General features: G+C 55.8%; 55 protein-coding genes (2 of these 55 only partly in view). 20 read left to right on the top strand and 35 right to left on the bottom strand.

The window, feature by feature from the left end; translation table 11 throughout:
- On the bottom strand, positions 1–501 hold the 5' end (the start) of the coding sequence (gene sad, locus IM282_RS07530; RefSeq protein WP_192970287.1) for a succinate-semialdehyde dehydrogenase. Its footprint begins 882 nt before the window's first position; 501 of the gene's 1383 nt are visible here — the first part of the coding sequence; it begins with the start codon at positions 499–501; its stop codon lies off the left edge, out of view.
- 99 nt (positions 502–600) lie between these two features.
- Between sad and IM282_RS07525 the strand changes: the two genes are divergently transcribed.
- The gene (locus IM282_RS07525) at positions 601–1479 is read left to right on the top strand and encodes a LysR family transcriptional regulator (RefSeq protein ID WP_022648110.1); all 879 of its coding nucleotides are present in this window, start codon (positions 601–603) and stop codon (positions 1477–1479) included.
- On the opposite strand, the gene IM282_RS07520 is transcribed toward IM282_RS07525, so the two are convergent.
- From IM282_RS07520 to IM282_RS07510, 3 genes are all read right to left on the bottom strand, one after another.
- Positions 1433–1915 (bottom strand): GNAT family N-acetyltransferase, encoded by a 483-nt coding sequence (locus tag IM282_RS07520; RefSeq protein ID WP_032622224.1) that lies wholly within the window; start codon positions 1913–1915, stop codon positions 1433–1435. The genes IM282_RS07525 and IM282_RS07520 overlap by 47 nt on opposite strands.
- Before the next feature lie 62 nt (positions 1916–1977).
- Entirely contained in the window at positions 1978–2790 is an 813-nt protein-coding gene (locus tag IM282_RS07515; protein WP_192970286.1) for a PhzF family phenazine biosynthesis protein, read from the bottom strand.
- A gap of 22 nt (positions 2791–2812) precedes the next feature.
- A complete protein-coding gene (locus IM282_RS07510; protein ID WP_063137745.1) occupies positions 2813–3601 on the bottom strand; it encodes a PhzF family phenazine biosynthesis protein in 789 nt (262 codons plus the stop codon).
- A gap of 176 nt (positions 3602–3777) precedes the next feature.
- Here IM282_RS07510 and IM282_RS07505 point away from each other — a divergent pair, with 176 nt between their 5' ends.
- Positions 3778–4974, top strand: a complete 1197-nt coding sequence (locus tag IM282_RS07505; RefSeq protein WP_022648106.1) for a sugar transporter — start codon at positions 3778–3780, stop codon at positions 4972–4974.
- Between the two features lie 93 nt (positions 4975–5067).
- Here IM282_RS07505 and IM282_RS07500 read toward each other — a convergent pair whose 3' ends face one another.
- Positions 5068–5733, bottom strand: coding sequence for a MarC family NAAT transporter (locus IM282_RS07500; RefSeq protein WP_022648105.1), 666 nt, complete (start codon positions 5731–5733; stop codon positions 5068–5070).
- 256 nt (positions 5734–5989) lie between these two features.
- On the opposite strand from IM282_RS07500, the gene marR reads away from it, so the two are divergent.
- The 3 genes from marR to marB are packed head-to-tail and all read left to right on the top strand — an operon-like array spanning position 5990 to position 7073.
- Positions 5990–6424 (top strand): multiple antibiotic resistance transcriptional regulator MarR, encoded by a 435-nt coding sequence (gene marR, locus IM282_RS07495; RefSeq protein WP_020884159.1) that lies wholly within the window; start codon positions 5990–5992, stop codon positions 6422–6424.
- Positions 6425–6444: 20 nt separating this feature from the next.
- On the top strand, positions 6445–6825 hold the full coding sequence (marA, locus tag IM282_RS07490) for an MDR efflux pump AcrAB transcriptional activator MarA (RefSeq protein ID WP_001303241.1): 381 nt from the start codon (positions 6445–6447) through the stop codon (positions 6823–6825).
- Between the two features lie 32 nt (positions 6826–6857).
- Positions 6858–7073, top strand: coding sequence for a multiple antibiotic resistance protein MarB (gene marB, locus IM282_RS07485; RefSeq protein ID WP_023300098.1), 216 nt, complete (start codon positions 6858–6860; stop codon positions 7071–7073).
- Between the two features lie 38 nt (positions 7074–7111).
- On the opposite strand, the gene eamA is transcribed toward marB, so the two are convergent.
- Complete coding sequence (gene eamA, locus IM282_RS07480) at positions 7112–8011, bottom strand: O-acetylserine/cysteine exporter (protein WP_023330139.1); 900 nt, start codon at positions 8009–8011, stop codon at positions 7112–7114.
- A gap of 193 nt (positions 8012–8204) precedes the next feature.
- Here eamA and ydeE point away from each other — a divergent pair, with 193 nt between their 5' ends.
- On the top strand, positions 8205–9422 hold the full coding sequence (gene ydeE, locus IM282_RS07475; RefSeq protein WP_023300096.1) for an efflux MFS transporter YdeE: 1218 nt from the start codon (positions 8205–8207) through the stop codon (positions 9420–9422).
- 46 nt (positions 9423–9468) lie between these two features.
- On the opposite strand, the gene zinT is transcribed toward ydeE, so the two are convergent.
- The 8 genes from zinT to IM282_RS07435 form a co-directional block, all read right to left on the bottom strand.
- Positions 9469–10107 carry a metal-binding protein ZinT gene (gene zinT, locus IM282_RS07470; RefSeq protein ID WP_023306187.1) on the bottom strand — a complete coding sequence of 213 codons (639 nt, stop codon included), beginning with the start codon at positions 10105–10107 and terminating at the stop codon, positions 9469–9471.
- Positions 10108–10159: 52 nt separating this feature from the next.
- On the bottom strand, positions 10160–10858 hold the full coding sequence (urtE, locus tag IM282_RS07465) for an urea ABC transporter ATP-binding subunit UrtE (protein WP_023300094.1): 699 nt from the start codon (positions 10856–10858) through the stop codon (positions 10160–10162).
- 9 nt (positions 10859–10867) lie between these two features.
- Complete coding sequence (urtD, locus tag IM282_RS07460; protein ID WP_023300093.1) at positions 10868–11665, bottom strand: urea ABC transporter ATP-binding protein UrtD; 798 nt, start codon at positions 11663–11665, stop codon at positions 10868–10870.
- Positions 11665–12738, bottom strand: a complete 1074-nt coding sequence (gene urtC, locus IM282_RS07455) for an urea ABC transporter permease subunit UrtC (RefSeq protein ID WP_192970285.1) — start codon at positions 12736–12738, stop codon at positions 11665–11667. Before urtC ends, urtD begins: the two co-directional genes overlap by 1 nt.
- Entirely contained in the window at positions 12738–14312 is a 1575-nt protein-coding gene (gene urtB / locus IM282_RS07450; protein ID WP_192970284.1) for an urea ABC transporter permease subunit UrtB, read from the bottom strand. Before urtB ends, urtC begins: the two co-directional genes overlap by 1 nt.
- A 22-nt stretch (positions 14313–14334) precedes the next feature.
- Positions 14335–15606 carry an urea ABC transporter substrate-binding protein gene (gene urtA / locus IM282_RS07445; protein WP_022648096.1) on the bottom strand — a complete coding sequence of 424 codons (1272 nt, stop codon included), beginning with the start codon at positions 15604–15606 and terminating at the stop codon, positions 14335–14337.
- 199 nt (positions 15607–15805) lie between these two features.
- Positions 15806–16909 (bottom strand): cobalamin-independent methionine synthase II family protein, encoded by a 1104-nt coding sequence (locus IM282_RS07440; RefSeq protein ID WP_192970283.1) that lies wholly within the window; start codon positions 16907–16909, stop codon positions 15806–15808.
- A 156-nt stretch (positions 16910–17065) separates the two neighbouring features.
- A complete protein-coding gene (locus IM282_RS07435) occupies positions 17066–17476 on the bottom strand; it encodes a rhodanese-like domain-containing protein (RefSeq protein ID WP_023300088.1) in 411 nt (136 codons plus the stop codon).
- Positions 17477–17549: 73 nt separating this feature from the next.
- On the opposite strand from IM282_RS07435, the gene ftrA reads away from it, so the two are divergent.
- Positions 17550–18548, top strand: a complete 999-nt coding sequence (gene ftrA, locus IM282_RS07430) for a transcriptional regulator FtrA (protein WP_058646652.1) — start codon at positions 17550–17552, stop codon at positions 18546–18548.
- 148 nt (positions 18549–18696) lie between these two features.
- Here ftrA and IM282_RS07425 read toward each other — a convergent pair whose 3' ends face one another.
- Entirely contained in the window at positions 18697–19059 is a 363-nt protein-coding gene (locus IM282_RS07425; protein ID WP_015570547.1) for a hypothetical protein, read from the bottom strand.
- 242 nt (positions 19060–19301) lie between these two features.
- Between IM282_RS07425 and IM282_RS07420 the strand changes: the two genes are divergently transcribed.
- Positions 19302–19535: a DUF2554 family protein gene (locus IM282_RS07420; RefSeq protein ID WP_022648092.1), complete on the top strand. Its 234-nt coding sequence runs from the start codon at positions 19302–19304 to the stop codon at positions 19533–19535.
- On the opposite strand, the gene IM282_RS07415 is transcribed toward IM282_RS07420, so the two are convergent.
- Both IM282_RS07415 and IM282_RS07410 read right to left on the bottom strand, forming a co-directional pair.
- Positions 19532–21496, bottom strand: coding sequence for a U32 family peptidase (locus tag IM282_RS07415; protein ID WP_058646654.1), 1965 nt, complete (start codon positions 21494–21496; stop codon positions 19532–19534). The genes IM282_RS07420 and IM282_RS07415 overlap by 4 nt on opposite strands.
- An 80-nt stretch (positions 21497–21576) precedes the next feature.
- Positions 21577–22104: a helix-turn-helix domain-containing protein gene (locus IM282_RS07410; RefSeq protein ID WP_032624275.1), complete on the bottom strand. Its 528-nt coding sequence runs from the start codon at positions 22102–22104 to the stop codon at positions 21577–21579.
- Positions 22105–22175: 71 nt separating this feature from the next.
- On the opposite strand from IM282_RS07410, the gene IM282_RS07405 reads away from it, so the two are divergent.
- Positions 22176–23363 (top strand): benzoate/H(+) symporter BenE family transporter, encoded by a 1188-nt coding sequence (locus IM282_RS07405; RefSeq protein WP_370553636.1) that lies wholly within the window; start codon positions 22176–22178, stop codon positions 23361–23363.
- On the opposite strand, the gene IM282_RS07400 is transcribed toward IM282_RS07405, so the two are convergent.
- The gene (locus tag IM282_RS07400; RefSeq protein WP_022648088.1) at positions 23343–24215 is read right to left on the bottom strand and encodes a helix-turn-helix domain-containing protein; all 873 of its coding nucleotides are present in this window, start codon (positions 24213–24215) and stop codon (positions 23343–23345) included. The two genes, IM282_RS07405 and IM282_RS07400, sit on opposite strands and share 21 nt — an antisense overlap.
- Before the next feature lie 174 nt (positions 24216–24389).
- On the opposite strand from IM282_RS07400, the gene IM282_RS07395 reads away from it, so the two are divergent.
- A complete protein-coding gene (locus tag IM282_RS07395) occupies positions 24390–25286 on the top strand; it encodes a DMT family transporter (RefSeq protein WP_045308102.1) in 897 nt (298 codons plus the stop codon).
- A 33-nt stretch (positions 25287–25319) separates the two neighbouring features.
- Here IM282_RS07395 and IM282_RS07390 read toward each other — a convergent pair whose 3' ends face one another.
- Both IM282_RS07390 and IM282_RS07385 read right to left on the bottom strand, forming a co-directional pair.
- Positions 25320–25994, bottom strand: a complete 675-nt coding sequence (locus IM282_RS07390; protein ID WP_022648086.1) for a DUF3313 domain-containing protein — start codon at positions 25992–25994, stop codon at positions 25320–25322.
- A 135-nt stretch (positions 25995–26129) separates the two neighbouring features.
- A complete protein-coding gene (locus IM282_RS07385) occupies positions 26130–27725 on the bottom strand; it encodes an ABC transporter substrate-binding protein (RefSeq protein ID WP_038416040.1) in 1596 nt (531 codons plus the stop codon).
- Between the two features lie 111 nt (positions 27726–27836).
- Here IM282_RS07385 and pepT point away from each other — a divergent pair, with 111 nt between their 5' ends.
- Complete coding sequence (pepT, locus tag IM282_RS07380; protein ID WP_023306176.1) at positions 27837–29066, top strand: peptidase T; 1230 nt, start codon at positions 27837–27839, stop codon at positions 29064–29066.
- On the opposite strand, the gene tehB is transcribed toward pepT, so the two are convergent.
- Complete coding sequence (gene tehB, locus IM282_RS07375; RefSeq protein ID WP_023300079.1) at positions 29063–29656, bottom strand: tellurite resistance methyltransferase TehB; 594 nt, start codon at positions 29654–29656, stop codon at positions 29063–29065. The genes pepT and tehB overlap by 4 nt on opposite strands.
- Positions 29656–30651: a dicarboxylate transporter/tellurite-resistance protein TehA gene (gene tehA / locus IM282_RS07370; RefSeq protein ID WP_192970282.1), complete on the bottom strand. Its 996-nt coding sequence runs from the start codon at positions 30649–30651 to the stop codon at positions 29656–29658. The genes tehB and tehA overlap by 1 nt, the downstream gene beginning before the upstream one ends.
- Before the next feature lie 121 nt (positions 30652–30772).
- Here tehA and ydcK point away from each other — a divergent pair, with 121 nt between their 5' ends.
- Positions 30773–31753, top strand: coding sequence for a YdcK family protein (ydcK, locus tag IM282_RS07365; RefSeq protein ID WP_192970281.1), 981 nt, complete (start codon positions 30773–30775; stop codon positions 31751–31753).
- Here the strand turns inward: ydcK and rimL are convergent.
- The 4 genes from rimL to IM282_RS07345 form a co-directional block, all read right to left on the bottom strand.
- Positions 31748–32287 carry a 50S ribosomal protein L7/L12-serine acetyltransferase gene (gene rimL / locus IM282_RS07360; protein ID WP_022648080.1) on the bottom strand — a complete coding sequence of 180 codons (540 nt, stop codon included), beginning with the start codon at positions 32285–32287 and terminating at the stop codon, positions 31748–31750. The genes ydcK and rimL overlap by 6 nt on opposite strands.
- Before the next feature lie 105 nt (positions 32288–32392).
- Entirely contained in the window at positions 32393–34048 is a 1656-nt protein-coding gene (locus IM282_RS07355) for a glucan biosynthesis protein D (RefSeq protein WP_032622222.1), read from the bottom strand.
- 230 nt (positions 34049–34278) lie between these two features.
- On the bottom strand, positions 34279–35052 hold the full coding sequence (locus tag IM282_RS07350) for an ABC transporter substrate-binding protein (RefSeq protein WP_038416033.1): 774 nt from the start codon (positions 35050–35052) through the stop codon (positions 34279–34281).
- 10 nt (positions 35053–35062) lie between these two features.
- The gene (locus IM282_RS07345) at positions 35063–36232 is read right to left on the bottom strand and encodes a pyridoxal phosphate-dependent aminotransferase (RefSeq protein WP_023306171.1); all 1170 of its coding nucleotides are present in this window, start codon (positions 36230–36232) and stop codon (positions 35063–35065) included.
- A 113-nt stretch (positions 36233–36345) separates the two neighbouring features.
- On the opposite strand from IM282_RS07345, the gene IM282_RS07340 reads away from it, so the two are divergent.
- Positions 36346–37188 carry a LysR family transcriptional regulator gene (locus tag IM282_RS07340; protein ID WP_046621598.1) on the top strand — a complete coding sequence of 281 codons (843 nt, stop codon included), beginning with the start codon at positions 36346–36348 and terminating at the stop codon, positions 37186–37188.
- On the opposite strand, the gene IM282_RS07335 is transcribed toward IM282_RS07340, so the two are convergent.
- Together IM282_RS07335 and IM282_RS07330 are read right to left on the bottom strand one after the other, a co-directional pair.
- Positions 37175–38680, bottom strand: coding sequence for a carboxylesterase/lipase family protein (locus IM282_RS07335; protein WP_192970280.1), 1506 nt, complete (start codon positions 38678–38680; stop codon positions 37175–37177). The two genes, IM282_RS07340 and IM282_RS07335, sit on opposite strands and share 14 nt — an antisense overlap.
- Positions 38681–38722: 42 nt before the next feature.
- On the bottom strand, positions 38723–40066 hold the full coding sequence (locus tag IM282_RS07330) for a VOC family protein (RefSeq protein ID WP_022648074.1): 1344 nt from the start codon (positions 40064–40066) through the stop codon (positions 38723–38725).
- A 227-nt stretch (positions 40067–40293) separates the two neighbouring features.
- Here IM282_RS07330 and IM282_RS07325 point away from each other — a divergent pair, with 227 nt between their 5' ends.
- Entirely contained in the window at positions 40294–41217 is a 924-nt protein-coding gene (locus IM282_RS07325; RefSeq protein WP_022648073.1) for a LysR substrate-binding domain-containing protein, read from the top strand.
- Between the two features lie 41 nt (positions 41218–41258).
- Here the strand turns inward: IM282_RS07325 and IM282_RS07320 are convergent, their stop codons facing one another.
- The 3 genes from IM282_RS07320 to IM282_RS07310 all read right to left on the bottom strand — a co-directional run bounded on the left by IM282_RS07320 (position 41259) and on the right by IM282_RS07310 (position 44533).
- The gene (locus tag IM282_RS07320) at positions 41259–42947 is read right to left on the bottom strand and encodes a methyl-accepting chemotaxis protein (RefSeq protein WP_038416029.1); all 1689 of its coding nucleotides are present in this window, start codon (positions 42945–42947) and stop codon (positions 41259–41261) included.
- A 159-nt stretch (positions 42948–43106) separates the two neighbouring features.
- A complete protein-coding gene (locus tag IM282_RS07315) occupies positions 43107–44225 on the bottom strand; it encodes an S-(hydroxymethyl)glutathione dehydrogenase/class III alcohol dehydrogenase (RefSeq protein WP_017693450.1) in 1119 nt (372 codons plus the stop codon).
- A gap of 32 nt (positions 44226–44257) precedes the next feature.
- A complete protein-coding gene (locus tag IM282_RS07310; protein ID WP_003857256.1) occupies positions 44258–44533 on the bottom strand; it encodes a metal/formaldehyde-sensitive transcriptional repressor in 276 nt (91 codons plus the stop codon).
- Between the two features lie 243 nt (positions 44534–44776).
- On the opposite strand from IM282_RS07310, the gene IM282_RS07305 reads away from it, so the two are divergent.
- The 5 genes from IM282_RS07305 (at position 44777) to IM282_RS07285 (ending at position 46986) form a co-directional block, all read left to right on the top strand.
- A complete protein-coding gene (locus IM282_RS07305; RefSeq protein ID WP_063200310.1) occupies positions 44777–45382 on the top strand; it encodes a hypothetical protein in 606 nt (201 codons plus the stop codon).
- A gap of 186 nt (positions 45383–45568) precedes the next feature.
- Positions 45569–45841, top strand: a complete 273-nt coding sequence (locus tag IM282_RS07300) for a YqjD family protein (RefSeq protein WP_003857263.1) — start codon at positions 45569–45571, stop codon at positions 45839–45841.
- A 191-nt stretch (positions 45842–46032) separates the two neighbouring features.
- Positions 46033–46272, top strand: coding sequence for a regulatory protein YcgZ (ycgZ, locus tag IM282_RS07295; RefSeq protein WP_003857265.1), 240 nt, complete (start codon positions 46033–46035; stop codon positions 46270–46272).
- 112 nt (positions 46273–46384) lie between these two features.
- Entirely contained in the window at positions 46385–46684 is a 300-nt protein-coding gene (locus IM282_RS07290; RefSeq protein ID WP_045622789.1) for a hypothetical protein, read from the top strand.
- 23 nt (positions 46685–46707) lie between these two features.
- Positions 46708–46986, top strand: coding sequence for a biofilm development regulator YmgB/AriR family protein (locus IM282_RS07285; RefSeq protein ID WP_075208094.1), 279 nt, complete (start codon positions 46708–46710; stop codon positions 46984–46986).
- A gap of 85 nt (positions 46987–47071) precedes the next feature.
- Here IM282_RS07285 and IM282_RS07280 read toward each other — a convergent pair whose 3' ends face one another.
- Positions 47072–48529, bottom strand: a complete 1458-nt coding sequence (locus IM282_RS07280) for an EAL domain-containing protein (RefSeq protein WP_192970279.1) — start codon at positions 48527–48529, stop codon at positions 47072–47074.
- A 286-nt stretch (positions 48530–48815) separates the two neighbouring features.
- Here IM282_RS07280 and IM282_RS07275 point away from each other — a divergent pair, with 286 nt between their 5' ends.
- Positions 48816–49700 (top strand): hypothetical protein, encoded by an 885-nt coding sequence (locus IM282_RS07275; protein WP_023300064.1) that lies wholly within the window; start codon positions 48816–48818, stop codon positions 49698–49700.
- Positions 49701–49733: 33 nt separating this feature from the next.
- On the opposite strand, the gene IM282_RS07270 is transcribed toward IM282_RS07275, so the two are convergent.
- The 3 genes from IM282_RS07270 to IM282_RS07260 all read right to left on the bottom strand — a co-directional run.
- On the bottom strand, positions 49734–50909 hold the full coding sequence (locus IM282_RS07270) for an HlyD family type I secretion periplasmic adaptor subunit (RefSeq protein ID WP_022648066.1): 1176 nt from the start codon (positions 50907–50909) through the stop codon (positions 49734–49736).
- Positions 50906–53071 carry a type I secretion system permease/ATPase gene (locus IM282_RS07265; RefSeq protein ID WP_022648065.1) on the bottom strand — a complete coding sequence of 722 codons (2166 nt, stop codon included), beginning with the start codon at positions 53069–53071 and terminating at the stop codon, positions 50906–50908. Before IM282_RS07265 ends, IM282_RS07270 begins: the two co-directional genes overlap by 4 nt.
- 176 nt (positions 53072–53247) lie before the next feature.
- Positions 53248–55927: the end of an Ig-like domain-containing protein gene (locus tag IM282_RS07260; protein WP_192970278.1), read on the bottom strand. 15326 nt of this gene lie beyond the right edge of the window; only the last 2680 of its 18006 coding nucleotides appear in the window; its start codon lies beyond the right edge, outside the window — the gene reads right to left on this strand; the stop codon is at positions 53248–53250.

The raw sequence follows: 55927 nt of genomic DNA, 5'->3' as shown, positions 1-55927 counted from the left end.
CGCCGAGCCGAGCACATTTGGCGCATGTTTAAGCAGATAGCTGTTCCCTGCCAGCAGGATCGGCACCGCACCGCGCAGCACCTGCCAGAGCGGGAAGTTCCACGGCATCACCGCCAGAATAGGCCCCAGCGGACGGTACTCAATCACCGCATTGTCGACCTGGGTAGATTCCGGGCGCAGCATTGCCGGGCCGTATTCAGCGTACCAGTCGCAAAGGCTGGCGGACTTAGCCACCTCCGCACGCGCCTGCCCAATGGGCTTGCCCATCTCCCGGGAGATAGTCTGCGCCATCTCTTCCGCACGGCTACGCAGCGCCGCACCCAGATCGCGAAGTTTTTGCGCCCGGTGCGCTACGCTTTCGCGTCGCCACTGACGAAAACCGGTATCCGCCTGCGCAATGGCACGTTCAACGTCACCGGACGTTGCCCACGGGTAAGCAGCCAGCGTTTCGCCGGTAGCCGGGTTGACAGAGTGGGCATGGGTAGCAGATGAATACGTCATGAAGTTCTCCATGTAATAACAGTTGATTGATTGTGGCCCACTCTGCTATTTCTTAAAAATGAATAATACTCACCACCTTGTTCACGAATCGAGAACGGTATGGACTTAACACAGCTTGAGATGTTTAACGCCGTCGCACTGACCGGCAGCATTACCCAGGCGGCGCAGAAGGTACACCGGGTGCCGTCAAACCTCACCACCCGCATCCGACAGCTTGAAGCGGATCTCGGTGTGGAGCTGTTTATTCGCGAGAATCAGCGCCTGCGGCTTTCCCCCGCCGGGCACAATTTTTTGCGCTACAGCAAGCAGATCCTGGCGCTGGTCGACGAAGCGCGAATGGTCGTCGCCGGGGATGAACCGCAGGGATTATTCTCGCTCGGCGCGCTGGAAAGTACCGCCGCCGTACGCATTCCGGAAAGTCTGGCGCGGTTTAATCAGCGCTATCCGCGCATTCAGTTTGCGTTGTCCACCGGGCCTTCCGGTACGATGATTGACGGTGTGCTTGAGGGGACGCTCAGCGCCGCCTTTGTCGACGGGCCGCTCTCACACCCCGAACTGGAAGGAATGCCGGTTTACCGGGAAGAGATGATGCTGGTCACCCCTGCGGGTCACGCGGAAGTGTCAAAAGCCACGCAGGTGAGCGGTAGCGAGGTTTATGCCTTTCGCGCCAACTGTTCCTACCGGCGTCATCTGGAGAGCTGGTTTCATGCTGACCGCGTAACGCCGGGAAGGATCCACGAGATGGAGTCCTACCACGGGATGCTCGCCTGCGTGATTGCCGGGGCAGGCATTGCGCTGATGCCCCGCTCCATGCTGGAGAGTATGCCGGGGCATCATCAGGTGGCGGCGTGGCCGCTGGCGGAAAACTGGCGCTGGCTCACCACCTGGCTGGTGTGGCGACGCGGGGCGATGACCCGCCAGCTTGAGGCGTTTATAGGGCTGCTAAACGAACGTCAGCCACCAGTGTCTTCTCCATAAACAGGCTCAGCGGATCCTCGTTGTAGGGGGCAAACGCGGGGCGCCGTTCGTATCCACACTGTTGATACAGACGAATGGCGGCATGTTGTTTGATCCCCGTCTCCAGCCGGACGGTGTGGCAGCAGCGGCTGAGGGCTTCATCTTCCAGCGCCGCCAGTAATTTATCACCCAGCCGTTGCCCGCGATGGGTTGGATCAATATAGACCCGTTTCATTTCCCCGGTCCCGTCCCCGTTCAAAACAACAGCGCCACACCCGACAGCGTTAAGCTGAGTGTCACGAATAATCATCAGGATCAGCGAGTCGTCCGGCAGTTCGGTTAAATCCAGCAGATGATTACTTTCCGCGGGATAGAGAACGCTTTGATAACGGTCCAGCGCCGTAATCAGGGCGAGAATATCTGGATGATGGGCGGATTCAGCGGTAATAGAATACATGGCAGGCTCCTTGTCGTTTTCGTTCAACATACCGCCCGCCCTGTATACCGGCGTCATAGTTTTTAATGATGACCGTAATCCTGGAGACGAAGGAAAATTTTCCCCTTCATATACAGCGTGGCCTGGCCGCCAATCAGCACGCGGTCGCCTTTCAGCTCGCAGCGCAGATCCCCGCCGCGCAAGGAGACCTGGCGGGCCGACATCTGCGTTTTTCCAAGCTTTTCGCTCCAGTACGGGATCAGCATGCTGTGCGCTGATCCCGTCACCGGATCCTCCGGTACCCCTTCCCCCGGGCAGAAGAAGCGGCTGACGAAATCATACTCATCCCCCGGCGCCGTAACGCAGACCATTTTCCCCAGCGGGAGCATGGCTGTGATATCCGGCGTCAGCGCCTCCACCTGCCGCTGGCTGTCGAGCACCACCATGTAGTCACGCCCCACACGCACCTCGTCTGCTGCGTTAATGCCCAGCGCGCTGAACAGCACTGCGGGTGGAGTATCAACAACCTCGGTTGACCACGCCGGGAAATTAAGCGTCAGCCAGTCGCCGCTGCGTTGTACCGTCAGTTCGCCGACAAAGCGCGTGGTGAAGGTGATTTCCGTGTGCGGATAATCCAGGTATTCGAAAATAACGTGAGAAGCCGCGAGGGTTGCGTGGCCGCAGAGGTTAATTTCATCCTGCGTGGTAAACCAGCGCAGTTCAAACCCGTTATCCGTTCGGACAAAGAACGCCGTCTCTGACTGATTATGCTGCTTCGCCATCTTCAGCAACGTCTCATCCGGCAGCCACGCTTCCAGCGGACACACCGCCGCCGCATTGCCGCCGAACGCCCTGTCGCTGAAGGCATCCACCAGATAAAAATCAATTTCCTGCATCGTTGGTTCCTCTTAAATTTATTCAGCGCAGAAATACTGTGCCCTTCAGATACAGCGCCGCCTGCCCGCCCATCCGCACGCGGTCGCCTTTCAGTTCGCAGCGTACGTCGCCACCACGGGCAGAAACCTGACGGGCAAACATCTGTGTTTTGCCAAGCTGTTCACTCCAGTAAGGGATCAGCATGGTGTGCGCGGAGCCGGTGACAGGATCTTCCGGCACGGCCACGCCCGGCGAGAAGAAACGACTGACAAAGTCGTATTCCCCCTCGTCCCGGGCGGTGACGGCCACTTTATGCTCCCCCGGCGTCATGGCGGAGAAATCCGGATTAATGGCTTCCACCTGCTCGCGGCTCTCCAGTACCAGCACCCAGGCGCGGCCTTTTCGCGCCTCGACGTAGTGGCTGATACCGAGTGCGGCGAGCATCTCCGGTGGCGGCGTCTGTGCCTGCGTCGGGCAGGCCGGGAAGTCCAGCGTCATCCAGTCACCTTCACGGCTGACGGTCAGGCGACCAGAAGCGGTGTCAAAATGAAGGCGTGAGTCCGGATAATCCAGTTCGTTAAACAGAACATACGCCGCGGCAAGCGTCGCGTGACCACACAGATTAACCTCGGTGAGCGTGGTGAACCAGCGCAGCTCAATCCCCCCTTTGGTGCACACAAAAAACGCGGTTTCCGACTGGTTATGCTGTTGTGCCATCCGCAGTAACGTCTCATCCGGCAGCCACGCGTCGAGCGGGCACACCGCCGCCGGGTTGCCGCCAAAGGAGGACTCGCTGAACGCATCTACCAGATAAAAATCAATCTCCTGCATTGTGTTACCGCCTGTTTTTGTTGTGTTGTTCTTTATCTTCAATGAAAACAACCGCGTTCGCTACCGCTGCATGAAGGTAAATTTTGTGATTCACATCACATAACGGTTGAGTTTTCGCCGTTTAAGGCTTTAAGATCGTCTCCTCATCTTTCAGGCAACGAATCCCAGATATCCCTATGACAACACACACGGTTTCCCGCAGGGTCGCGTGGCTACGCGTGGTCACGCTCGCCATCGCAGCGTTTATTTTCAACACCACGGAATTTGTTCCGGTTGGGCTGCTGTCCGACATTGCAGCCAGCTTCCATATGGAAACGGCACAGGTTGGCATTATGCTGACCATCTATGCATGGGTGGTAGCGCTGATGTCGCTGCCGTTTATGCTGCTGACCAGCCAGATGGAACGTCGTAAGCTGCTGATTGGGCTGTTTGTGGTGTTCATAGCCAGCCATGTGCTGTCATTTATGGCATGGAACTTTACGGTGCTGGTGATCAGCCGCGTCGGCATCGCGTTTGCCCATGCCGTTTTCTGGTCGATCACCGCATCGCTCGCCATTCGTCTCGCCCCGGCGGGGAAACGCGCCCAGGCGTTGAGCCTGATTGCCACCGGAACGGCGCTGGCGATGGTGTTAGGCCTGCCGATCGGGCGCATTGTGGGTCAATACTTCGGCTGGCGCACCACCTTCTTTGCCATCGGCATGGGGGCGCTGATCACCCTGGTGTGTCTGATCAAACTGCTGCCAAAACTGCCCAGCGAACACTCCGGCTCGCTGAAAAGTCTGCCTCTGCTGATGCGTCGACCGGCGCTGATGAGCATCTATCTGCTGACCGTGATTGTGGTGACCGCCCATTACACGGCCTACAGCTATATTGAGCCGTTTGTTCAGGTTGTGGCGGGCTTTAGCGCTAACTTCGCCACCGTTCTGCTGCTGATCCTGGGCGGCGCGGGGATTATCGGCAGTATCCTGTTCGGGAAGCTGGGCAATAAGCACGCGTCTGCGCTTGTAAGCAGTGCGATTGGCCTGCTGCTGGCGTGCCTGCTGTTACTGATGCCTGCGGCAGGCAGCGAGAGTCATCTGGCGATCCTCAGTCTGTTCTGGGGCGTTGCAATCATGATTATTGGTCTGGGAATGCAGGTCAAAGTGCTGGCGCTGGCCCCGGACGCCACGGACGTAGCGATGTCGCTTTTCTCCGGGATTTTTAATCTGGGAATTGGGGCCGGTGCGCTGGTGGGAAATCAGATCAGCCTGCATGTATCGATGTCGGCCATTGGCTATCTCGGGGCGATTCCGGCGCTGATCGCGCTGATCTGGTCGGTGCTTATCTTCCGTAAATGGCCGGTCGCGATGGAAGAACAGACCAGCCACGGTTGACGTTAGTTGTGCCGGGTGGCGGCTTCGACCTACCCGGCCCAGGTTATTACGGACTTGTAGGCCGGGTAAGCGCAGCGCCACCCGGCGATGTCCTCAGTGATACGTCTTAATGATCTCCAGCACGCCGTTAATAATAAACTGCACGCCCATACAGACCAGCAGGAAGCCCATCAGACGGGAGATAGCTTCAATCCCCCCCTTGCCCACCCAGCGCATAATCGCCCCGGAGCTGCGCAATGACCCCCAGACGATAATGGCGATAAGCGCAAAAATGATCGGCGGCGCAACGGTAATAACCCAGTGCGGAAAAGTCACACCATCACGCACCGTTGAGGCGGAACTGATGATCATCGCAATCGTTCCCGGCCCCGCCGTGCTCGGCATGGCTAACGGCACAAACGCGATATTGGCGCTCGGTTCGCTTTCAAGCTCCTCCGATTTGCTTTTGGCTTCCGGCGATTCATGCGCTTTATGCGCCGGGAACAGCATCCGGAAACCAATAAACGCCACAATCAGCCCACCGGCGATACGCAGACCGGGAATCGAAATACCAAAAGTATTCATCACCAGTTGTCCGGCGTAATAAGCCACCATCATAATCGCGAAGACGTAGACGGAGGCCATCCTCGACTGCTGGTTGCGCTCCGCGCTGTTCATGTTACCCGCCAGCCCCAGAAAGAGCGCCACGGTCGTTAACGGGTTCGCCAGCGGAAGCAACACCACCAGCCCAAGCCCCACTGCTTTAATCAAATCCAACATAATGCACCGCAGTCCTTATCCTTATTCATTACCGCAATTATAGGGGGAAAGTCTCGTCCTGAGCTATCCGCGCAACGTAACCATAATTGTCCCGCGAAACTAATAACCCCAGATTATCTATATGATTTAAAAGCGTACAGAAAAAGTTCCTGAAGCGTTTTAGCATTTCGTGGCATCGGCTGATCCATTCAGTTGACTTATACTTGCCTGAGCAATAATATCTGCCGTGACTAAACTACTTGCCAGGGCAACCATCGTGAAAAGCACCAGTGATCTCTTTAACGACATAATCCCACTGGGTCGTCTTATTCATATGGTTAACCAGAAAAAAGATCGCCTGCTCAATGACTACCTGTCACCGCTGGATATCACCGCAACACAGTTCAAAGTGCTGTGTTCCATTCGCTGCGAAGTGTGTATCACGCCGGTTGAGCTGAAAAAGGTGCTCTCTGTCGATCTGGGTGCGTTAACCCGCATGCTGGATCGTCTCGTCTGCAAAGGATGGATAGAACGAAGCCCTAACCCGAATGACAAACGTGGCGTACTGGTGAAACTGACCAGCGATGGCGCGGCCATGTGTGAGCAATGTCATCAATTAGTAGGACAAACACTGCACCAGGAACTGACAAAAAACTTAACGGCAGATGAAGTGGCAACGCTTGAGCTTTTACTCAAGAAAATCCTGCCGTAAACAGAAAAAGAGGTATGACGATGTCCAGACGCAATACTGACGCTATCACCATTCATAGCATTTTGGACTGGATCGAAGATAACCTGGAATCTCCACTTTCCCTTGAGAAAGTGTCTGAGCGTTCAGGTTACTCAAAATGGCACCTGCAACGGATGTTTAAAAAAGAGACCGGCCATTCATTAGGACAATATATTCGCAGCCGTAAGCTGACGGAGATTGCCCAAAAACTGAAAGAAAGCAATGAGCCGATCCTCTATCTGGCGGAACGCTACGGATTTGAATCGCAACAAACCCTGACGCGTACGTTCAAGAACTACTTTGACGTGCCGCCTCATAAGTACCGTATTACCAGTATGCCGGGTGAATCCCGTTATCTGTATCCGCTAAAACATTGCAGTTAATCATCGCCTGTTAAGACGTAACCGAGGAAATCATGAAATTTATCGTCTCCGCCGCCCTCACCTTGCTGGTGCTGGTTTCCGGCCAGAGCTTCGCGGAGCAAACTCCCAGTGCGGGGCAGCAAAATAATCGTGACACCATGATTATGCCGTCCACGCAAAACCAGTCGCCCTGGGACTTCAATCACATGGGCGCTGGCAGCGACAAATCCGACGAATTAGGCGTGCCGTATTATAATCACGACCTGTAATTCGTTTTTGCCCCGCTAATGCGGGGCTTTTTTCTGCCTTAACTCCGCACCCGCGTCGCCCGACGCACCCGCAAGCCAAAGACGTTGATATACAGCCCGGCCATAATCAGCCCTGCGCCACACAGTTGCAGCGCGCTGAGCGTTTCATCCAGCAACAGGGCGGCGCTGGCAAGCCCGACCACCGGTACCAGCAGCGATAACGGCGCCACGCGCCAGGTTTCATAGCGTCCGAGCAGCGATCCCCAGATGCCGTAGCCAATGATTGAGGCGACTAATGCCAGGTAGATCAGCGACAAAATGGTCGTCAGGTCGATCTCCACCAGGCTTTTCAGCATCACCTGCGGTCCATCCAGAATAAACGACGCGGCCATAAACGGCACAATGGGGATCAACGCGCTCCAGACCACCAGCGACATGATCCCAGGACGCGACTCATGCTGCATTATCAGCTTGTTAAAGATGTTGCCGCACGCCCAGCTCAGCCCCGCCGCCAGGGTGAGCATAAAGCCCAGCAGCGCGACATGCTGACCGTTGAGGCTGCCTTCTATCAGCACCAGCACGCCAAAGACCGCAAGGCTAATGCCCGCCAGCTGTTTGCCCTGCAAACGTTCGCCAAAGACAAACGCGCCGAGAATAATGGTAAAGAAAGCCTGCACCTGAAGCACCAGCGAAGCCAGACCCGCAGGCATACCGAATTTGATAGCGCAAAAAAGAAACGCAAACTGACCAAAGCTGATGGTGAGGCCGTAGCCCAGCAGAAGCTTCAGGGGAATCTTTGGGCGGGCAACGAAAAGCAGCGCCGGGAAGGCCACCAGCAGGAAGCGCAGACCCGCCAGCATGAGTGGAGGCATGTTGTGCAACCCCATTTTGATGACCACAAAATTGAGTCCCCACACCACGACAACCAGTAACGCTAACAGCCCGTCTTTCCGCGTCATTTTCCGCCCCTGAATTATTAAATTTTTGTAAACACTTCAAGGTAACAGAAAAAATACCCCCGCGAGAAGATCATTAATTCTGGTACTGAGGAGAAGCACTTGCGGATAAATTGGGTGCTATACAAGCTGCCGATCCCATGATAATCCTGTAATAACACAACAAAAAAAGCATAAGCATTTGTCGGGCAGGAAAATGAAACCATCAATCAGGCGCTCAACCGCAGCGCTGCTGGCATCGTCATTGTTATTAACAATTGGCCGCGGGGCAACGCTGCCCTTTATGACCATATATCTCACACGCGTGTACGATATGAGCGTGGAGAATATTGGCTATGCCCTTACCGTGGCGTTGACCATTGGCGTGGTGTTTAGCCTGGGGTTTGGCATCCTGGCGGACAAGTTCGACAAAAAACGCTATATGCTGGTCGCCATCGTGGCCTTTATCGCCGGGTTTGTGGCCATTCCGCTGGTGAATAACGTGACGCTGGTGGTGTTGTTCTTTGCCCTGATTAACTGCGCCTATTCCGTCTTCTCAACGGTGCTGAAAGCGTGGTTTGCCGACGTGCTGACCTCCAGCGAAAAGGCGCGCGTTTTCTCACTCAACTACAGTTTCCTGAACATCGGCTGGACGATTGGGCCGCCGGTTGGCACTCTACTGGTGATGTACAGCCTGCAACTGCCGTTCTGGCTGGCGGCCTTCTGCGCCGCACTGCCGCTCGGGTTTATCCATTTCTTTGTGCAGAAAAGCGTAGCGTCTGACAGCGTGGAGGAAAAAGCGCCGTGGCAGCCCTCGGTGCTGCTGAAGGACCGGGCGCTGTTCTGGTACACGCTCTCCGGCCTGCTGGCGTCCTACGTGGGCGGATCGTTCGCCAGCTGCATTTCCCAGTATGTCCTCGCCGCGTATGCGGACAGCGATTTCGCAGAAAAGGTGGTGGCCGTTGTGTTGCCCGTCAACGCGGTGGTGGTGGTCACCCTGCAATACGCGCTTGGCCGCAAGATCTCCGCAAGCAACATCCGCCCGCTAATGACAGCCGCAACGCTCTTTTTCATCCTCGGGCTGGGCGGGTTTATGCTTTCCGGCGAGAACCTGATTTACTGGGGGATTGCGGCGGCGATTTTCACCCTGGGTGAAATTATTTATGCCCCGGGTGAATACATGCTGATCGACAATATCGCCCCGCCGGGCATGAAGGCGAGCTACTTCTCCGCCCAGGCGCTGGGCTGGCTGGGCGCGGCGGCGAACCCGATGATCACCGGGCTCATCCTGACCCATCTGCCGCACTGGTCGTTATTTATTATTATGATGGCCGCCATCATTGCGGCGTGGCTGATGGTTTTGCGCGGGATGCGCGTGAAAAGTGAAGATAGCGTGTCGGGTGGCGCTGCGCTTACCCGACCTACGAAACCCTAATCCCACGCCGGGTAAGGCTAAGCCCCCACCCGGCAAAACCAACAGCCTAGTGGTGCAACATCTCCTCCACCACCTGCTCTTTGTACATCTCGTTCGGGTAGTAGGTCGGCCAGTTATCCATCTCTTTCAGCAGCGCCTCGTGGGAGGTGTTGCCCATAAAGATATGGAAGTGTGAAGAGGCTTTCGGCCCGATGGTATGATCGCTGAACTGCACAAACTTAGGCGCCTGGCTTGCCTTATCCTTACATTCAAACAGGTAGCGCACGCCTTTTTTCCCCGACGCATAGGTCAGAATTTTATAGCCGCTGTAGTCGTAGCGGCAGCTGCTCACCGTTTTGCCTCTGTGGAATTCCATCACGTTGTTTTCAATGCCGATGGCGTCCACGTCCGTCGCGTAGCCCTTACGGTAGTAGGCTTTCACCTCGGCAGCGGATTTTTCCCCCTTCTGCGCTTTCTTTTCGAAAACCGGATCCAGCGAACCATCAAGCAGGAACGGGTAAACGGACTGCCAGGTCCCGTCCCAGTCAGACAGCGTCCTGTCCCTGACGTCTTTATCCTCAAAGACGCCGTTTGCCGCCTTCTGTTCCGCCTCCGTCATCTGATGACCGTGCGAATGGGCAAAAAGCGAGCCGCTTACCAGCAGCGTTCCAAGAGTCAGCGCAATTTTTCCAAGTTGTGCAGCCACAGCAAAACCCTCATTCCGTGTTATAAGAATGAGGATGTTATAGTATAACATTTCAGATCGCAACCAGTCCGCGAACCCCCTCCTGCTCCATGTTCTCACCGCGCCCCTGCTGGACGATGCTGCCGCGCGACATCACCAGATAGCTGTCGGCCAGCTCCGCCGCAAAATCATAAAACTGCTCCACCAGCAGGATCGCCATATCCCCCCGGTTCGCCAGGCTGCGGATCACCTGCCCAATCTCTTTAATCACCGACGGCTGTATACCTTCCGTGGGTTCATCCAGGATCAGTAACCGTGGACGGCTCGCCAGCGCGCGACCAATCGCCAGCTGCTGCTGCTGACCACCGGAAAGATCGCCTCCGCGACGGTGTTTCATCTCCTTCAGCACCGGGAAAAGCTGCCAAATCTCCTCCGGCACGCTCCTTGCGTTTCCCGCGGAGAAGCGCGACAGTCCCATCAGCAGGTTTTCTTCTACGGTCAGACGCGGAAAAATCTCCCGCCCCTGCGGAACATACGCCACGCCGGACTGCACCCGCTGGTGCGGTTTACTGTGAGTGATGGTCTTTCCCTGCCAGACCACCTCCCCGGCTTTCACCGGGATCAGCCCCATCAGGCACCTCAGCAGTGTGGTTTTCCCCACCCCGTTGCGCCCCAGCAGGCAGGTAACTTCCCCGACCACCGCCTCAAAGCTCACCCCGCGCAGAATATGACTTCCGCCGTAGTACTGATTCAGCTCGTTAACCTGTAACATCCCCTCTCCTTAGCGTCCCAGATAGACGTCAATCACCTGCTCATTGGCCTGTACCTCGCGAAGCGAGCCTTCGGCCAGTACGCGCCCCTGATGCAGCACCGTGACGTGGTCGGCGATGGTCTCGACGAAGCCCATATCGTGCTCAACCACCATCAGCGAATGCTTGCCTGCCAGAGTTCGGAACAGCTCGGCTGTGTATTCCGTCTCTGCGTCGGTCATACCGGCGGCGGGTTCGTCCAGCAGCAACAGATGCGGATCCTGCACCAGCAGCATGCCGATCTCCAGAAACTGCTTCTGCCCGTGGGAAAGCAGCCCGGCGCGGCGATCGCGCTCGCTGCCAAGCCGCAGCAAAACCAACATCTCGTCAATGCGGTCGCGCTGCTCGCCGCTGAGTGTTGCCCGCAGGCTCGCCCAGACGGACCTGTCGGCTTTCATGGCGATTTCGAGGTTTTCCCCTACGGTCAGCGCTTCAAACACGGTCGGCTTCTGGAACTTACGGCCAATGCCCTGACGGGCAATGGCCGCCGGTTCAAGGGCTGTCAGATCGATGGACTGATCGTAAATAGCCTTCCCGCTTTTTGGCCGGGTTTTGCCGGTGATCACGTCCATCAGCGTAGTTTTACCGGCGCCGTTAGGGCCAATGATGCAGCGCAATTCTCCAATGCCGATATTAAGTGAGAGATCGGTCAACGCCTGAAAACCATCGAAACTGACGTTAATGGCCTCAAGCTGCAACACCGGATCGGTCTGCTCACGGTAACGATCGCCCGGTAGCTGGCGGGTAAAGAGTCCTTCAGAGGGCTGCATTAATTATCTCCCTTACGAAACAGACCGAACACGCCGCGCGGTAAAAAGAGCGTCACGACGATGAAAATCAGCCCAAGAAACAGTTGCCAGTACTCCGGCATCGCCACGGTGAAAAAGCTCTTCGCACCATTGACCAGCGCCGCACCAATCACCGGGCCTACCAGGGTGCCGCGCCCGCCCAGCGCCACCCAGATAGCCGCTTCAATCGAGTTGGTCGGCGACATTTCACCCGGGTTGATAATACCCACCTGCGGAACGTACAGCGCGCCCGCCAGACCACACAGTACGGCGGAAAGCGTCCAGACCAGCAGCTTGAAGCCGCGCGGATCGTAGCCGCAGAACGTCAGACGGTTTTCCGCATCGCGCACCGCCGTTAAAATGCGGCCAAATTTACTCTTCGCCAGGGCGTAGCCTGTGCCCAGGGCCAGAAGCAGCAGCATGACCGTTGCGAGAAACAGCGCGATCCGCGTGGTAGTCGCCGTAACGGAAAACCCGAGCAGCGTGGTAAAGCCGGTAAAGCCGTTATTGCCGCCAAAACCGGTTTCGTTGCGAAAGAACAGCAGCATGCCCGCATAGGTCAGCGCCTGGGTCATGATGGAAAAATAGACCCCTTTTATCTTCGAGCGGAAAGCAAACCAGCCGAAGACCAGCGCCAGCAGGCCGGGGATCGTCACGATTAACACCAGAGCCCAGGCGAAATGCTGCGTTCCCCACCAGAACCAGGGCAGTTCGCTCCACGAGAGAAACGACATAAACGCGGGCAGCCCGTCCCCGGCCGCCTGGCGCATCAGGTACATGCCCATCGCATAGCCGCCCAGGGCGAAGAATATGCCGTGCCCCAGCGAGAGCATACCGGCATAGCCCCAGACCAGATCGAGTGCCACGGCGACAACCGCGTAGCAGAGGATCTTGCCGATGAGCGTCAACATCCACGTCGAAACGGCCAGCGGATGCGTTGCGGGTAACAGCGCGAGAAAAGGCAGCACCAGCAGCGCCGCAACCAGCAGACTGCCAAAGATTTGCGCGGTGCGCGGTGCCCTGCGCGCCAGTGTTAAGGTCAATGGCTGGCTCATCAGTCTGTCACCCTCCCTTTAAGTGCGAATAACCCCTGCGGACGTTTCTGGATAAACAGAATGATCGCCACCAGAATCAGGATCTTGCCCAGCACGGCGCCCATCTGCGGTTCAAGAATTTTATTGAAGATCCCCAGACCAAAGGCCGCCGCGACGCTACCGGCCAGCTGGCCGACGCCGCCGAGCACCACCACCAGGAACGAATCGATGATGTATCCCTGGCCCAGCTCCGGCCCCACGTTCCCCAGCTGGGACAACGCCACGCCGCCCAACCCGGCAATGCCGGACCCGAGGCCAAATGCCAGCATATCTACCCGTCCGGTGGGAACGCCGCAGCAGGCCGCCATGCTGCGGTTTTGCGTCACCGCCCGCACGTTGAGACCCAGACGCGTTTTGTTCAGAATGAGCCAGGTGAAGAACAGCACCAGCAGTACAAAGCCGAGCACCACAATACGGTTCCAGGGCAGCGTCAGGTTGGCGAAAACCTGCACCCCGCCGGACAGCCATGCCGGGTTAGCGACCTCAAGGTTCTGAGCGCCAAAGGTCATGCGGACCAGCTGGATAAGCATCAGGCTGATCCCCCAGGTGGCGAGCAGGGTTTCCAGCGGGCGGCCATAAAGATGGCGGATCACCGTGCGCTCCAGCACCATCCCGATGCCTGCGGTCAGGCAAAACGCCACCGGCAGCGCCACCACCGGATAAAGCGCCAGCCACTGAGGCATCCACTGCGCCATTGCCTGCTGCACCATCCAGGTGGCATACGCCCCGAGCATCAGCATCTCGCCGTGGGCCATGTTAATCACCCCCAGCAGACCATAGGTGATAGCCAGCCCGAGCGCGGCCAGCAAGAGTACCGACCCCAACGACAGGCCCATGAAGGCCTGCCCCAGCAGTTCGCCCCACATCAGCCGGTGCTGAATACGCTCCAGGCTCTCAGCGGCGGCGGCACGTACCCGTGCGTCCGGCTCGGTTTGCGTTTGGGTGAACGGCGTCAGCGTGGCCTGCACGTCCGGATCGTCAGACTGTCCCAACAGCTCAACAGCCTTGAGCCGTACTTCAGCCTGTGGGCTCGTCAACTGGAGGTTTGCCAGCGCCAGCATCAGCGACTGTCGGGTGACGTCGTCCGTTTCGCTACTGGCCCGCTGTTGCAGAAAGCCGAGCATATCCGACTGGGCGTCACGCTGAAGTTGCCGCGCGGCATGACGCCTTTCTGTGACACTGTCACTGACAAGCTGATGCGTCGCCAGCGCCGTGACGGTTAACACGCGCAGTCGGTTGGTCAGCCGCACGGCTTTGGTCGTGCCTTCAGCGCTTTTTGCCGCGCCCAGGGCAACCATTTCGCCGTCGATGCGGGTAAATGCCTTCTTCTGGCTGTCGGTATAAAGGTTCTCCTGTTGCAACGCCTTAAGCAGCGGCAAACGTGCAGGTTCCGGCGTGGCTGCCCAGCGGGTCAGCATGGCGGTTTGCTGGCTGCGGCTAGCGGCAACGAAATCATCGGCATCCGATGCCTGCGCCATCCCTGGCAGCAGTCCGGTAAGCCACACAATCGCAATCATCATGCGTATGGCGTTCATGACGTCTCTCCCTGGTGGTGGCTTAGTTGCTGGCGGTTTTCATCGGCTGGTCAGGCTTTTTGTCATTCCCGGCGATAAACGGGCTCCACGGCTGAGCGCGTACCGGCTGTTCGGTTTGCCAGACGACGTTGAACTGGCCGTTGCCTTCAATTTCACCAATCATGACGGGCTTATGCAGGTGGTGGTTGGTGGCGTCCATGGTCAGCGTAAAGCCGGACGGCGCGTTGAACGACTGGCCCGCCATTGCCGCGCGCACTTTGTCCACGTCGGTTGTTCCCGCTTTTTCAACCGCCTGCGCCCACATATGCAGGCCAACGTAAGTCGCTTCCATCGGATCGTTGGTGACCACGGTATCGGCATTCGGCAGCTTATGGGCTTTCGCGTAGGCTTTGTAAGCCGCGACAAAGGTCTGGTTGGTCGGGTTGTCGACGGATTCAAAGTAGTTCCACGCCGCCAGGTTACCCACCAGCGGTTTGGTATCAATGCCGCGAAGTTCTTCCTCGCCCACCGAGAACGCCACCACCGGCACGTCCGTGGCTTTCAGCCCCTGGTTCGCCAGTTCTTTATAGAAAGGCACGTTGGAATCACCGTTGATAGTGGAGACCACCGCCGCTTTGCCGCCCGTGGAGAACTTTTTGATACTGGCGACAATGGTCTGGTAATCGCTATGACCAAATGGGGTGTAGACCTCTTCAATATCTTTATCTTCAACGCCTTTCGAGTGCAGGAAGGCGCGCAGGATCTTGTTAGTAGTGCGCGGGTAAACGTAGTCCGTACCCAGCAGGAAGAATCGCTTCGCGCTGCCGCCGTCCTCGCTCATCAGGTACTCCACCGCCGGGATCGCCTGCTGGTTAGGCGCCGCGCCGGTATAGAAGACGTTAGGTGACATCTCTTCACCTTCATACTGCACCGGATAGAACAGCAAACCGTTCAGCTCCTCAAAAACCGGCAGAACCGATTTACGCGATACGGAGGTCCAGCAGCCAAACACCACGGCGACCTTATCCTGGCTCAGAAGCTGGCGGGCCTTTTCGGCAAACAGCGGCCAGTTGGATGCCGGGTCAACCACCACCGGCTCCAGCTTTTTCCCGAGCACGCCGCCTTTAGCGTTGATTTCATCGATGGTCATCAGGGCGACATCTTTCAGGGGCGTTTCTGAAATGGCCATCGTGCCGGAGAGAGAGTGCATAATCCCGACTTTAATGGTCTCTGCGGCCTGGACGCCAAAGCTCATTCCCATGGCGATGACGGAGGCGGACAAGGTGAACGCTTTAATAAAGGTACGACGGTGCATATTTTCACTCCTGAAAAGAAAGCTGTGCGAAGACGTCCGTTACCGCCGGACGCAGAAAAAAGTAACGCCAGTTTCAGGAGAGCAAAAACAGTGCCAGGTTGCAGAGACAGGATTTTAAAGGGATCGTAGAGAGGAGTGACGGGAAACGACTCAGAATGGTACAGCGCTGCACTGTAATAATGCAGCGCTGTAAACGGCGTTACCAGACGTCGCTGGCGATTTGCGTCACCAGGCGAACTTTATCCCACTGCTGGGCTTCGCTCAGGCTGTTACCCTCTTCCGTAGAAGCAAATCCGCACTGCGGGCTGAGGCAAATCTGCTCTTTCGCCACGTAGCGCGCAGCCTCTTCCAGACGCGCTTTCACCCCTTCCGGGTTCTCCAGTTCACCGTGTTTGGTGGTGATCAGCCCCAGAACCACCTGCTGTTTACCCGGGCGCACAAAACGCAGTGGCGCGAAGTCCCCGCTACGGTCGTTGTCGTACTCCAGGAAGAACGCGTCGACGTTCACCGTGCCGAACAGCACCTCCGCCACCGGCTCATAGCCGCCCTCGGAAATCCAGGTTGAGCGGAAGTTGCCGCGGCAGACGTGCAGCCCGACGGTCAGATCGTCCGGTTTGCCCTCCAGCGCCTTATTCAGCACCCGGGCATAGGTCCGGGCAAGTTCGTCTGCATCGTCACCGCGCTCGCGGATCTGGCGGCGCTGGTCCTCCGAACAAAGATAGGCCCAGACGGTGTCATCCAGCTGCAGATAGCGGCAGCCTGCATCGTAAAAGGCCCGAATGGCATCGCGCCAGGTGGTCGCCAGATCGTCAAAGTAATCCTTCAGATCCGGGTAGACCGTAGCATCAATATCCTTGCGGCCACCGCGGAAGTGCAGCACGCTCGGGCTCGGAATGGTCATCTTCGGCTGTGCATTACCGCTAATGCTTTTGAGGTAGCGGAAATCTTCCAGCATAGGATGATCGCCGAAGCCCAGTTTGCCCGTTACGCGCACGCCGTGGGCTTTGGTCTGCACCCCGTTGAACTGAATGCCCTGCTGGGAATCATAACGCTCCACGCCCTGTAGCCCGTCAAAGAAGTCAAAGTGCCACCAGGCGCGGCGGAATTCACCGTCCGTTACCACATGCAGACCGCAGGCGCACTGCTGCTCGACAACATGACGAATGGCCTCGTCCTCAACCGCGCGAAGCTGCCCGGCATCGATTTCACCGCTGGCAAATTGCAGACGGGCCTGTTTAATGGCATTCGGGCGTAAATAACTGCCGACTACATCGGCGCGGTACGGGGCATGGTGTCGCTGCATGGAAATCTCCTCTGTCTGTCGGCGTTAATTGCCCACAGTGATAATTCATCTCTTGAATCTTTAGACTTCTGGATGTCTAAACGTCCTGAAAAGATGTCATACCGGCTCGCCGCCGACAAACGAGAAAATTTCATCTGTGTTGAAATAAATTCATGTTCACAGAGCGGGTGATGAAGATCCTGCAAACGCGAACCGCTCATCTTCCCAGCCGGTCATGCCCCCGAGCATAATCTTAACCGGCAGACCCAGACGCGCCAGCTTTAGGGCCGCCCTGTCCGCCCCGTTGCAGTGCGGGCCTGCACAATAGACGACAAACAGCGTGCCCTCCGGCCACGCTTTCATCCGCTCTGCGGTGATCTGGCTCCAGGGTAAATGCAGCGCGCCGGGCAGATGCCGCCGGGCAAAATGTTCAGGCTTTCCGACAACGTGCAGCAGAACAAAGTCCTGCTCACCGCTGGATACCGCATGATGGACATCGGCGCAGTCCGTCTCGACACTCAGACGACGCAGAAAATGTCCCACAGCTTCCTGCGGCTCAGCAGCCGGAAATTCAGTAACATAGCTCATGAATCTTCCTCATTTGTGGTGTTTGTGTTAACACTACTCTATCCCTTAATTCAGCCCATGAATGCGTCCGCCTATGCCAGAAAACAGCAAAAAGATGACAAACTTAAGACATCCCTCGCCGCGCGCGATCGTGCTGGCATATGACGGTTTATGTACCTTTGAGTTTGGCGTGGCGGTAGAAATCTTTGGCTTGCCGCGCCCGGAGATGGGCGATGACTGGTATCAGTTTGCCGTGGCGAGCGTGGATGATGGCGAACTCCGGGCAACGGGCGGGATCCGTATTCTGGCCGATGGCGATCTGGGTCTGCTGGAGACGGCGGATCTGGTTGTCGTTCCCGGCTGGCGAGGGCTGGACGAACCCGTACCGGAAGCGCTCTGCCAGGCGCTCCGCGCGGCGCATGCCCGCGGCTGCCAGCTACTCTCGATCTGTTCTGGCGTTTTCGTTCTGGCAGCCTCAGGCCTGCTTGACGGGCGGAAGGCAACCACCCACTGGCGCTACACGCAAGCGCTGAAAACACGCTATCCCGCCATTACCGTGGTCGAAGATGTGCTCTACCAGGACGAAGGCGACATTCTCACTTCCGCCGGAAGCGCCGCGGGGATTGATCTGTGCCTGCACGTGGTGCGCCGGAATTATGGTATGGAAGTGGCAAACCGCGTGGCGCGTCGGCTGGTGATCCCGCCCCATCGGGACGGCTCGCAAACCCAGCAGCTTAGCCGACCGGTGGCTCAGTTGCGGGAGAGCCAGCGCCTCGGCCAGTTGTTTGATTATCTTCACCAGCATCTGGCTGTTTCCCATACCGTCGAATCGCTGGCCCTGCGGGTGGGTATGAGTCAGCGCACCTTTCTGCGCCGTTTCCAGGACGCGACCGGAACAACGCCCGCGCGCTGGTTATTGACTGCGCGATTGCAGCGGGCAAAAGATTATCTCGAAAACAGTCGGCTCAGCATCGACAATATTGCGGAACAAACCGGATTTGGACAAAGCGCCACGCTGCGCCACCATTTCCGGCAGCAATTTGCGCTTTCACCCGCGCAATATCGCAAACAATTTTTACAGCCGGTACGATAAACGGGCAAAAAAAAACCGCCATAATCTGGCGGTAAATGCTTGCATGGATAGATTTGTATTTTGGTATCTACGCTCCGGTATTCCATACCGGGATGTGGATCACCTGCAATCTACCACTGTGAGCCTCAACGAAGCATAAACGAATCGATTAACCCGCTTTGGTATTAATTTGCAGATAACGCATCAGCCCCTGCTCTGCACTCTGGCGGGCATCATCATTAATCGCTTCGAGATAAAACGCACGAGAGACCCCATACGGCGCCTGCTCGGATGGGTAAACAGCGAACTGGAAGGTTTTGCCCCTCGCCTTATTGGTACAGCCCAGCTCCCAGCGATCTTCACTTACCTGGGTGCTATTACATTCGACACGTCCGTAATCGCTGGTTAAATACGATCCGACACGGCTTTTTGCTGACTGAATATATTCTGGTTCTTCATTTGAATAGATGCTGGCCGCAGCACCCACCGCAACCACTACGCCCAGAAGTGATAGCACGATTATTTTTTTCATTTATTCGATCCAATCCTTAGCCAGAAAAATCTTATTGTAAATGATTTCCCAATAAATCTAGCTTCTCTTTGCATACCAGAAATGGGAGTTTACAACGGCGATATTGCTTTTAAGAATAGTCTTAAGTGAGTTTTATGGCGACCACAATTTTTGACAGTCTATTTTCTCAAATTTAAAGAGTCGAATAATTACTCTATGAAATTATCCCTACGATGACCGTAGCGTATTTTCGGGGGTAAAAGATGTTCAGAAAAGGCTTTTCGCTACTGCTGCTGATTAGCGCCCTGTTCTCGGGTCAGATTATGGCGGAACACAAAGGGCATGAATTTCTGTACGTGAAAAACGCCGACCATCAGCTTCGTCATGAAGCTGACAGCGACGAGTTACGCAGCGCGGCAGAGGAGTCTGCGGAGGGGTTGCGCGAGCACCATGCCTGGCAGAAATCGCGCAAACCGGATACCCACTCTGCGGGTTAGCTGCCTTTACGCTTCGGCAGGGTCTTCATCAAATCGTCAGGGCTGACGGAGGCCACAATGCTGCCCGGAGACGGCATTTTGAAGATGTGATTCTTCATCTTGCCGATAACGTGCATTTCACACGGACGGCAGTCAAACTTCAGCGTCAGTACTTCATCGCCATTCACCAGCTGCATCGGCGTCGCTTTCCAGCTTTTAATATTGCCTTTCGCCTGTTTCGGACAAAGGTTAAAGGCAAACCGCAGGCAGTGTTTGGTGATCATCACCGGCACATCGCCCTTCTCTTCATGCGCTTCATACGCGGCGTCAATCAGTTGCACGCCGTGACGATGGTAAAACGCACGCGCTTTGTGGTTGTAAACGTTCGCAAGGAAAGAGAGATGCGTGTCCGGGTAGACCGGCGCAGGCACCGCTTCGGCCTTACGACTGCCGCGCGGATAGTTTGCCAGGCGTGCTTCATCCAGCATCTCAGCCGTTTCACGGCGGAACTGGTTCAGCAGGCTGTTCGGCACGAACAGCGCATCCGGCAGATTCACCTCAATATTGCGCGCATAATAAATGGTCTGCCCGAGCTTCGCTACGCCATCCTTGAGGTTGCTAAGCGCTTTCTCCGCATTGTTCGCCACCTCGAACAGGCCGTCGAGCGTATGCGTCACGCTGATGCCGTCTTCGCAGGTCATGGTCAGGATCAGCTGCTCTTCCCAGCCACCCAGCGCGATATCCACCGCAATGCGACGCTCGCTGGAGGTCTTGAGCAAGGCCTGCTGCCAGTTGTGATCCAGGTTACGGTTCAGCGCCGCATTCGGGCGGGCTTTGTAAAGGTCGGCAGGCATTTCGTTCGGCCAGACGCGATAACGATTTTCGCCGGTTTTCTCCACCGTATTGGCGCGAAAACCAACCACTTCACGTTTGATCATCACGTTGAGACCATCGCCGTTCGCCAGCGGTTCTGTAACCTGAACGTCAAGATGATCCTTCGCCACTTTCAGCACTTCACCCACCGGCAGACCAATAAACTTCGGTGAATCGAACGCGCCAATGTCCCCTTTGCGCGCATTAACGAAATAATCCGTACTGCCGCGGTGGAACGTTTTGTCCGTCGATGGAATAAAGAAATGCTCTGTACGACCGGCGGACGCGCGCGCCAGGTCACCGCGATCGTCGATGATGGCATCCAGCATCTGACGATAATGGGCGGTGATATTTTTCACGTAGCTCATATCCTTGTAGCGGCCTTCAATTTTGAAGGAGCGTACGCCGGCATCGATCAGCGCGCCGAGGTTTGCCGTCTGATCGTTATCTTTCATCGACAGCAGGTGTTTTTCGAATGCCACCACGCGGCCCTGATCGTCTTTCAGGGTATATGGCAGACGGCAGGCCTGAGAGCAGTCGCCGCGGTTAGCGCTGCGCCCCGTCTGGGCGTGAGAGATATTACACTGCCCGGAATAGGCCACGCAAAGCGCACCGTGGATAAAGAATTCAATGGTCGCGTCGGTGGCCTGGTGGATATCGCGGATCTGGTTCAGGTTCAGCTCACGCGCCAGAACAATCTGCGTAAACCCGACGTCTGAAAGAAACTTCGCCTTCTCAACGGTGCGGATATCGCACTGGGTGCTGGCGTGCAGCTCAATTGGCGGGATATCCAGTTCCAGAACACCCATATCCTGAACGATCAGAGCGTCAACGCCGGTCTGGTAGAGATCGGTAATAAGACGCTGCGCGGGCTCCAGCTCATCATCATGAAGAATGGTGTTCAGGGTCACGAACACCTTCGCCCCGAAACGGTGGGCGAACGGTACCAGTTCGGCAATGTCGCGCAGGCTATTGCTGGCGTTATGACGGGCACCAAAGCCTGGGCCGCCAATGTAGACGGCATCCGCACCGTGAAGAATGGCTTCACGGGCAATGGCGGCGTCGCGGGCCGGGCTTAGCAGTTCAAGATGATGGGGGTGCAGGCGCATACTTCGTCGTTATCCGTTATGGTCAAAATGGCGGCTATTGTAGTCAGAAGTCTGTGCCAGTGAAACCGTTTTGCGACGCTTTAGCGGGGATAATGGATCAGAGAGTGAAAATGCACCGTCCGGGTGCTGCTGTTGCGGTACGCGTGCGGTTTATCTCCGGCAAAACGCACGCCTGAATCAGCGTATAGAGTACGCCAGACACCGTCGATATGCATATCCAGCTCACCGCTTATCACCACCACGTGTTCAATCACCCCGGCTTCGTGCGGCGTGGACTCACTCAGCGCGCCGGGCGACAGGGTGATGGAGAAATGGTCGAACTTAAGCTGTTCATCCCAGGGGAAAAGCGGTTTCACCACCATCGCCTGCTGCTGCGGATCGAACACCGCCTGCGGTTCGCTCTCTGGAGTGATAAACGCCGAAAAAGGTACGTTCAGCCCGGTGGCAATTTTCCACAAGGTTGAGACCGTCGGGCTGGACTCATTGCGTTCGATTTGCCCAAGCATCGCTTTCGACACGCCCGTCTCTTCCGCCAGTTTCGACAGGCTCCAGCCCCGCGCCTGACGCAGCGCTTTCAGTGTGGTTGCCAGATGTTGAGTGATATCCATGGTTCCTCCCGTTGCAGCAAAGCATACCACTTGTACGCTATAGCGCACAGTGATACCTTATCCCGGACGCTATAACGCACAACGGAGTTCACATGCGATCGACTGCCTCTCTCTTTCCTGCCGTGCTGGCTGGTTTTGTTGCCGTTCTGGTGGGCTACGCCAGCTCTGCCGCCATTATCTGGCAGGCGGCTGCGGCGGCGGGCGCCAGTACACAGCAAATCGCCGGATGGATGACCGCGCTGGGGCTCGGGATGGGGATCAGCACGCTTGCATTGTCGTGGTGGTATAAAGCCCCGGTGCTGACCGCCTGGTCGACTCCTGGCGCGGCGCTGCTCGCCACCAGCCTGCAAGGCGTGACGCTGGCGGAAACCATAGGGGTATTTATATTTGCGAATGCGCTGATTCTGCTGTGCGGCGTCACTGGCCTGTTTGCCCGGTTGATGAAACTGATCCCGCACTCGCTTGCCGCCGCTATGCTGGCAGGCGTGCTGTTACAGTTTGGCCTGAAGGCATTCAGCAATCTTGAGGGACACGTGCTTCTTTGCGGCAGTATGCTGGCCGCCTGGCTGGTGGCTAAAGCCGTGGCGCCCCGGTATGCCATTGTCGCCACGCTGCTGGTGGGGGTGTTCGTGGCCTGGGCTGGAGGTGACGTTGTCACGAATAAAATGACGTTATCGGTGATCATGCCGGAATTCATTGCCCCTGCGTTCACCTTCACCAGCCTGATCAGCGTCGGCTTACCCTTCTTCCTGGTGACCATGGCGTCGCAGAATGCGCCCGGCTTCGCCACCATGCAGGCATCGGGCTATCCGCTGGCGGTCTCACCGCTGATCGTTGCCACCGGCGGGCTGGCGCTGCTGTTGTCCCCCTTCGGCGTCTATTCCATCTGCATCGCCGCCATCACCGCCGCCATCTGCCAGAGCCCGGACGCCCACCCGGATGCCAGTAAACGCTGGCTGGCAGCGGCGGCCGCAGGTGGGTTTTATCTGCTGGCGGGGGTGTTCGGCGGGTCGATTTCGGGGCTGATGGCCGCCCTGCCGCTGAGCGGCATCCAGACGCTGGCCGGGCTGGCCCTGCTCGGCACTATCAGCGGGAGTTTGTATCAGGCACTGAATCATGAAGCAGAGCGCGACGCGGCGATCGTCACCTTCCTGATGACCGCCAGCGGCGTCACGCTCCTGGGAATTGGCTCCGCTTTCTGGGGGCTGGTGCTGGGTGGGATCTGTTACGCTGTCTTCTCACGCCTTCGCCGCGCGTAGCTGTGACGGCGTGATGCCGGTCATGCTACGAAAACGGTTACTGAAATGGCTGGCGGAGTTAAATCCGCAGGCCAGCGCGATGTCGGTGAGCGGCGTGGTCGTGTGCTGAATCAGCGCTTTGGCCTTCTCCATGCGGCGCTGCATGACGTACTGATGCGGCGCCAGCCCCATCGACTGGCGGAACATCCGCGCAAAGTGATACTCACTGAGTGCGGCCTGGCCCGCCAGTTCCGCCAGCGTTAAGGGTTGCGCCAGATTTTCCTCGATAAAGGCCAGCACGTTGCGCAGCACAAACGGTGATAACCCGCCGGTCACCACCGGTAACTTCCACTGGACGCTGGAATAGTGCTGGACCAAATGCGTCAGCAATAAGGTCGACGCAGTGCTCAGGGTGAGCTGATTGGCGTTTTGCTGCCAGTCGCAGCCGAGCAAAAACTGGCGATAAAGGGCGGTGATTTTCGGATCGCTGCCGAAGATTTTTTCCTCCAGCGTCAGCGATAGCGGTCGTTTATCCCAGATTTTCTCCCCCACGTCCCGCAGGTGTTCATCGGTGCAGTAGAGGTGCACGAACGACAGGTCATCACGAATATCCCATGTGGATTCGCTCTCTTCCGGCATCAGACAAAAACGGTCCGGCCCGCCGCCATTTTTCCAGCCACCCGGCGTTTTTTGATAGCTTTCATAGCCATCCGCCACGTACAGGCTAAGGGTGTGATGGTTGCTTTTCACGGTGATCGTATCGTGCTTGTTGTACCACGCCGCCAGTTGAATGCCAGTATTGAGCGCGACGGTTTCCCGCAGCACTGCATTTTTTTGGCGTAACGTTTCAAAGGTGTCGTAAACGAGAGACATGGCCGTAAACAGGTGATTAATCAGACTGTCAGTCTAAGAAGTGTTGCAGCCTGTTACCAGCCATTGTGCGAGAAAAAAGCGCAAGAATTTGCAAGTCCGGCGCAAGGCGATGAAAGCCGGGGCCCCCTTCTTTCGCCACACTGTTGTTTTGCGCGGTATGAGAAGAGAGACACCATGAACGCATTACTCTATGGGCTGGTTGTTGTTATCTGGGGCACGACCTGGATCGCCATTTTTTTACAACAGGGGCCGGTTGCAGCGCCGGTCTCCATTTTCTGGCGCTTCGCCGTGGCCAGCGCCACGATGATGATCGTCCTGGTCGCCCTTCGTCGCCTGCGAAGGCTGGCGCTGCGGGATCATCTCTATTGCATGCTTCAGGGTTGCTGCGTTTTCTGTTTCAACTTCTGGTGCTTTTATACCGCCGCCGCCCATATCAATACCGGCCTTGAGTCGGTGATTTTCTCGATGGCCGTACTGTATAACGCCATCAACAGCTTTATCTTCTTCGGCCAGCGTCCACCCGCGCGCTTCTGGACGGCGGCAGCGCTGGGGCTTATCGGGATCATTACCCTGTTCTGGAACGATCTGCTCGCCAGCGGCTGGAGCGCGTCATTGCTGACGGGCATCGGGCTTTCCGCCCTCGGCACCTACGGCTTCTCGCTGGGGAATATGATCAGCATGCGTCATCAGCGAAACGGGCTGGAAACCATGACCACCAACGCCTGGGCAATGCTGTATGGCACCGTCGTGATGGGCCTTATCGCTCTCTTCAGGGGCGATAGCTTTATGCCGGAATGGACGGTGAGCTATATGGGGGCGCTGCTCTATCTTGCGCTGTTTGGCTCGGTGATTGCCTTCGGCGCCTACTTTACGCTGGTAGGCCGCATTGGTCCCGGTAAGGCCGCGTACAGCACCCTGCTGTTCCCGCTGGTGGCGCTGTCGATTTCAACGGTGTACGAGGGTTACGTGTGGCATATCAACGGGATCGTCGGCCTGCTGTTGATATTGGGGGGAAATATGGTGATGTTTACGAAACCGGAAACCTGGTTCCGCCGCCTGCTGACGGCATAAAATAACGGCCTGCGTAAATGCAGGCCGTTTTTATTATTTTGCTGTCTGATGGACATCAAACATGGTGGCATCGGTCGCCATATCATCCACAACCTGTTTCAGTGTGGCGAATCCCAACGGCGTGTTCTCGTTGGCAAGCTCTTTACCTTCACCTTTACGAACAACTTTAACTACCGGTTTGTTCGTGGCGGCATCAATCAGCTCACCTTCAAAGAAAAGATGCGTATCCATGGTGCGATGGCCAGTTGCCATCTGCGTACCCGCAACCAGCAGCGCGACGGGCACCACTTCATAGAACTGCAAACCTTCTTTCTCTGAGCTCACACCCGTGATGGCGCCGCGGAAGATCAGGCTATGTTTGCCCGGCGTCGTCACAATTGGCTTACGCTGGCCAATCGCGTTTTTTAATGTGTTATTGGTGTAACTCAACAATTCATCAAGCGTTTTTTGCCCAAGCTGTGTGGTTGGCTTTGGTGTCGGATAATAGGTTATCGGGGTCCAGATAATACTGTCGTAGTTCGCCGGATCATAGGAAGGATCGACCCAACGCAAGGTTGGTTTCCCGGTTGCTGATGTCATCTCCTGCAAGTCAGAGTAATCTTTTAAAAAGCCTGAATATTGATCGGGGGCTGCGACTTTTGACGCACAGCCAGAAAGGGCCAACAGGCCAGAAAGCACTGCAACTTTAAAAAAAGTGGAAGTACGCATGATGGAGTTCCGAGTTATCTGCAAGTATGCACTTGAAGTTATAACAAAAAACAGAGGGAAATGTTGTGGCAAAAAATGACGGGGAAGGCACAAATTGTAAAAATAGTGCCCGGACGGGATCCGGGCAGAAAAATATTACTGTTTTATATCTACCTGCCAGAACAGATGTTTGCCGAAGGGATCGATTTCATAGCCCGTGACCTCTTTTCTGACTGGCTCAAAAATGGTCGAGTGGGCAATCATAACCGCCGGCATTTGATCGTGCATCATCTGCTGCGCCTGCTTGTACAGCGCCACGCGTTTTTCGCGATCGGTTATCGATTTTGCTTCGGCAATCAGGTTATCAAACGGCTTATAGCACCATTTGGCCGAGTTCGACCCGCCGTTGGCGGACGTACAGGTAAACAGTGGTCCGAAGAAGTTATCTGGATCGCCCGTCGCCGTTGTCCAGCCCATCAGCGCAGCCTGATGCTCCCCGCCCTTCACGCGCTTCAGGTATTCGCCCCATTCGTAGGTCACGATTTTGGTCTGCACGCCTACTTTCGCCCAGTCCGCCTGGATCATTTCAGCCATACGCTTCGCGTTCGGGTTATACGGCCGCTGCACGGGCATAGCCCACAGATCGATGCTTACGCCGTTGGCAAATCCCGCCTCCTTTAACAGCGTTTTCGCTTTTTCTGGATCGTAATCGTAGTCTTTCAGCTCGCTGTCGGCACTCCAGACGCCAGGCGGCAGCAGGTTTTTCGCCGCCGTGCCGGTGCCGTGGAAGACCGCCTCAATGATGGCCGGTTTGTTAATCGCCATCGCCAGCGCCTGGCGCACTTTTACGTTATCCAGCGGCGGCTTTTGCGTGTTAAATGCCAGGAAACCGGTATTCAGACCGTCCTTGCTCATCAGGTTGATGTCTTTGTTAGCCTTCATACGCGGCAGATCCGCCGGGTTTGGGAACGGCATCACCTGGCACTCATTCTTCTCGACTTTGGCAAAACGCACCGAGGCGTCCGGCGTGATGGTGAACACCAGACGATCCAGCTTCGATTTTCCCTGCCAGTAGTCCGGGAAGGCGGTAAAAAGGATGCGGGAATCCTTCTGATATTGCGCCAGCTTAAACGGCCCGGTGCCAATCGGCTGCATATCGACCTTTTCAGGCGTGCCCGCTTTCAGCATGGCATCGGCATACTCCGCCGACAGGATGGAGGCAAAATACCACGCCAGATCGGCAACAAACGGCGCTTCCGGGTGCGCCAGGGTGAAGCGCACGGTGCGATCGTCAACCTTATCAATGGCGGTAATCAGGTTGCCGAACTCCAGACTTTCGAAGTTGGAATAACTGCCGTTGGAGACGTTATGGTAGGGATGATTCACATCCTTCTGGCGCATAAACGAGAAAATCACGTCATCCGCGTTGAAGTCGCGCGTCGGCGTGAACAGTTTATTACTGTGGAATTTCACCCCTTTGCGCAGGTGGAAGGTGTAGACCTTACCATCCTCGCTCACCTCCCAGCTTTCCGCCAGGCTCGGCACCAGTTCGGTAGTGCCCGGTTTGAAATCGACCAGACGGTTATAAACCGGTACGGCGCTGGCGTCCACGCTGGTCCCCGACGTATAGAGCTGAGGATTGAAATTTTCCGGCGATCCTTCGGAGCAATACACCAGCGTTTTTGCCGCGACGGTGGAACTGACCGTCAGCGCAGCAAGCGCCAGCGTTATCATTGTGAATGTGCTTTTCATCATTTATTCCTGTCTTTTTAATTCGACGGCTAATTACTTCTTTTGCCATTTCATAAATAACATTAAAGTGATGGCGCAAACACATGAAAAATAAATACAGAAGGAAACACTATGGGCTCAGAACTCTCCAGACAATTAACCCAACGCTTTTTCCGCTATCTCGCCATCACCAGCCAGAGCGACCCGAAAGTCAAAACCCTGCCCTCCACCCCGGGCCAGCACGACATGGCGCGGGAGCTGGCGAAGGAGCTGGAAACGCTGGGGTTAGACGATATTGTGATTGATGAGTTCGCCACCGTTACCGCCGTAAAAAAAGGCAATATTCCCGGCGCGCCGCGGATTGGTTTTATTACCCATATCGATACCGTTGACGTCGGTTTATCCCCGGATATTCATCCACAAATATTAACCTTTACGGGAGATGATCTCTGCCTGAATAAAGAAAAAGATATTTGGTTGCGCGTAAATGAGCACCCGGAAATTCTGGCTTATCCTGATGAGGAGATTATTTTCAGCGACGGAACCAGCGTATTAGGCGCAGATAATAAAGCGGCCGTCACCGTGGTCATGACGGTGCTGGAAAACCTCACCGCTGAACATAAGCATGGCGATATTGTGGTGGCGTTTGTGCCCGATGAAGAGATTGGTCTCTGTGGCGCGAAAGCGCTGGATTTGAAGCGCTTCGACGTCGATTTTGCCTGGACCATCGACTGCTGCGAGCTGGGGGAAATTGTTTACGAGAACTTTAACGCGGCGGCGGCTGAAATTCGCTTTACCGGCGTCACGGCGCACCCGATGTCCGCCAAAGGGGTGCTGGTCAACCCGCTGCTGATGGCAACGGATTTCATCAGCCATTTCGATCGCCAGCAAACCCCGGAATGCACCGAGGGGCGCGAAGGTTATATCTGGTTTAACGGCATCCAGGCCGGGCAAAACGAAGCGGTGCTGAAAGCCAACATTCGTGATTTTGACAAAGAGGGTTTTGCCGCCCGCAAGCAGCAAATTGCCGATGTGGCAGCGCGGATTGCTGCGCAGCATCCCACGGCAAACGTGGAGTATCGCATTGAAGATACCTACAGCAATATTAGCAATGCGATTGGCGAAGACCGCCGCGCGATCGACCTGATGTTCGAGGCGATGGAATCGCTCGGTATCACCCCAAAACCGATCCCCATGCGCGGTGGCACGGACGGGGCGGCCCTGTCAGCCAAAGGCTTGCTCACCCCGAACTTCTTCACCGGCGCCCATAACTTCCACTCGAAGTTTGAGTTTTTACCGCTGTCGTCGTTCGAGGCCTCCTGTCGCACGGCCCTGCAACTCTGTCTGCTGGCCGCGCGTTAAGCGGGCTTGCGTGCGAGCATGGTGGCGAAGCGCAGCTTGATTCGGTTCCCGTTGGCATCGGTACGGTGGAGTTCCCCCACCTCTTCGTTGTACTTGATCAGCTCCCAGCCTTCGTAGTAGTGGCTCAGTTCACCGGTCTTGAAGGCAAACGGGAAACCGACGGTACACGGATAATCCTCCGTATCCATGGCGGCAACGATCAGGTTATAGCCGCCTGGTTTAGTGCAACGCTGCATATTGGCGATAAGACCAGGGATGGTTTTTGCTTCGAGAAACATCAACACGACGGTGGAAAGAATAAAGTCGTATTCGCCGTCAAAGGTCAGGTTGTTCAGATCCTTTATCGCCGTTTGCAGATTCGCGATCCCTTCCGCCGCCTTAATGCGCTCGATGTTATCGATGCTCATCGGGTTTTTATCCCACGCCGTCACGTCATAGCCGTTGGCAGCGAGGTAGAGGCTGTTACGGCCATTTCCGCAACCGAGATCGAGCGTTTTTCCCGGCTTAACAATGTCCGCGCTGAGCAGGACCTCTGAGTGCGTGCGGGTCAGCCCATATTTCTCAGTAAAGTAGTTTTCATCGACAGTCATTATTTTTCCTCAGATTGCATTAGCAGTGCCTTATCAGCGCGCACCAGAAGTTTGCCCTGCATCAGCAAGATAAAAGTACGGACCAGCAGCATCGCGATGATGATGTTGGTGAAAATAAACAGGGGAACCGCGAGGGCATGAAAGAACCCTGACGGACTGCTCTGCCCCAGATGTAAACCGGTGGTCGCCAGCGCCGACACCCCGAACGAGAAGCTCCAGAACGACACGTTGAACGGCTGCGACAGATACCACGGCATCAGACGCAGCATAAACAGGAGTTGCAACAGACCATAGCCGAAAAGCATTTTGGCGAAGGTGTCCGCTTCGCCGCCGTTGACGCTAAACCAGGCGCTACAGGCCACCAGGGCAGGCGCAAGCTGGATCCCGAGCGAAGTACGAAGCGCCGCGGGCAGTTCGCCCACGCTGCGCAGGCGTTGCAGAATGACCGGCTCGAGGCTCAGCCAGGAAAAGACCCCGGCACCAAGGAACACCAGCCCCGCATCGTGGAAACCCAGCGCACCGCAGGCCATGGCGCTGATAAAATTGTTCGCCACCGTCGGCAGATACAGTCCCGGCGTCGTGGCCTCTTCCGGATGCTTACCGCGCCACAGCCCGGCGCTTTGCCAGGCGGCATACGCAAGCTGGATCACCACGCCTACGCTAAACAGCACCAGCGACACTGGTCGGCACCACGGCACAAAGCCAATGGCCACCAGTAGCGTTGTGGCAGGAAACAGGCTGACAAAACTGCTCATTACCGGATGCCGCATCTCGGCCAGCACGCTATGTGGAAACCGTACCGCACGGGTAAGAAACGCCACGCTCAGCAGGAACCAGATCGCCACCGCCAGCGCCACCAGGATCTCGCCCGGCAAGCGCGTCACCGGCCAGATAGTACCGGCATAACGCCAGGCGAACCCCATACCTATGGTACCCAGAACCATACCGAAATAACCGGCGGGCAAGTTAAGAACGCGTTGGTCTTGGTTATGCATTTTTTTTAAACTTTAAAATGTATTTTAAATGCCATTTTAAGGGGTTTACCGTGCAGACGCCAGCACTTCGAAACGCCAAAAGTTTGCTACGTTTAGTGAATGGCTTTTCAGGGAAAACACGATGACAAAATACAGGCTTAGCAATGAAACCCGTCTCTGGCGCTGGCAGGACGGATCAACGCCGTGCACAACCCTACTCAGACAGATTATTGCCGCAAAGGATTTTAACGATGTGACCAGCGGGACAAAAGGTGGTTGGGTTGAGGATGAACACGCGCTCGCCCAGGACGGGGATTGCTGGGTTTATGATGAAAACAGCGTGGTGTTTGCCGGGGCCAGGATATCCGGCAACGCCCGCCTCACCCAACCTTGCATCGTAAGCCACCGCACACACGTAGGCGGCAACAGCTGGCTTGACGCGGCAGAGGTGAGTCACGGCGCGGCAATAAGTGACAACGTCACTATCCAGCACTCCACCGTACGCGGGGAATGCCGTATCGCGGGTGACGCGCGGGTGCTGCATAATAGCATGGTGATTGCAGCCAAAGGGCTGACACCCGACCGTGAGCAGATCCTGCAGATATACGACAGAGCCACGGTCAGCCAGTCGCGTATTGTGCATCAGGCGCAAATCTACGGCGATGCCATGGTGACCTGGGCCTTTGTTGAGCACCGCGCGGAGGTGTTCGACCGCGCCATTCTTGAGGGCAACGCGCTTAATAACGTCTGGGTGTGCGACTGCGCCAAAGTGTACGGCAACGCCCGCCTGCTGGCCGGTTTAGAGGATGATGCGATCCCGACCGTGCGGTACAGTTCACAGGTCGCGGAAAACGCCCTCGTCGAAGGTAACTGCGTGATTAAACACCACGTATTGATTGGTGGCGAGGCGTGGTTACGCGGCGGGCCGATCCTGATTGATGACAAGGTCGTTATTCAGGGGCGCGCGCGTATCAGCGGTGATGTCCTGATTGAGCATCAGGTGGAGATGACAGACGATGCGGCGATCGAGGCGCTGGAGGGTGAAAGCATTCACGTCCGGGGAGCCAAAGTGATCAACGGTGACACGCGGATCACCCGGACGCCGCTGCTGGGGGCGCTATAGCGGGAATAACCTGGCGTACAGGTTTACGTCATCGAAGCGGCCGTTGAGCATTTCCGCTTCCCGCAAACAACCTTCCAGCGCAAAACCGTTGCGCTGCGCCACGCGGTTACTGTTATGGTTAGCCACGCGACATTTGATCACAAAGCGGCGGATCTCGCCGCGCTCAACGTAATAGCGCATAAACGCCTGTAGCGCCTGAGAGAGAATGCCCTGCCCCTGATGCGCTTTGTCAAGCCAGTAGCCGATGTACCCGGCCTTATTCGCAGGCTCTATCGCGTTAAAAGAAAGCACGCCCACCAGCTCGTCCTTCATGAAAATCAGGAACATTTTGGCGTAGCCGCGCTGGTGCAGCATCTGGTTGCTCTGCACGTTACGGCGCGTGTCCTCTTCAGTGCCGACATGCTGCGCCCAGTCGAAGGCGGTTTGCAGCCAGGTTTTGTTTTTAATAACGAGGTTATGCAGATCGGTGGTATAGCGCTCTTCGACGGCGCGAAGCTCGATTTCCTGGGTTACGGGGATAATTTCTGAAGACATAGTGCCTCTTAATTGCCGGGTGGCGCTAACGCTTACCCGGCCTACAAATGCGTCCGGATCAGGCCGGGTAAGGCGAAGCCGCCACCCGGCACAAACCCATAAGGACTAACGCATGATCCGGTCGTCAACGTAGTTACGTTTGTCCGGCGCGGGCGGGAAATACTGGTACAGCCAGGTCTCGCTGATGGCGTCGCCCTGACAGCGCAGGAACAGACGCATATCGACCGGCTCGGTGGAGTCAGAGGTTGGATACCAGTCAAACAGAATGCGATACCCGTCGAACGGCTCGACGTAGAGGATCTCCACCTGCTTCGCTTCACCGCTGGACAGGGTGATCACCGGCTCAATGCCCTTCGGTGCGGCGGCCTTCAAATCGCCCCCGACGAAGTCGATGGCAAAGCGACGGGCCCACACTTTCGGGTAATTTTCACCAGGCGCCCAGCCCTCCGGGAAGCCGCCCATACCGGTACGGGTAGCGTAGACGTTTGCCAGCGGTGAACGCACCGGCGGCTGCGCGCTCCAGTAGAGACGGTATTTGAAGTCCAGTTCATCACCCGCCTGCACCGGTTTTTCCGGCTGCCAGAAGCAGACCACGTTATCGAGCGTCTCGCCGGTTGTCGGGATCTCCATCAGGGCGATGGATCCTTTACCCCAGTTGTTGCGCGGCTCGACCCACAGGCTTGGTCGCTTGTTATACCAGCCCATGACGTCCTGGTAATGGGAGAAATCACGGTCAAGCTGCAACAAACCAAAGCCTTTCGGGTTTTTATCCAGATAAGCGTTAAATTGCAGCTTTTGCGGGTTGTTCAGCGGTCGGCAGATCCACTCTCCGTTACCGCGCCACATTGCCAGGCGGTCTGAATCGTGGATCTGCGGATGAATGGTGTCGCACATGCGGCGTTCGTTGTTGCCGCAGCTGAACATGCTGGTCATCGGCGCGATGCCGAGCTGCTTGATGTCTTTGCGCGCATAGAGATGGTTTTCGACGTCCATGATCACCTGGCTCTTCTCACAGTGGATCACAAACTTATAGGCACCGGTAATGCTCGGGCTGTCCAGCAGCGCATAGACGGTAAAGGTGGTATCGCCCGGCTTAACGGTTTCAAACCAGAAGGAGGTGAAATCCGGGAACTCTTCCGGGGTGTCAGTAAAGGTATCCACCGCCAGCCCGCGCGCGGAAAGGCCGTACTGGTAGGTATCATCCACTGCGCGGAAGTAACTCGCGCCCAGGAACGAAACGATATCGCGTCGCGCCAGTTCGGGCGCTTTAAAGACGCGGAATCCGGCGAAGCCGAGGTCACTCTGACCTTCAAGCTGTTTGGTATCCACGCCCGTATCGCCGTAGCTGAACAGCTCTGGACGGAAGTGGATCTCACGCGCCTGAGAGGTGCTTTGATCCAGCGAGAACATGCGCACGCGGCGGCGGAATCCCATCCCCATATGGAAGAACTGGGCGTCCAGCTGGCGACCTTCAATGTTATTCCACAGCGACTGTTTCTCATCGTAACGGATGGCGTTGTACGCCTGCGGCGTCATGGTGGCCAGCGTTTCCGGCAGCGGACGCGGCGCACCACCCCACGGGGTTTTCGCCAGATCGTGCGCCATGGATTGCAGAACAGAGAAGTCAAAGCGACGGCTCTGACCGTCGGCAATGTCGGAGTCAGCAGCATACGCCGCCTGGGAAAACAGAGAAGCAAGGCCAGAAGTGCCGCTCAGGGCAGCCATTGCCAGGGAACCTTTGAGAAAACGTCTGCGATTCATGCCTGAGAAAACGTCCTTATGGTCGTGTGAATGAGTTTCGCGCGCAGCGAAATGACGGCAAGAAAGAACGCACAGCCTAAACAAAAACGGTTAAGAATCCAATTGTTGGAGGGTGATTATCTGAACAAACCGAGAAATATTTTCTGTCGACCAGAACGGCCTGAAAAAGGGGTAAAGTTATGTATAAAAATGTCCCGGCTGGACATCGTCAGCCGGGACCAACGAGGCGGTTATTTTACGCTGACATCGATACCCGGGAAGTACTTATCAGCCAGTTTAGCGATCGTGCCGTCGGCACGTACTTTATCAATTGCGGCATCAAGCTGCTTTTTGGTGGCCTCATCCCCCTTACGCAGCCCAAAGCCGATCCCACTGCCGAGGATGGTGTCGTCCGACACCGGTTTGCCGATAAAGCCAAACCCTTTACCCTGCGGCTTGCTGAGGAAACCTGCCTGCCCGGCCGCTGACATGACCAGCGAGGCATCGATGCGGCCATTCAGCAGATCTCCCCAGGCCATATTCTGATCTTTATAAGACACCACGGTGACACCGTGCTTTTCCCAGTGCTCTTTGGCGTAGGTTTCCTGAATTGAACCCTGAAGAACGCCGATGGTTTTGCCCTTCAGCCCTTCCGGCGTGGCCTCTACCGCAGAACCGGCTTTGCCCACCAGCTGGGAGGGAATACGGTAGATGGGCTGGGTAAAATCAATGCTCTTACGACGCTGTTCGGTGATGTTCATCGCCGAGTTTATGGCGTCGAACTTTTTCGCCACCAGACCGGGAATCAACGCATCAAACGAGGTTTCTACCCAGCTGCACTTCAGCGCGGCGGCTTTACAGATGGCATTTCCCAGTTCTACGTCAAATCCTTCCAGCTCCCCTGAGGCATTGCGGCTTTCAAACGGCGGATATTCCGCTTCCAGCCCGTATCGCAACTCGGTAGCAGCAAACGACGAGAATGAACACAGCAGTCCTATGCCGACAACTAACGCGCGTAATTTCATCTCAAATTCCTTAACGTGGTGTAACCCGACAAAGGGCCTGGGCACCTGCCCGTAACGTCGCCTCATCTTTCGCAAAAGAGAGACGGATCAGTTTATTGTCCGTGCCATCGGCATAAAACGCTGACAGCGGAATGGTGGCAACCCCGTACTCAACAATCAGCCTTTTCACCATCTCGCTGTCGCGCTCGTCGCTAAAGCCGCTGTAATCCGCAAGCAGGAAGAACGAACCGGCACTCGGAAGCAGCCTGAACGGTGAGTCGGCGAGCAAGCTTTGCAGCAGATCGCGCTTGCGCTGATAAAACGCCGCCAGCGACAGCCAGGTTTGCGGATCGGTCATGTGTTCGGCAAACGCGTACTGCATCGGCGTATCGGCCGAGAACATTAAAAATTGATGGACCTTACATATCTCATCCATCAGCTCCGCGGGCGCCACACAATAACCCACTCGCCAGCCGGTGACGTGATAGGTTTTTCCGAAAGAAGAAATAATCACGCTGCGCTCCGCCAGTTGCGGGTGCGTTGCCATCCCGTGATGCGGTTCGCCATCAAAAACGACGTGCTCGTACACTTCGTCAGACAAAATGATGATGTCGGTGTGGCGCGTCAGCGCTGCCAGCTGGTGCAGATCGGCGGCTGAAAACACCTGTCCGCTCGGGTTGTGCGGCGTATTGACGATGATCATCCGCGTGCGTGGGGTAATAGCCGCGCGTACTTCATCCCAGTTCACGGCAAAATCCGGTACCGTCAGCTTAATAGCGATCGGCGTCGCCCCCTGCAGACGGACAATCGGCGCATAGCTGTCAAAGGAGGGCTCGAAATAGATCACCTCATCGCCAGGATGAACCAGCCCGCTGATGGCTGAGTAAAGCCCTTCGCTGGCGCTGGCAGTCACCAGTACCTCACTCGCCGGGTCATAGCGGGTGCCATAGAGCGTGGCAATTTTGTCCGCGATGCGCTCTCTGAGCGGTTGCAGCCCGGTCATGGAGGCATACTGGTTATGCCCTGACTCCATGGCGCGAGTGACGCCGGAGATAAGTTTTGGGTCGCAGGAAAAATTCGGCGCACCCTGAGAAAGGTTGATGGCGTTATGCCGGGCTGAAAGCTGGCCGATAACGGTAAAAATGGTGGTTCCTACATCGGGCAATTTGGAGCGGGTCTGCACCGGCGTTTTCAAAGTCATCCTCTGTCCCTTCTCGTGGTGAATGCATAACTATTCAAACAATAACTTGATTGCCGGGACAATCGAATTGTTGTCATAATAGCCATGACAAAAACGCATAGCTAAGGTGAGATATGTCGCGTCGTTCATTTCCGCTTAATGCCGTAGAGACGTTTATCGTGACCGCGCGTCACCTGAATCTTACCCATGCCGCGAAGGAGCTTTGTCTGACGCAGGGGGCGGTAAGCCGCAAAATTGCCTCGCTGGAAAGCTGGTTCGGCTTCCCGCTGTTCGAACGCCATGCTCGCGGCCTGCGTCTTTCTTCACAGGGAAGCGCCCTGCTGCCGGAACTGCAATCTGCGTTTGAGCACCTGCTTAACGTTGCTGAACAGGCGCGGACGCACCAGACCGTAATTCGTCTGAAAGCGCCTACCTGCGCGATGCGCTGGCTGGTACCGCGTCTGTTACAGGTCGAGCGCGAACAGCCGGAACTCCAGATTGCGCTGACCACTACCACCGATCATAACGTCAATTTCAAAACCGAATCCTATGACGCGGCGATTGTGTTTGGAACGCACATGAGCGCCGGCGATCTGCTGTTCGAAGAGGCCTTAACCCCGGTGATGAGCCCGCTGCGGGCCGGTTCTGCGCTGGAAACACTCACCTTCCTTCACCCCACGCGGGACAAAACGGACTGGACGCTGTGGCTGGCGAAACAGCCGCGTCCGGCGCAAGCTATGCTCAAAAATCAACACTTTGAAACCATGGATCTGGCCATTACCGCCGCCATTCAGGGGCTGGGCATCGCCATTGCGGATGAAACGCTGGTGGAGGAGGACGTGCACGCCGGACGGCTGATGCGGCCTTATGATACGAGCATAAAGACGGGGGCGAGCTACCGGCTGGTGTTACGCGACGCACCCGACCCGGAGAACGGGCTGGATGCGTTTCGTGCCTGTCTGCTCAGTCGAGGCTGACGTGGTGTTTCATTACCCGTTTGAAGAGGCTCATACGGGCACGCATAAAACGGTTTTCAAGCCGAAAACCTGCATGTTTATTCACACCGATGCGTAACAACACGTCCCGCCCTTTCCGGCAGGCGGGCCAGCGCGTGGGCCCCACCAGGCTATCGCGTGCTCCCGCATCCCGGGCGAAGCTCACCCAGTAATCCGCCACCTGAGCGGCGAAGGCCAGATCGCGTTCATTTACATACTGCCGCGAGGGTTCCACCTGCCCAAGGGTATCGAACACGTAGGGCACTTCGTTACCGTGCCAGGCGCCGTTGGTATACGTCGCGTGCTCCGCTTCGGCCACATAATCAAACCAGTATCGCCAGCACAGGCCGCCTGCCCGCTGCTGCGCCTGCATCACCACATATCCCATGGTGGTAAAGGCCATGTCGCGGCAAACCTGCCTGCCGAGTTCCTCATCGCCCTTCACGCCCGGATAAAGCAGCTTGATCAGCCCCAGGCCAAAGCGCCGCTCGCGACGGAGCTTCTGAATCTGACCGGCCAGATCGATCCCGAACACCGACATCACGCTGGCTTCGTCGCTGTTTGACCCAATCATCACCGGTACTGAATGCTGACGGGCAGCGAAAAAGACATCGAGCATGGCCTCAGGCAAAACGCAGTCACCCACGATGGGCGCAGGGGCGATATTCAGTGGCGAGGTCAGCGGCCAGAACGCCTCAGGCGGGATCGCGCGAAGCTGTTCCGCGGTGGCATTTTGCAGGCCAAAATGGGCAGCAATCACTTCGCCTTTATGCATGGCCTGCTCGCGCGGGGTGTCGGGCAGCGTGTACCCGCTTTGCACAATGGCTTTATGGAACAGTCCTCCCGCAAGCGGAGAAGCCATCAGCGACAGCACGCTGCGCGCACCGGCCGACTCGCCAAATACGGTGATGTTCTCAGGATCGCCGCCGAACGCGGCAATGTTATCGCGCACCCATTCCAGGGCCTGGATCTGATCGAGCAGCGCAAAGTTATGCACCACGCGTTCTTCTTCCCCCTCAAGCGCCGGATGGGCAAAAAAGCCGAGGTGGCCGAGACGGTAATTAATTGTCACCACCACCGTGCCGCGCTTCGCCAGCGCCCTGCCGTTATACGGAGGCAGACCGCCAGCGCCGAGTGTAAATCCTCCGCCGTGCAGCCAGACCATCACCGGAAGCGGATCGGCGCGTACGACTGGCGACCAGACGTTAAGGTACAGGCAGTCTTCAGAGAACTGGCCAGGATCGCCGCCGCCCAGCTCCTGACAGCTTTCGCTGCTCTGCCAGCTGGAGGCGGAGAATGCCGTCGCCGGACGCACGCCATCCCAGCGTGCAGGGGGGCGTGGGGAGCGCCAGCGCCACGGGCCAACCGGCGGTGCCGCATAAGGAATGCCACACCACACATGGGTATCGCCTTCAGTAGAACCAATTAGTGCGCCCTGGCGCGTTTCAACCACAGGGGCGGAGGGATTTTCCATACCAACCTTCTTTTTCCATCACACCCCTGCAGAGTAACGGTTTCAGAGCAAACCGCAACGCTGTTTGCTGCGCGCTTCCGCCTCCTCGTAAAGCGTAAACTCGTCGTACACCGCACAGCCGAGCGCGGCTTCGAAGGCATTGCGGCTGGCATTGCCGTGGCTGCGCGCCTGCGTTTCATTGCCAAGATTCGACTGGAAAATCCCCGCCGCGCTGACGGGCAGAAAATCCTCATAGGTGATCGGCTGCGCCACAACCCAGCCGCGTTCGATCAGCGGCTGCGGATCGTCGCCGGGACGAAACGCGTGGCGATGCGCCTCACCTGTCGGAGTCAGACGGTAGCGGAAATAAGCCAGCCCCTGACGGCGCAGGAACATTTCGCTGTCCGGGAAGGTGCTGAAGATCTCGCGCAGGTGAAGCTGATGGGTCAGGTTGTCTTTGCCGGTCCCGGCCTGATTTAACAGACGGTCGTACAGCTCGCGCCCTTTCGGCGTAAGGGCCACGCCCCGCTGCTCAATCTCACCGAAACGCGCGGTATGCGTACCCTTGTGTTCTCCCGCGAAAAGCACCGGCTCTTCCAGCGCCTTAAAGCTGGTCTGGCGCAGGAGGATCGGCACCTCGCGGCGCGGCGGGCCTTCAATCAGGATTTTCGGCTCAATGCCGTACTTCGGCATCAGTTCCTGTACCCGGTCGATATCCAGCGTGCGCGGCGTGAGATGGTTGATATGGCACCCCGGGAAACAGACCACGTCGGCTATCAGGCGATGTTCGTTGCTAAGCGCCAGATAGGTTTCCTGATCGACCGTCGCATGGCGATGCCAGCGGAAGGTTTCTAAGGCTTCCTGCACAAATTCGCGCGCCTGTGCCTCGGTAAAGTGTCCCTGTACATCATGCAGGTCGATCAGGTCCAGGCAGCGCGGCGTAAAGATGTTGCGCCGGGAGAGGATCTCTGCCGCCCTTTCGCGCAGCGCAACGTTTTCAATCAGCTCCAGGCGCAGCAGCGAGGTAAAAATGCGAAACGGATTACGGCAGAGCGCCGCATCGTCAGTCGGACGAAACGCCGTCGAGTGGACGGGCACGCCCGCCTGGGAGAGATCGTAGTAGCTGACCGGGTACATGCCCATAATGGCGAAGATCCGGCGCAGGGTGGAAAGCTCCTGCGCGGTGCCAACGCGGATCGCACCGTGACGTTCAACATTCAGGCGCGCCAGTTCGTCTGCATTTGCCAGTTGTTCATGTAAAAGTGGGTTATTTTCCAGAACCGCCAGGTTAACGTCCGCCACCAGTTCCAGCAAGGTGCCGTACTGCGGAACTTCCTGCTGGTACATCGCCGACATAGCCTGCGAAAAGTGTTCCCGAATATCATCAGCCGTGATGGTGTTCGCCATGATGTCATGCCTCCAGTGAATACTACCTGGAGTGTAGAGAAGCCCGTTCTTTTCGTTGGGAAGAATTTACAAATTGTGATCCAGGCAGACGAGTGGTCAAAGCATGGGCGTTTTCGAAAAACAGTTGTAACTCAAACAGATCAAATGTTAAAAATATTTTGCTATCAGGTTATCAAATTCAAACAACTTAACTTGTCACCCGCGTCGCTCTGTTTTTAACATCGCCTATGGAAAAAAATGGTCTGTTCAGTCAGCGCATACGCTTGCGCCATTTGCATACATTTGTGGCCGTCGCTCAACAGGGAACGCTGGGGCGAGCGGCTGAAACCCTTAACCTTAGTCAGCCTGCACTATCCAAAACGCTGAACGAACTGGAACAGCTTACCGGAACCCGTCTGTTCGACCGCGGCCGTCTGGGCGCTCAGCTTACGCTCGTAGGCGAACAGTTCCTGACGCATGCCGTTAAAGTTCTTGATGCCCTCAATACCGCCGGTCAGGCCTTAAACCGTAAAGAAGAGCAGGCCAGCGACATCGTGCGCGTGGGGGCACTGCCAACGGCGGCGCTGGGCATATTGCCTGCGGCGATCGGCCAGTTCCACCGCCAGCAAAAGCACGCCACGCTTCAGGTCGCGACCATGAATAACACCATGCTGTTGGCGGGCCTGAAGTCAGGCGAGCTGGATCTGGGCATTGGCCGGATGTCCGATCCGGAACTGATGAGCGGCCTGAATTACGAGCTGCTGTTCCTGGAATCACTGAAGCTGGTCGTGCGTCCGAATCATCCCCTGCTGCAGGATACCGTCACCTTAAGCCGCGTAATGGAGTGGCCGGTGGTAGTCTCCCCGAAAGGAACGGTTCCGCGTCAGAATGCGGAAGCGTTGCTGCAAATGCAGGGCTGCACGCTGCCTTCAGGGTGTATTGAAACGCTCTCGGCGTCTCTTTCGCGCCAGCTGACGGTGGATTATGACTACGTGTGGTTTGTGCCGTCCGGCGCGGTGAAGGACGATCTGCGACGCGGCGTGCTCACCGCGCTGCCGGTAACCTCACCCGGCGCAGGAGAACCCATTGGGATCCTGACGCGGGTAGATGCCCCGCTCTCTGAAGGCGCCCAAACGCTGTTAAGCGCCATTCGTAAGTCAATGCCTCTCTGACCCTAAACGCAGAACCCGCCGCGAGGGCGGGTCTGTCTTACTCAGAACGTTTCCCAGTTATCACCTGAGACAGCCGCCGCCGGGGTTAAAGGCGCGGGTTTTGCTGCGGTTGCGGCAGCAGTCCTTCCTGCTCGTGCCCCATTGAGACGAAACGCGCCAACGGCTTCCGTCAGACGCGCGCCCTGCTCTTCCAGCGAGGCCGCCGCCGCAGAGGCTTCTTCCACCAGCGAGGCATTCTGCTGCGTCACCTTATCCATCTCGGAAATCGCCTGGCTCACCTGAACAATGCCGCGGCTCTGCTCATCAGACGCGGCCGCAATCTCCAGCATAATATCGGTGACGCGTTTAACCGCCTCGACGATCTCATTCATGGTATTGCCCGCCGCAACCACCTCCCCGGAACCCTGATCGATAAGCGACACCGATTCATTAATCAGGCTTTCAATCTCTTTCGCCGCGTTCGCGCTGCGGCTTGCCAGGGTGCGGACTTCACTCGCTACGACCGCAAAGCCGCGTCCCTGTTCACCCGCACGCGCCGCCTCGACCGCCGCATTGAGCGCGAGAATATTGGTCTGGAACGCGATGCTGTTAATCACGGCGGTAATTTCAGAGATCTTCTTCGAGCTGGTGGAAATATTACCCATGGTTTTCACCACGCCGGAGACCATCTGCCCCCCGCGGCTGGCCTTACCGGAGGCATCTTCTGCAAGTTTACTCGCATGATGCGCGTTATCGGCGTTTTGCTTCACCGTCGCGGTGAGCTGCTCCATGCTGGCCGCCGTCTGTTCGATGGCCGCCGCCTGCTGTTCGGTTCGGGATGAGAGATCGGTATTACCCGCGGAGATCTCGCTGGTTCCACGGTAAATCTCCTCCGCCCCCTGCCGCACCGTGCCCACGGTTGCCACCAGCGCGTGCTGCATTGTTTGCAGATCGCGCGTCAGGCGGCCAATTTCGCTGCGCCCGGTCGGTTCGTCCGGCATGGTTAAATCGCCTTTCGCGATATTTTCGATACGCGTAGCGGCTCGCTGAAGCGGGTTTATCACCGTACGGCGCAGCACCACAAAGGTGATCACCGCCAGCGCCAGCGCCAGGCCAAACGCGCCGAACATAAACATCAGCCCCAGCCGGGTGCGGGTGTGAGCCTGCGCCGTCAGTGCGTTCGCGCGTTCGGTGCGGATTTTTATCGCCTTCAGCAACACCGCGTTATAGGCATCGTCCAGCGGACGCGCGGTCTCATTTTCATGGTTGATAATGGCTTCAAACATGCCGTTTTTGGCATATTTCAGCATCGGCTGCATACCGGCGATGTAGGCGTCATAGCGGGCTTTCAGATCGCCATCCAGCGCTTCATCAGCCTGAGTGCGAACGGTGCGCTTCATATAGGCGGCAAATCCATCCTGCGACTGCCTGATGCGGGTCTCAGCCTCAGCGATGTTTTGCTTCATCGCCTCCATCTCCGCGATGCGGCTCGCCGCCCCCGCGTGGATCATGTTGATACGGGCGGTGCGTAAATGGTTGGAACTGTTTGACAGACCGGTGCGCACCTGGATTTCTGCTGTGACATCCTGCTGATCGTTATCGGCCTGGAGCAGGAAATAGCCTGCCAGACCCGAGCTCAAGGCAAACAGGAGAATAATGCCACCGAGAATGGAGGAAAACAGCGGAACCAGCCGGATGTGATGCAAGAAACTCAGCTTGTGCTGCGCCTGCATCGATGTTGTGTTGTCCATGACCGTCGACTCTCTTATAGGTAAGATGCGTAAAAACACGCCTGTAAAAGAGTCATCGGCACAGCGGGGAATTAGATTACGCCTAAAAGCGCCAGACAGGTCACACTTTAGAGAAGATCAGGGAAGAAATGCCAGCGGGAAAAACCGCTGGCAGAATAATCAGTTGTCGCCGAAATGGATGACGGTACGAATGGATTTTCCTTCGTGCATCAGATCGAAAGCTTCGTTGATCTGCTCCAGCGGCAGGCGGTGCGTAATGAACGGGTCGAGCTGAATTTTGCCGACCATCGCATCTTCAACCATGCCCGGCAGCTGTGTACGGCCTTTCACGCCGCCAAATGCCGACCCGCGCCATACGCGCCCTGTCACCAGCTGGAAGGGACGGGTTTTAATCTCCTGACCCGCGCCGGCCACACCGATAATGATGCTCTCGCCCCAGCCTTTGTGGCAGCACTCCAGCGCTGAGCGCATTACGTTGACGTTGCCGATACATTCGAAGCTGAAATCCACGCCGCCGTCGGTCAGCTCAACGATCACGTCCTGAACCGGTTTGTCGTAGTCTTTCGGGTTGATGAAGTCGGTCGCACCCATCTCACCTGCGAGCTTAAATTTCTCCGGGTTGGTATCCACAGCAATGATACGCCCAGCTTTCGCCTGTACCGCGCCCTGTATGACCGCCAGACCGATCCCGCCCAGGCCGAACACCGCCACGGTGTCACCCTCTTTCACTTTCGCCGTGTTATGCACCGCGCCGATACCGGTGGTGACACCGCAGCCGAGCAGACAGACTTTATCCAGCGGGGCCTGCGGATTCACTTTCGCCAGTGAGATCTCGGCGCACACCGTGTATTCGCTGAAGGTGCTGGTCCCCATGTAGTGATAGATTGGCTCGCCGTTATAGGAGAAGCGGGTTGTGCCGTCCGGCATAAGACCCTTGCCCTGCGTGGCGCGCACGGCCTGACAGAGGTTAGTTTTGCCGGATTTGCAGAACTTACACTCGCCGCACTCTGCGGTGTAGAGCGGGATCACATGGTCGCCGGGCTTCAGGCTGGTAACGCCTTCACCCACTTCCACCACCACACCGCCCCCTTCGTGGCCGAGCACCGCCGGGAATACGCCTTCCGGATCGTCACCGGACAGGGTAAACGCATCGGTATGGCAGACGCCGGTGTGAGTAATTTTGATCAGCACTTCGCCTTTCTTCGGCGGAGCAACATCAATTTCAACGATTTTCAGCGGCTGGCCTGGGCCGAACGCGACAGCTGCGCGAGATTTCATGATGTCTTTCCCTTGTTGTGAGGTGTGTGGGTTTATTTTAGATAAGAGCGCAGCAAATGGCCGACTTCCGCCATCCGCACTGCCCGCTGATCCGGGGTGGTCTCCCCCGTCACCAGCTCATCTTTGAGGTGAATTTCAACCATTTCACCCATCAGGCCATTGGCAGCACCGCGCACGGCGGCTATTTGCTGCAGAATGGCGAGACAGGGATCGCCCGACTCCAGGGCGCGTTCAAGGGCATCAACCTGGCCTCGAATGCGGCGGACGCGGGTCAGAATACGTTTTTTATCTTCGGGTGAATGCGGCATACGCCCTCCTGATACTATAGGGGGGTATGGTACCCCGTATGTTATTGCCCTGTAAACCACAAGATAGAGACGCTGCAATGAGCACATCGCCGGCAAGGAACAAAAGATATTTAGGGTTTATTCTGGCCGCTACGAATCCTATTTAGCTCGTAATGTTAAAATTCAGCACTTATATGGCACGATGTGAACAGAAATAACATTCTCGTCACCTAACATACTGCTACAAACAAAATGGTGGTGTTAATGATTGTACTAAAGAGCTTTTTATTCTTTGTTGGCGCGGCGGTCGCATGCGCGCTTATTATACTTTGTCTTTGGGTTGATATGCGGTTTGTCGGCCATGATATTCCGGAATTATCACTGACCGAAATTATGCAGGAAACGGTATTAGCGACTATCGTTTTTCTCCATTTTCGTCTGGCGAAAATGAACGAATCCATGCGTTACTGTAATATACTGGTTGGCGGTTTTTTCCTGACGATGTTAATTCGTGAACTGGACGCGCTTTTTGATCTCATTTCTCATGGGAGTTGGGTGTGGTTCGCGCTGATTACCGCTCTGCTGGCTATAATTCGCCCCGTTATGCATTTTCGCACTACCCTGGAACAGCTGGCAAAATACACGCAATCCCCCTGGTACGGTATTCTGTTGAGCGGTCTGCTGGCTGTACTGGTCTTCTCCCGTCTCTTTGGGATGCAAGTGCTGTGGCACGCCATTCTGGAGCATGGCTATATGCGTGTCGTGAAAAACGCCGTGGAGGAAGGTTCGGAATCGTTCGGCTATATGCTGTGCCTGGCCGCATCCCTTGGCTATTACATTACCTTTCGCGCTAACGCACGAGAGAAATAGTCTCTTCCCGCTACGTAGACAGAGACGGCGAGGGAAATATTTATCCACTCCATCCTTAGGGCGTTATGGTGGACATGTAAGAAAGACATATCCTAAAAAGAGGTAATCAGGCGTCGATTTTAGCGAATTCTCTCTCACTCTTGCCATCAGCGTCTATCCTTAGACTATCAACAAAAGGAGGCTGGAATGTCTGATTTCGACACTGATAAAAATGCACAATACGCTGGCGATAAAGCCAAAAACAAACTTGATGAATTATCCGGCTCTGCGCAGCAGCAGTTTGGTGAATTCGTTGATTCCCCTAAACATCAGGTGAAAGGTGCAGCGAAAAAATATGCTGCTCAGGCCAGTGATGCCGTCTCGGATGTTACTGAAGCCGTCAGAAATAACCCGTTAACGGGCTTAATCGCTGCGGGTGCGGTAGGCATCGTTCTGGGACTTCTGCTGGGACGGAAATAATTTCAGGCCCTCCGGGGCCTTTTCTATGCCCCACGTTTTTCTCCCTCTCTTCCCCCCTAATTTTGATAGTTCTTATGACAAATCCCCGAACCGCACGAAAAACTTGTACAATTTAGATGTACAGATTTGACCGGATAGTATAAATTCGATGCCAGTGATGTTACAAAATTGTTTGTCAACGGTGGAAAATTATGCGTCGCAACCATGCTCCCTCTACAGCAGAAAGCGCTATAACCTTGTATTTTAACAAGGATAACGTCCCAACACAGCAGGAAACCCTTGGTGCCATCGTCAGTGAGATCATCAAAGAAAATGTACAACTGAGCAGAATGACAATTTGTACAAAGCTGTTGCGCAGAATTGAAGAATCAACGTCTGACGTAGAGAAAGCGCACTATAACGGTTTGATAGCCCTCTTCTTCGAGCGTTAACCTGAACACTGTTTTTAACTTACTAAGTTAGTCATGCTGAGTGAGAATAGAGCATCTGGATGCGATGACTAACCCCATGCTACAGCCGCGTGTAGCAGAGTGAGATTAAGCTATGCATAGAACTAAATTTGAACGACTTAAGGATGACCTTATCGGTGAGGCCGTATTATCCATACTGAAAGAGAACGGACCTATTACCTTTGCGTCTCTTGCTAATCGCCTGCAGGCGATGGCTAACGTTGAATCAAATGATGAGCGTAAAAATGCATTGATTGCCGCTGAAGATGAAGTGCGCCAGCGTGTAACCGGCGTATCGCACGACCGGGGAAGAGTGATGGGCGATTATGATATTGGCCGCATGCGCTCTCTCTTTACTCACAACACGCTTCTGAGCCCAAATAAGAAACACTAATTTTAACCGAGACGGTGACCACCATGAGTAAAGCGACTATGCACCAGACGTATAATTTTGAAGCCCTGCACGATAAAGGACTGGCGGAACACTTTCTTAATGCTGGAAAGCATCTCAGTGGTGAAGTTGAAGTGTTAGGCTCGGCAATACGCTGTATTATGCTGACCGGTGACAACCTTTCGAATAAAGAGATCATCCTGCAACTGATTCACGCCCTTGAAATTACCGAGGAGCCTGAAGCCTGCGATGTCATTCGCAACACACTTGAAATTGTTGTCGGCTTTACGCGTGATGATATCTGAGAATACACTATTGCGACGGTGAGTGAGTGTTTTTTACTGGTGGTCGAATACTGTAGTCTGTCGTACCACCAGCATAGTGAAGCCGTTAACTAAATAGCCGTACCATTCGATCCAACTCTTCTTCTTTAACCGCGCGGGAAAGATAATAACCCTGGAATCGCTTAACCCCTAACGCGACAAGTTTTTCAAATTTTTCTTCGCTATCGACGCCTTCCGCAACGCATTCGGTCCCCGTCATGTCGCTGTAAACCTGTATCGCTTTAATAATGCTATAGTCTTTGTCGTTAGCTACAAAGTGCTCAACAATATCGCGATCAAGCTTTAGTCCATCAACATTAATCAGTCTGATGGGCAGCATAGCATGATATTTTGAAAAACAGTCATCCAGAAAAAGCCGACATCCCTCGGCGCGTAAACGCTGGAGTGTTTCGGGAATATTTTTATCCTTTGTTACGTCAATCGTTTCAGCTACTTCAAAGACCAGTTTCCCGGCCCACTGCGGTTTGAATAACATTTCGACGGCCTTTTTGGCCATCCCCGGCAGCGCGTTTCCCGAAGCAAGTTGAGGAGGAATGTTAACTGAAAAATAATATTTTCCATTGTATTTATTGATACCTGATACGGCCGCATGGATGACTAACGCCGTTAGCTTGAGCCATATTTCACTATTTTTTATCCCTCCCAGAAAATAGGCTGGCTTCAGGATCTCACCTTTTTTATGCCAGCGCAGCAGGATTTCAAATCCAACTCCTTTTTTATCACTATCAGTGATAATTTGATAAGCCGCAAAGATTTCCCGTTTATGTAACGCTTGTAATATATCTATTTCCGTTTCCGAAAACACTTTTGTTTTATTTTTTCCTGCACAAACCTCATCTCTGAAAACGCGAGAGTCGCTAAACCATACTCTGATAATATATAATTTACCCAAACCCACCTTGCGATGGGTATAAATAGTTTTATCTGACAGCCCTAACCTCTTACTCTGCTCTTTTATGGAAATACCCCGATAGAAATTCAGTAGCACGGTTAACTCGCGATGTGTTAACCCATGCAAATTTTTTTTACCCTCCTTGTCCGGTACGTTACGCAACAAGCGTGAAGGGCCAGCACGCTCATCTGTCTCATTTTTTACAAAGCCCATTATTTCTGTAATATTCTCTACCCTGATCGTGGAAAGCTTTTTTGTATTATTAACGAGACTTCTCAACGTTGCATTAAGCCATCGCTCAGGTAGTGCACCATACAGGGTGACCCTGCAAATCACCGGCAGTGCATTCAGAACGGATACCAAGCGCTTCAGGCTTTCAAGAAAAGTAGCAACGTCACGACCAAGGAAAACCGAAACCTCGGGCGATTGATTTTCCATCATTTTTTCAACGTCAACGGAACATATTTCATCCTCTTCAAAATGGAGTCGCGTGGCGTGTACGCCTCGAGATTTCAGAAGCAGGCTATACCCTTCAAAGGTGAAACCGCAGGCTGAAATAACAAACCGTTGCTTGTAGCAAGTACCTTGCACAGAAGGTAAATTTTGAGACATAACCTGCTCCTGAGAATACAAACATCATTCCCATATGTAATTAAAGCCAATATTCCTTGTCGCATTGAATAATTTTACCGCACCCCATTTGGTTAATAAACCGTTATCAATGTTATGCACATGAACATCTTTGCGTTAATCAACCGACTCATCCATATGCAGCATAAATATCATTTTCTTTTCATATAACAACAGTAACCAGGACTTTCTCAAGGTATAATGAAAATTCCGAAAAAGAAGTCCGGACACTTCTTCTCATCGGCTCAGACAAAAAAGAGAAAATGCTATGGATAATCACATCTCATCCAGAGCTTTGCTACATCGGCGGGATGTCATTAAAAACAACCCGCGATTTAGTGAAGCTATAATAGAACATTACAGAATCAATGACGCCATTTATAAAAAACAACCCCTGTTCTACAAAACGATGCTTCAGGAATCACGGTTCAATATAATACTCTCAATATGTTGTTTTGTTTTTGGCAATCAGGCTGAGTCGGTCTCGGAGATTAAGGCACTGTGCTCACGCTATAATATCGCCAGCCCTAACAGCGTTATTGCGATCATCACCATACTTAAAACCACCGGGCGAATTAAGACCTGGCGCTGTACCGAAGATCGGCGAAAAACAAAAATCGCGCCTACGGAAAAAGGACTGGATGAGCTTAAACGCTATATGTCCGGGGCGTTCACGCCTGTTAGCATTCTTTATCCGACATTCAACATTAATGTTAATCTTCTGGACAATGACACACTCAGGCACAACTTTTTCCGGCGCGCCGCAGAATACCTTTTCCGCGGATTAACATTCAGTAAAGTACTTCCGGAGGTGGGTTTATTTATTGATAAGGATGGTGGCCGGATGATTATGCTCTATCTCTATTTGCAGGCCATTAAAAACAAAACAGCATACGGTGCCATAATAGCGTATTCAGCCAGCACACTTGCAAAAGAATTTTTCGTCTCGCGTATTCACGTCAACCGCATTATCAAATCGGCACAGGAGGCAGGTTATCTTAAAGATCGCGGCGATGGCCGGATGTCCATTTACCCGGCATTTATCGAACTTGTCGAAAATTATGCCGGTTTATATTTTGCCTATGTCACACATTACATCAATGTGGTGCCAAAAGAACGACGCCATGCTGTCAACATGACGTCTACACTCTGATCTGACGGGCGTTCGGCTTGCTGAACGCCTTTTTTATCGCTCGCGCAGCGCCTCTTTTGCCTTATTTAACGGTTTCAGCAGATAATCAATGACGGATTTACTGCCGGTTTTGATATCAACCGTAGCTATCATGCCCGGAAACACCGGGAATTCCTTGCCCTGCCGGTTAGTCAGATGGTTACTGTCTGTACGGATATAAACGCGATAATAATAAACATCCCGTTTCACCTCGTCCTGAAGGGTATCCGGTGAAATCATCGTCACCTCCCCCTCCAGCCCGCCGTAAATGGAGTAGTCATAAGCGGTGATTTTCACCAGCGCTTTTTGCCCGGGATGGATAAACGCGACATCGCGCGGCGAGATTTTCGCTTCTATCACCATCTGGTCATCAAGCGGTACCAGGCTCATCAGTTTGCCGTTCGGCGGGATCACCCCGCCAACCGTCGTCACGTCAATGTCTTTCACGATGCCACGCACCGGCGCATTAAACGTTAAGCGGGTGAGTGAGTCTTCGCGCCCTTTCATCACCGAACGCTGCGCTTCGATTTCCGCGTTCGCTTTCGCCAGTTCTTCGCGGGCGCGAACGTAGTACTGGTTTTTCATCTCGGTGATTTTGCTCTCCAGTTCATTTTTTTGGCGTTCAAGGCGTAAAACTTCGACCTTACTGGCCGCCCCCTGCGTCACCAGCGGGCGCGTTAATGCCAGTTCACGCTGCACGAGATCCGCTCCCTGGCGTAAACCCGCCAGCCCTTTTTCAAGGCTTTCGCGACGAGACTGGTAAAGCGCCGTTTCCTGTTTAACCAGCTCAACGTCGTCATCCAGCTCTGCCGGGAATGTCAGCCCGGTGTCGTTCACTTCAGCATTCAGACGCGCGGCTGTCGCCATCGCAGCATTTAATCGAGACTCGCTCTCAAGCACGCTGGACTCGGTTTTCGTCCGGTCCAGTTGGGCAAGCTGTTGACCACGCTCGACGATATCGCCTTCGCGCACCATCAGACTGTGGATAATTCCCCCTTCCAGGGACTGGATCACCTGCTCGTGGGAGGACGGGATCACCTTGCCACTGCCCGTAGTGACCTCATCCAGCTGGAACAGGCTGGCCCAGGTAATAAACACCACCAGCAGGGCAAACAGCGACCATGCCACCAGCGACGATCGCGGCAGGCGGGGCTCCTTCAGTCGGCTATTAAAGCGGGAGAAATCATTCATGCCACGCCCTCCGTTTTCAGTTTAACCGTGCGCTGCGGCGCCTGCTGCGGGGCCATTCCGTGCTGGCGTAAAATGGCATCACGAGGGCCATCCATCACCACTTTGCCGTTTTCCAGCACGATGATGCGGTCAACCAGGTCCAGAATCGGCAGACGATGCGTCGCCACCACCAGCGTCCGGCGCTTACCGAGCCACTGGTGCAGATGCTGGATAAACTGCTTCTCGCTGACCTCATCCAGCCAGGCAGTGGGTTCATCCAGCAGCAGAATATTCGGCGAGGTGATCAGCGCGCGGGCCAGCAGCAGCGCCTGACGTTGCCCGCCGGAAAGCCCCATTCCGCCCTCGTTGATGATGGTGTTCAGCCCCATTTTCTGCTTGCGCACAAACTCCAGCGCGCCGCTGTTGACCAGCGCCTGATGAATTTCCTCGTCTGTCGCCAGCGGATTACCCATCAGGATGTTGTCGCGTACGGAGCCGAAGAACAGCCTCGCCTGCTGACTGAGCAGCTGCATATCGCGGCGTACGTCAGCCGGGTCAAGATGATTGAGAGCAATATCGTCCAGCAAAATGCTGCCCTGCTGTGGCTCCTGCATTCCCGCCAGCAGGTGCAGCAAAGTGCTTTTCCCCGAACCATTCCGCCCGAGCACCGCCACGCGCTCCCCGGCGCGAATGCGCAGTTTGCTGACGTTAAGCACGGTGAGCTTCTCTTCTTCGTCGTAATAAAACCCGACGTCGTCCAGCTGATAATCACCGCGCAGGTGGGCTTTATGCACTTTTTTGCCGTGCTGGGGATCGTCAATCGGACGCTGCATCAGGTCATCCAGTCCCTTGCGGGCCACCTTTGCTGACTGCCAGCGGGAGAGCACGCCGGAAATCTGCGACAGCGGCGCAATGGTGCGGGACGCCAGAATCGAGGTGCCCACCAGCGCACCGGTGGTCATGTCGCCGCTGATGACCAGGTAACAGCCCACCAGCAGCACCACGGCGTAGACGATAGATTGCACCTCCTGGGTCCAGGTCAGCAGCAGCCCCGTCAGCCAGCGCTGTTTCATGCCGACGCTGGCGGCAACGTCATTGGTGTTATTCCACTGGTTCTGGAACCGCTGCTCGGCGCGCATCAGCTTGATGTCCTCAAGCCCCTGCACCGCTTCCACCAGCGTGGCGTTACGAATCGCCGATTCACGCATCCCTTCGCTGGAGAGTTTTCCCAGCGGGCGCTGCACCAGCAGGCCGGGAATGAGCAGCAGCGGCACGGCCAGCAGCACCACCAGCACCAGCGGGCCGCCAATCATCCACAGAATGAAGACGAACAGCAGGAAGAACGGCAGATCGGAGATGGCTGCAATGGTGGTGGAGGTGATCAGCTCCCGCACCGACTCCAGCTCGCGGATCTGGGCGATAAACGACCCGGTCGATTTCGACCGTGCGCCGTTTTTAATCCGCAGGGCGTGGGCAAACACGCGCTCGGAAATACGCAGGTCGGCGCGTTTCCCTACCACATCCGAAATATGCACCCGCAGCATGCGCATGATGAATTCAAACACGATAGCGATCATCACGCCCCCAAACAGCACCCACAGCGTGGCCTCCGACTGGGACGGCACCACCCTGTCATACACCTGCATGGAAAAGACCATGCCGGAGAGCGCCAGCACGTTGGCGACCAGCGCCACCAGCATAATATCGCTGTAACGACGCCAGTCTTTCAGCGCCAGCTGCCAGAACCAGTTTTTCTCATAGGGTTTGATGTAATCATCCACGCGCGCATCCGGCGTGGACTCCAGGGGACGCAGTACCATCAGCCCTTTTAACCGCGAACCGAGTTCGTCACGCGTCAGCGTCGTCTCCAGGCCGCCGTCGCCGCTGAACTGCACGCTGATGTTCCCTTCATTGTCCATACGGTTGATGACCGCGATTTGCCCGCCGGTGAACTCCGCCAGCAGCGGTAAGCGCCACGGGTCGAGCGATACGGCTTCCGCCGCTACCCAACGCATCCCCAGCCCAAGCTGGCGCGCCATCTCCTCCAGCACCAGCTGGCGCGAAGACTGGCTTTCATGGTTAATCGTGACCCGAACATGCTCCGCCGAAAAATCCAGCCGATAGTGCTTAGCGATGATGAGCATGCCCTGCAACCAGGGTTCGTACTGTGGATGTGTCTTCATAATGCTACGTCCTGTTCAGGGCGATGATTTCGCACTGAAATGATACCTTTGCGAGATGATTAGAAATCGAACGTTACCTAAACGAGCCCGCAAAATAATCTTGTGAAATAGAGGGTTATGGCTATTAATGTAAAGAAACGCAAAAAGCCGCGAGGATCGCTCCCCGCGGCGTTGTTTTACGCAATTAACAGTTGATGATTTGCCAGCAGCGTCGCCAGATCCGTCTGCACGCCGTTCAGCGTCACCAGGGTGGTTGGCGAGAACTGGCCGCCCGTCCCGTCGAGGTCAACCTGGATCTCGGTGTTGCTGCCGTTCTGCACCACGCGGATGTAGTCAGCAATGTTGCCCGCGCTACTGTCCAGCGTCGCCACGCCGTTCACGTAGCTCGCCGAGCCGGTGCCGGTATAGCCGCTGTCGGAAAGCAGGTCGCGCAGATCGATGCGGTCCGTGTCTGCCGTCCCTTCCCAGGTACCGACGGTAAAGCCGTTCACCACATCGCTACCGTTGCCGCCCGTCGCGTCAGACGCGTTGATCAGCTTATAGAGCAGCGTGTCCTGACCGCCGCTGCCGATGTTGAAGGTGTCGTTACCGCCGCGGCCTTCGAACTGGTTATCACCGCTGTTGCCGGTGATCACGTCGTCATGGTCGGAGCCGTTAATCCCTTCAATATTCAACAACCGTGTGGTACCGAAGCCGGTGTCCTGCGCCGTAGAGAGGCGCAAATCAACAGTTATCCCAGAGGTGGCATTGCGGTAATCCACCACGTCCATGCCGCCGGTATTGCTCCAGGTGTCGTAGTCGGAATGGGTATTCCAGCCGCCGGAGCCGTTATAGGTATAGGTCCCATCCTCTGCGATAAAGGTGTCGTTATACCCGGTTCCGGTAATGGTTCCGCTGTGGCCGCCGGTGGCCGCTTCGGCGGTGAGAACATAACCCTCTTTGCCGTTGCTCGCGTCCAGGCCGGTCCAGGTGACGTTATCCGACACGCCGTTGGTGATCTTCACGATCTCCGCCGAGTAGGTTTCGTTCGGATCCAGCCCGTAGAAACTTACCAGCGCAGAGGTATCATTCGAACCAATGCCGGACTGGGCGTTGATGATCTGCGAGGCCACCAGTACGCCCGCGGCGTTGTACAGATTGACCGTGTTGCCGTAGTAGGCGTTGATGCCCTCGCTATCGATAATGTGCAGATGCATCGCGGTACCGTCAGCAATGGTTTTGCTGTTTTGCACCAGCACCACCTTGCCATTCTGCTGAGACACCAGCAGATCCTGCGCACCATCCCAGTTGTAGTCCACCGCGGCGACGCCGGTGACATTAGCAAGCCCTGACGCCAGCTGGCTTGAAGTCCAGGTTGAGCCGTAGCCGTTGTTGGTGAACAGGGTCGCCGTCTGTGAGCTGCCGTAGGTGCTGAGCTTGATGATGTCCATCTGCCCGTCACCGTTCCAGTCTACCGCCACCGACAGATAGCCCGCCGTGGCGTTAGAGGCTTCCACCGCGCTTTTGGTCGTGGAAAGCTGCCCGGTACCGTCGTTGTAGTAAATCACCCCGCCGTTGTTGTTGTAGCTGCTGCCCAGGTACAGGTCCATGTAGCCATCGCCGTTAAAGTCCGCCCACGTCATGGACGCCGCCGTGGTGGTATTCGAGGCGTTGGCCACAAACACGTTGGTCAGGTTCTGGCCAATGGAGAGCGTACCGTTCCCGTTGTTGTTTATCACGGTGAGCGAGTACGCCCCGCTGCGGTTGGTGTGCTGCACGATGTCCACGGTGCCGTCGTTGTTCAGGTCGACGCCGGAGATTTCACGTCCGGAATCGAACTGGCCGTAGAATCCACCTTCCCCGCCGGTGCCGTCCGGCGACAGAACGCCGTTGGTATTAACCAGGTAGGTCAGGGAATCCATACCGGCATCTCCGTAGGCCAGATCCAGATAGCCATCCCCGGTTTTATCGTAGGCAATTACGCCGCCGTACCAGATGGTGGTCCCCATTGCCAGCTGGCTGGCGGTGTAACTGCTGCCATCGTAGGTCCACATCACCTGCGTAGAACCCGCGTAGGTGTTCTCAGTTGCGAAAATATCCTGGGTGCCGTTACGGTCAAAGTCGGCGGCGGTCTGACTCACTACGTAATAGCCACGGGTGTTGCTCAGCGTATTGCCGGCATAGGTCGAGCTATCGCTGCTGGAGTAAGACTGGCCGTTAGCAATGATATTCCACAGGCCGCTGCTGTTCGTGCCGACGGTCATGGTCGAGTTATTCAGGTTACCCGCAGTGGTCGCCCAGTCGGTATTCACCGAGGTGGTATCGATCACCAGGCTACCGGTTGCCGTACCGGTGGTGTTACCGTTGCCCGCGCTACTCTTCACCTGCGCGGTTACGTCGTAGTTCGCCACGCTCAGGGCATCGCTGTCCGGGATCTGCAGATACCAGGTATTGTGATCCGGGTCGACTACCACCGCGCCGCCGGTCTGGGAGGTGTAGGTTTTCCCGTTCACCGTCACCACCAGATATTCACCGTTTACCAGGTCTGCGGAGACCGTACCGCTGACAATCGGCGTGGTATCCGAGGTGGTCTGGGCAGTAATCGCCGCCGTGGTGGTCGGGATGCTGGTATCGACGTTCAGCACAAAGCCATCCGATTCCGTGTAGTTACCGGCTTTGTCGGTGACGCGCAGAATGTAAGTGTGATTCCCGTCGAGCAGGCCGTTGTCCTGATAGGACCAGCTTGCGCTGCCGTTCATTGTGACCTGACCCAACAAGATCCCATCCCGGTAAAGCTGCACGATTTCGCCGTCTTCCGGAGCACGGTTAAGCGTACCGTTGATCAGCGGTGAGGTATCGTCCGTCGCGACTGATGCG

This window comes from Enterobacter cloacae complex sp. P29RS (genome assembly GCF_014893445.1).
Classification (GTDB): domain Bacteria; phylum Pseudomonadota; class Gammaproteobacteria; order Enterobacterales; family Enterobacteriaceae; genus Enterobacter; species Enterobacter intestinihominis.
The sequence above is the reverse complement of the archived record's forward strand: the minus strand, read 5'-3'. Positions and strand labels throughout refer to the sequence as shown.

Excerpts from the sequence above, each read along its gene's own strand:
- IM282_RS07525 (WP_022648110.1), top strand. The coding sequence starts at position 601 with ATGGACTTAACACAGCTTGAGATGTTTAACGCCGTCGCACTGACCGGC.
- IM282_RS07520 (WP_032622224.1), bottom strand. The coding sequence starts at position 1,915 with ATGTATTCTATTACCGCTGAATCCGCCCATCATCCAGATATTCTCGCC.
- IM282_RS07515 (WP_192970286.1), bottom strand. The coding sequence starts at position 2,790 with ATGCAGGAAATTGATTTTTATCTGGTGGATGCCTTCAGCGACAGGGCG.
- IM282_RS07510 (WP_063137745.1), bottom strand. The coding sequence starts at position 3,601 with ATGCAGGAGATTGATTTTTATCTGGTAGATGCGTTCAGCGAGTCCTCC.
- IM282_RS07505 (WP_022648106.1), top strand. The coding sequence starts at position 3,778 with ATGACAACACACACGGTTTCCCGCAGGGTCGCGTGGCTACGCGTGGTC.
- IM282_RS07500 (WP_022648105.1), bottom strand. The coding sequence starts at position 5,733 with ATGTTGGATTTGATTAAAGCAGTGGGGCTTGGGCTGGTGGTGTTGCTT.
- marA (WP_001303241.1), top strand. The coding sequence starts at position 6,445 with ATGTCCAGACGCAATACTGACGCTATCACCATTCATAGCATTTTGGAC.
- marB (WP_023300098.1), top strand. The coding sequence starts at position 6,858 with ATGAAATTTATCGTCTCCGCCGCCCTCACCTTGCTGGTGCTGGTTTCC.
- eamA (WP_023330139.1), bottom strand. The coding sequence starts at position 8,011 with ATGACGCGGAAAGACGGGCTGTTAGCGTTACTGGTTGTCGTGGTGTGG.
- ydeE (WP_023300096.1), top strand. The coding sequence starts at position 8,205 with ATGAAACCATCAATCAGGCGCTCAACCGCAGCGCTGCTGGCATCGTCA.
- urtE (WP_023300094.1), bottom strand. The coding sequence starts at position 10,858 with ATGTTACAGGTTAACGAGCTGAATCAGTACTACGGCGGAAGTCATATT.
- urtD (WP_023300093.1), bottom strand. The coding sequence starts at position 11,665 with ATGCAGCCCTCTGAAGGACTCTTTACCCGCCAGCTACCGGGCGATCGT.
- urtC (WP_192970285.1), bottom strand. The coding sequence starts at position 12,738 with ATGAGCCAGCCATTGACCTTAACACTGGCGCGCAGGGCACCGCGCACC.
- urtB (WP_192970284.1), bottom strand. The coding sequence starts at position 14,312 with ATGAACGCCATACGCATGATGATTGCGATTGTGTGGCTTACCGGACTG.
- urtA (WP_022648096.1), bottom strand. The coding sequence starts at position 15,606 with ATGCACCGTCGTACCTTTATTAAAGCGTTCACCTTGTCCGCCTCCGTC.
- IM282_RS07440 (WP_192970283.1), bottom strand. The coding sequence starts at position 16,909 with ATGCAGCGACACCATGCCCCGTACCGCGCCGATGTAGTCGGCAGTTAT.
- IM282_RS07435 (WP_023300088.1), bottom strand. The coding sequence starts at position 17,476 with ATGAGCTATGTTACTGAATTTCCGGCTGCTGAGCCGCAGGAAGCTGTG.
- ftrA (WP_058646652.1), top strand. The coding sequence starts at position 17,550 with ATGCCAGAAAACAGCAAAAAGATGACAAACTTAAGACATCCCTCGCCG.
- IM282_RS07425 (WP_015570547.1), bottom strand. The coding sequence starts at position 19,059 with ATGAAAAAAATAATCGTGCTATCACTTCTGGGCGTAGTGGTTGCGGTG.
- IM282_RS07420 (WP_022648092.1), top strand. The coding sequence starts at position 19,302 with ATGTTCAGAAAAGGCTTTTCGCTACTGCTGCTGATTAGCGCCCTGTTC.
- IM282_RS07415 (WP_058646654.1), bottom strand. The coding sequence starts at position 21,496 with ATGCGCCTGCACCCCCATCATCTTGAACTGCTAAGCCCGGCCCGCGAC.
- IM282_RS07410 (WP_032624275.1), bottom strand. The coding sequence starts at position 22,104 with ATGGATATCACTCAACATCTGGCAACCACACTGAAAGCGCTGCGTCAG.
- IM282_RS07400 (WP_022648088.1), bottom strand. The coding sequence starts at position 24,215 with ATGTCTCTCGTTTACGACACCTTTGAAACGTTACGCCAAAAAAATGCA.
- IM282_RS07395 (WP_045308102.1), top strand. The coding sequence starts at position 24,390 with ATGAACGCATTACTCTATGGGCTGGTTGTTGTTATCTGGGGCACGACC.
- IM282_RS07390 (WP_022648086.1), bottom strand. The coding sequence starts at position 25,994 with ATGCGTACTTCCACTTTTTTTAAAGTTGCAGTGCTTTCTGGCCTGTTG.
- IM282_RS07385 (WP_038416040.1), bottom strand. The coding sequence starts at position 27,725 with ATGAAAAGCACATTCACAATGATAACGCTGGCGCTTGCTGCGCTGACG.
- pepT (WP_023306176.1), top strand. The coding sequence starts at position 27,837 with ATGGGCTCAGAACTCTCCAGACAATTAACCCAACGCTTTTTCCGCTAT.
- tehB (WP_023300079.1), bottom strand. The coding sequence starts at position 29,656 with ATGACTGTCGATGAAAACTACTTTACTGAGAAATATGGGCTGACCCGC.
- tehA (WP_192970282.1), bottom strand. The coding sequence starts at position 30,651 with ATGCATAACCAAGACCAACGCGTTCTTAACTTGCCCGCCGGTTATTTC.
- ydcK (WP_192970281.1), top strand. The coding sequence starts at position 30,773 with ATGACAAAATACAGGCTTAGCAATGAAACCCGTCTCTGGCGCTGGCAG.
- rimL (WP_022648080.1), bottom strand. The coding sequence starts at position 32,287 with ATGTCTTCAGAAATTATCCCCGTAACCCAGGAAATCGAGCTTCGCGCC.
- IM282_RS07355 (WP_032622222.1), bottom strand. The coding sequence starts at position 34,048 with ATGAATCGCAGACGTTTTCTCAAAGGTTCCCTGGCAATGGCTGCCCTG.
- IM282_RS07350 (WP_038416033.1), bottom strand. The coding sequence starts at position 35,052 with ATGAAATTACGCGCGTTAGTTGTCGGCATAGGACTGCTGTGTTCATTC.
- IM282_RS07345 (WP_023306171.1), bottom strand. The coding sequence starts at position 36,232 with ATGACTTTGAAAACGCCGGTGCAGACCCGCTCCAAATTGCCCGATGTA.
- IM282_RS07340 (WP_046621598.1), top strand. The coding sequence starts at position 36,346 with ATGTCGCGTCGTTCATTTCCGCTTAATGCCGTAGAGACGTTTATCGTG.
- IM282_RS07335 (WP_192970280.1), bottom strand. The coding sequence starts at position 38,680 with ATGGAAAATCCCTCCGCCCCTGTGGTTGAAACGCGCCAGGGCGCACTA.
- IM282_RS07330 (WP_022648074.1), bottom strand. The coding sequence starts at position 40,066 with ATGGCGAACACCATCACGGCTGATGATATTCGGGAACACTTTTCGCAG.
- IM282_RS07325 (WP_022648073.1), top strand. The coding sequence starts at position 40,294 with ATGGAAAAAAATGGTCTGTTCAGTCAGCGCATACGCTTGCGCCATTTG.
- IM282_RS07320 (WP_038416029.1), bottom strand. The coding sequence starts at position 42,947 with ATGGACAACACAACATCGATGCAGGCGCAGCACAAGCTGAGTTTCTTG.
- IM282_RS07315 (WP_017693450.1), bottom strand. The coding sequence starts at position 44,225 with ATGAAATCTCGCGCAGCTGTCGCGTTCGGCCCAGGCCAGCCGCTGAAA.
- IM282_RS07310 (WP_003857256.1), bottom strand. The coding sequence starts at position 44,533 with ATGCCGCATTCACCCGAAGATAAAAAACGTATTCTGACCCGCGTCCGC.
- IM282_RS07305 (WP_063200310.1), top strand. The coding sequence starts at position 44,777 with ATGATTGTACTAAAGAGCTTTTTATTCTTTGTTGGCGCGGCGGTCGCA.
- IM282_RS07300 (WP_003857263.1), top strand. The coding sequence starts at position 45,569 with ATGTCTGATTTCGACACTGATAAAAATGCACAATACGCTGGCGATAAA.
- ycgZ (WP_003857265.1), top strand. The coding sequence starts at position 46,033 with ATGCGTCGCAACCATGCTCCCTCTACAGCAGAAAGCGCTATAACCTTG.
- IM282_RS07290 (WP_045622789.1), top strand. The coding sequence starts at position 46,385 with ATGCATAGAACTAAATTTGAACGACTTAAGGATGACCTTATCGGTGAG.
- IM282_RS07285 (WP_075208094.1), top strand. The coding sequence starts at position 46,708 with ATGAGTAAAGCGACTATGCACCAGACGTATAATTTTGAAGCCCTGCAC.
- IM282_RS07280 (WP_192970279.1), bottom strand. The coding sequence starts at position 48,529 with ATGTCTCAAAATTTACCTTCTGTGCAAGGTACTTGCTACAAGCAACGG.
- IM282_RS07275 (WP_023300064.1), top strand. The coding sequence starts at position 48,816 with ATGGATAATCACATCTCATCCAGAGCTTTGCTACATCGGCGGGATGTC.
- IM282_RS07270 (WP_022648066.1), bottom strand. The coding sequence starts at position 50,909 with ATGAATGATTTCTCCCGCTTTAATAGCCGACTGAAGGAGCCCCGCCTG.
- IM282_RS07265 (WP_022648065.1), bottom strand. The coding sequence starts at position 53,071 with ATGAAGACACATCCACAGTACGAACCCTGGTTGCAGGGCATGCTCATC.